We start from the raw sequence: 41,544 nt of genomic DNA on the forward strand, positions 1-41,544 counted from the left end.
AACCTGGTCGGCAACTACGTGGTCAAGCTGTGGGAAAAGCTGCTGACCCGCATACCGGTCGTCAGCTCGCTGTATTCCAGCGTCAAGCAGGTGTCGGATACGCTGTTCTCGTCGTCGGGCAATGCCTTCCGCAAGGCGGTGCTGATCCCTTACCCGCACCAGAACTCGTACACCATCGCCTTCCTGACCGGCACCCCCGGCGGCGACGTCAAGAACCACCTGGTGGGCGACTACGTCAGCGTCTACATCCCGACCACGCCGAACCCGACGTCGGGCTTTTTCCTGATGATGGCGCGCAAGGACGTGGTCGAGCTCGACATGTCCGTCGATGCGGCGCTGAAGTACATCGTCTCGATGGGGGTGGTGGCGCCGGAAGACGCGCCCCGTGCCATCGAGATCGCCGGCAAATAAATTAGATTAAAAAATAGATTAACTGAGTAACTTAACCTGAACCGAGAAATAAACATGTCCTCAATGCGTACTCACTACTGCGGCCTCACCACTGAAGCGCTGCTTGGCCAAACTGTCAGCCTGTGCGGCTGGGTACATCGTCGCCGCGACCACGGTGGCGTGATCTTCATCGACCTGCGCGACCGCGAAGGCCTGGTGCAGATCGTTTGCAATCCGGAACAGGCGGAAGTATTCAAGGCGGCCGAAGCCGTGCGTAACGAGTTCTGCCTGCGCGTGACCGGCGTGGTCAAGGACCGCCTGGCCGGCACCGTCAACGCCAACCTGAAGTCGGGCAAGATCGAAGTGGTCTGCTCCGAACTGGAAGTGCTGAACGCCTCCGTGGCGGTTCCATTCCAGCTGGACGACGACAACCTGTCGGAAACCACCCGCCTGACCCACCGCGTGCTGGACCTGCGCCGTCCGCAGATGCAGAACAACCTGCGCCTGCGCTACAAGGTCACGATGGAAGTGCGCAAGTACCTCGACGACCTGGGCTTCATCGACATCGAAACCCCGATGCTGACCAAGTCGACCCCGGAAGGCGCGCGCGACTACCTGGTGCCGTCGCGCGTCAACGCCGGCAACTTCTTCGCGCTGCCGCAATCGCCGCAGCTGTTCAAGCAGCTGCTGATGGTCGCCAACTTCGACCGCTACTACCAGATCACCAAGTGCTTCCGCGACGAGGACTTGCGCGCCGACCGCCAGCCTGAATTCACCCAGATCGACTGCGAGACCTCGTTCCTGACCGAACAGGAAATCCGCGACCTGTTCGAAGACATGATCCGCAAGGTGTTCCGCAACACCATGAACGTCGAACTGCCTAACCCGTTCCCGGTGATGGACTTCGCCGAAGCCATGGGCAAATACGGTTCGGACAAGCCGGACATGCGCGTCAAGCTGTCGTTCACCGACCTGACCGAAGTGATGAAGGACGTCGACTTCAAGGTGTTCTCGGGCGCCGCCAACATGCCTAACGGCCGTGTGGTCGGCCTGCGCGTACCGAAGGGCGGCGACATGCCACGTTCGGAAATCGACGCCTACACCCAGTTCGTCGCCATCTACGGCGCGCGCGGCCTTGCTTACATCAAGGTCAACGAGAAGGCCAAGGGCCGCGACGGTCTGCAATCGCCTATCGTCAAGAACCTGCACGACGCCGCGCTGGCCAAGGTGCTGGAACTGACCGGCGCCGAAGACGGCGACCTGATCTTCTTCGGCGCCGACAAGGCCAAGGTGGTCAACGACGCCATCGGCGCGCTGCGCGTCAAGATCGGCCATTCGGAATTCGGCAAGAAAGCCGGCCTGTTCGACGACGTCTGGTCGCCGCTGTGGGTGGTGGACTTCCCGATGTTCGAATACGACGAAGAAGCCGACCGCTGGACCGCGACCCACCATCCGTTCACGGCGCCGAAAGACGGCCATGAAGACATGCTGGAAACCAATCCGGGCGCCTGCATCGCCAAGGCCTACGACATGGTCTTGAACGGCTGGGAACTGGGCGGCGGTTCGATCCGTATCCACCGCGAGGAAGTGCAGTCGAAAGTGTTCCGCGCGCTGAAGATCGACGCCGACGAAGCCCGCCTGAAGTTCGGCTTCCTGCTCGACGCGCTGCAATACGGCGCGCCGCCGCACGGCGGCCTGGCCTTCGGCCTGGACCGTATCGTGACCCTGATGACCAAGTCCGATTCGATCCGCGACGTGATCGCCTTCCCGAAAACCCAGCGCGCCCAGTGCCTGCTGACCCAGGCGCCGTCGGAAGTGGACGAGAAGCAGTTGAAAGAACTGCACATCCGTCTGCGCGCGGCCGAGCCGAAAGTGGCTGGCTGATCAAGCAATGGAAAGGGCGCTGCGGCGCCTTTTCTTTTATCCGACATGAAGCCTTACAAGATCCCTGAGTCGGTGCTGGTGGTGATCCACACGGCCGACCTGCAAGTGCTGCTGATCGAGCGCGCCGACCGGCCCGGTTACTGGCAATCCGTGACCGGCTCGCTGGACGCGCCCGACGAGCCGCTGATGGAGACCGCGCGCCGCGAGCTGTTCGAGGAAACCGGCATCGTCGCCGACGGCGTAACCATCGTGCTGCGCGACTGGCGGCTGTCCAACGTCTACACCATCTATCCGGTCTGGCGCCACCGCTACGCGCCCGGCGTGACGGAAAACACCGAGCACGTCTTCAGCGTCGAAGTGCCGCGCGACATCGCCGTCAAGCTGGCGCCGCGCGAACACCTGAACCATGTCTGGCTGCCTTATCTGGAGGCGGCCGACCGGTGTTTCTCTTCTTCTAACGCCGAGGCTATATTACAATTGCGAGAATATTGCCGTACGTCATGACATTCCGGGGCGCCAGTTTTCTGTGCACGCCGGTTTTTTTTTGCATAGAATTGGTAGACCGGCCGCGCTTGGCGGCGACCCAGGAGAACCACGATGAGCACCCCGACCACGTCCAGCCCCACCTCGTCGGTGAAAGATTCCGGCAACTTGATCATCGACGCCCTGCTTGGCGGCATCAAGTGGGGCGCTGGGGTCGGCAGCGGCATCAGCATCACCTACAGCTTCCCCTTCGCTAACAACAGCTCGGCGGTGTTCAGCGGCCCGCGGGGCGGCAGCTACTCCGACCTGAACGAGCCGCACGCCACCCAGCACTACGGCTTCGACGCGACCCAGCAGGCCGCGGCGCAGGCCGCCCTGCAGGCCTGGGCCAACGTCGCCAACATCAAGCCGGTGCAGCTGGCCGACACCGCCACCTCGGTCGGCGACATCCGCTTTGCCTGGACCTCGGCCGCGGAAGCGACCAGCGACGGCGGTAGCGCCTGGGGCTGGGCCAACTACCCGGACAGCACCTACCCGTCCGGCGGCGACGTCTGGATCAACACCGACCCGGACGGCGCGCGCAGCAACAGCGACTGGTCGGTGGGCTCGTACAACTACATGTCCCTGATTCACGAACTGGGCCATGCGCTGGGCCTGAAGCATCCGTTTGAAGACACGCCGGTCGATCCGGCGCGGGCCAACCGCCAGTACTCGCTGATGGCCTATGACGATGCGCCCCATAGCAAGTTCGTCGACGTCACTGAAACCGCCAATTCAGCCTCGTGGAAATCCTATAACGTGGTGCCGAACGCGCCGATGCTCGACGACATCGCGGCGATGCAATATGTGTACGGCGCCAACACCACCTACCACACCGGCGACGATGTCTACACCTTCGATCCGGCCACGCCTTTCCTGACCACCATCTGGGATGCGGGCGGCAGCGACACCATTTCGATCTCCAACTTCAGCAACGGCTCGCTGATCGATCTGCAGCAGGGCCACTACTCGTCCATTCATATTCCGTCCGACACCGGCGCCGGCATCAACTGGCAGACGCCGCCGCCGACGATCGGCATCTACGACGGCACCAACAACCTGGCGATCGCCTACGGCGCGGTGATCGAGAACGCCACCGGCGGCAGCGGCGACGATACGCTGATCGGCAACAGCAGCGCCAACCGCCTGCAGGGCAACGGCGGCCACAACACCATCGACGGCGGCGGCGGCATCGACACCGCCGTCTACACGGGCGCCTTCGGCAGCTACACGCTGGCCGCGCGCGGCGCCGGCTATACGGTGAGCTCGCGTGCCGATCCGGGCCAGGGCGATACCCTGAGCAATATCGAACGCCTGAAGTTCGCCGACGGCACCATGGCGCTGAGCCAGGCCGGCCTGGACGAGGATGCGGCGCGGGCGCCCTATGTCGCGATGGCGCAGAAATTCTATATCGCTTACTTCGGCAACCCGGCCGACGCCGGCGGCCTGAGCGGCATGGTCGGCCAGATGATGAGCACTCACGCACCGACCACCACGGGGGACTTCATCATGGCCTATTACACCAACGCCACGGTCAAGGCGATGGTGGACAATTTCGCCCTCAGCTCCGACCCCGCCGCGCTGGGCAACGGCAGCGACCGGGATTTCCTGACCGCGATCTATGCCCATGTGCTGGGCCGCGCGGCGGACGAGGGCGGCTTGGCTTACTGGGCCAACTCGCTCGCGGCCGGCTTGCCGCGCCCGCTGGCCGCGCTTAGCGTGCTGGAGGGCGCGGAACGCAACACCAGCGCCCAGGGCTTGATCGACGGCGCACTGGTGAACAACCGCCTGGTGGTGGCCGCCAATTTCACGGCGCTGATCGATACGCCGGCCGAACTGGCCGGCTACTCCGGCAGCGCTGCGGCGTCCGTGGCGCGCGCTTTGGTGGCGAACGTCAACCAGAACACCGATCTGCTCGCCTACGAAGCGACGGTGATGCATACGCTGGCCTCGATGTCGGGCGGCGTCCAGAGCGGCGCCGGTCCGCACGAGGTGGTGCTGGTCGGCAGCAGCGTCGAGCAGGTCTGGGCCTGACCGTCCCTATGTGCGGCGGCGTACGCCGCAATCCCGGACTCAGGGTTAGAATAGCCCTATGAAAATTCGCGTCGCCACCTACAACATCCACAAGGGCGTGTCCGCCATCCGCAGCGAACCGCGGGTGCTGGCACTGAAGCAGGCGATCGGCCTGTTCGACGCCGATGTGGTTTTTCTGCAAGAGGTGCAGGGCAAGCACGATTTGAAGGCGGCCAAGTACGGCGCCGAGCACCTGGGCCACAAGCATTGGCCCGCTGCGGCGCAGCATGAATATTTTGCCGGCGAATCGCGCCACGCCCATGCCGCCTACGGCATGAACGCGATCTACGACCACGGCCACCACGGCAACGCGCTGCTGAGCGCCTTCCCGATCGCCAACCAGGCCAACCACGACGTCTCCGACCACGCCTACGAGCAGCGCGGCATCCTGCATTGCGTGCTGGAGACGCCGCGCGGCACCGTGCACTGCTATGTGGTGCACCTGGGCTTGTTCGAAGCAGGGCGCCGCCGCCAGACCCAGGCGTTGATCTCGGCCGTGCGGGCGTCCGCGCCCAACGGCGAGCCGGTCATCATCGCCGGCGACTTCAACGACTGGCGCAACACCCTCAGCGGCGAGCTGCGCAACGCGCTCGGCGTGGTCGAGGCCTTCGACCAGATCGGTTCCAACTCGGCGCTCGACGAGATCGTGCGCACGCTGCGCCGCAAGTCCAGCGTCAACCCGGCCCGCACCTTCCCGGCCGCCTTGCCGTTCTTCCGGCTGGACCGCATCTATGTGCGCGGCTTCAAGGTCGAGGCGGCGGAGGTCATGCACGGCAACCTGTGGGCCAAGCTGTCCGACCACGCGCCCATCGTCGCCAACCTGGCGCTGGCCTGAGCTACTTGCGGCTCAGTGTCGCGCTGTCGAGCTTGACGTCGAGGTTTTGCAGGCTGGCGTTGAGCATGGCGATATTGCTCTTGTTGGCCACCAGCTCCTTGAGCCGCGCTTCGAACGCGTCCAGATACCTGGCGCACGGGCTGGCTTTGGAAAAGGCGTAGTAATTCTTGTCCTCGGCCAGGAAGGGGCGCATCGCCATCAGCTGCGCGCCGACGTCGTGGCGCGCCAGCCAGGCTTCGCCGGTGAACAGGCCGCTGACAAAATAGTCGATGCGCCCCAGTCCCAGCTTGCGGAAGTTGCTGTCGGCGGTGCCGGATTCCTCCAGCTGCAAATGGGCGGCGGCGAATTCCGAAAACTGCTGGCCGAAAGTGTTGCCCAGCGCGATGCCACCCTTGTGGCTGGCCAGGTCTTGCCAGGTGTTGAAGAGGAAGGCGCGCTGGCGCCGGACGAATACCGCCACCGGATTGGGGAAGGCCGGCGTGCGCACAAAATCGAGGTAGCGTTCGCGCTCGGGCTGGATCTTCAGCGTCGCCACCAGGTCCACCTTGCCGACCGCCGCGTACGCCAGCACCCGCTTCCACGGGCCGACGTAACGGATTTCGTAGGGGATCTGCAGGTCGGCCAGGATGCGCGCGGCCAGCTCGATGCTGGGCCCGCGCAACTCCTTGCCATCGTACCAGTGCAGCGGCGCATAGTCGGGATCGGCGGACACCACCACTTTGGGGCAGGCGGCCGGAAGCTCGGCCGCCGCCACGCCGCAAGCGGCCGCCAGCAGCAACATCCACGGACTACGGCTCAGCCATCGTGCTCCCATGCATAGCGCTCCGAGCGTTACCTCTCACAAGAGGGTTGCAATTTATTATAGACTTGTTTCCACGGGAGCGCCTTCCCATGCCACTCGGGGTTAGAATCCAGCTATGCGTACAGTAAATTTTCTCGCCGATAATGAAGTCACCCTGCTGCACACCGGCACCGACTTCTTTCCGGCGCTGATCGCCGCCATCGACGCGGCGCGGTACGAGGTGTATTTCGAAACCTATATCTTCGCCGCCGACGAGACCGGCCAGCGGGTGCTGGCGGCGCTCAAGGGCGCGGCCCAGCGCGGCGTGCAGGTGCGCATGATCACCGACTGGTGGGGCACCGGCCGCCGGCAAGTCAACGCCATGCATGCGGACCTGGTGGCCGCCGGCGTCGAGCACCGCGTGTTCAATCCGTGGTTCAAGCGCGGCGTCACGCGCACCCACCGCAAGATCTGCGTGACCGACCGCGAGCTGGCCTTTGTCGGCGGCATCAACATCAACGACGACATGTTCTGCGACTACGACCACAGCCGTCAGCTGGCGGCGCCGCGCTGGGATTTCGCGGTGCAGGTGCGCGGCCCGCTGGTGGCGTCCATCCAGCTGGAGGCGCTGACCCAGTGGCGCCGGCTGGGCAAGCTGGGCATCATGAAGCGCATCGGCCTGTACCGCGACATGCGCAAGGTGAACAAGATCGCCACGCAAAACATGGTGCAGGCCGGCTTCGTCGTGCGCGACAACCTGCGCAACCGCCGGACGATACAGCGCGCGTATATGCATGCGCTGGGCCGCGCCCGCAAGAGCGTGCTGCTGGCCAATCCGTATTTCGCGCCGGGCGCCAAGTTCCGCCACGCGCTGGCCGCCGCCGCCGAGCGCGGCGTCGAGGTGACGCTGCTGATCGGCGTCGGCGAAATCTGGCTGCAGGACGCGGTCGCGCATTCCTTCTACCCGAAGCTGCTTGCGGCCGGCGTCAAAGTGGTGGAATATCACAAGACCCAGTTGCACGCCAAGGTGGCGGTGATCGACGACGACTGGGCGACCGTGGGCTCCAGCAATGTGGACGGCTTGAGCCTGTTTTTGAACCAGGAAGCGAATGTGGTGATCAAGGATGCGGCCTTTGCGCTCAGCCTGCGCCAGCATATCGAGGCCGCCATCGCCGACGGCGTGGTGGTCGACTACGCCGACTTCGAGCACGTCGGCCGCTTCCGCCGCATCGGCTACGAGATCGCGTTCTTCGCGTACAAGCTGGCGATGCGGGTATTCGCAGTGGGGAAATACGCTTGAGCGACAGTGTCAGACTGGATAAATGGCTGTGGGCCGCGCGCTTCTTCAAGACCCGCTCGCTGGCCACCGAGGCGGTCGATAACGGCAAGGTCAAGCTGGGCGGCGACAAGGTCAAGCCGGCGCGCGCGGTGCGCGTCGGCGACACCCTGGACATCGACAACGGCTCCGACCGCTGGGAGGTCGACGTGATGAATCTGTCCGACGTGCGGGCCGCCGCGCCCATCGCCCGCAACCTGTACGAAGAGACCGACGCCAGCGTCGAGCGCCGCGCCACCGTGGCCGAACAACGCAAGATGTTCCGCGAACCGAGCGCGGATTTCAAAGGGCGGCCGACCAAGCGCGACCGCCGTCTGTTGGGCAAGCTGTAAGCAAGTTGCCGCCCCGTATTGCTGCGATGCAGCAATAGAACGCCACCTCTAACGGTACTGTTTGACTTTTACCCCTCAGTGGATAATAGTACGAGCGTTCGCAATTCTTTTCACACGGAGTAAATTTAACTGGAGCAGAATGCTCTTTTCTCCATGATTAAATTTTACTTTGGGATGCAATCTTATTAATACCTCAACTAAATTTATGCGCAAAGGTGAACTCACCCGTGCCGCAATCCTCGACGTGGCGCTGGACCTGGCCAGCCGGGATGGTCTGGAAGGCCTGACCATCGGATTGCTCGCGGATAAGATGAACATGAGCAAATCCGGCGTGTTTGCGCACTTCGGATCGCGCGAAGATTTGCAGTTGGAAGTACTCAAGCTGTACCACCATCGTTTCGAGCAGGAAGTGTTTTTCCCTAGCGTCAAAGAGCCGCGCGGCATCCAGCGGCTCAAGTCGATGTTCGCGCGCTGGGTCAAGCGGGTCAGCGTGGAAGTGGCCTCGGGCTGCATCTACATCAGCGGCGCGGTCGAGTATGACGACCGTCCGGGGCCGATCCGCGAAGAGCTGATGGCCATGGTTGGCGCCTGGCAGGGCGCGCTGTTGCGCTGCGTGCAGCAGTGCATCGAGTCCGGCGACCTGAAGGCCGACACCGACCCGCAGCAACTGGTGTACGAGATGTACGGCCTGATCCTGGCACTGCACCACGATGCGCGCTTCCTGCGCATACCGGGCAGCCTGGGCCGGGCAGGCACCGGCTTCGAGCGCTTGATCGAAACCTATCGCAATCCGCAAACGCCGTCCGCGGTGGTGGCGCAGCAATAAAGCATTACACATACCATTTCGTAGTCACTACAAAAGTCATCAGGAGAAAATCATGGGTCAATACGTCGCGCCAATCCGGGATATGCAATTCGTTCTGCACGAGTTCCTGAAAGTGGAAGAGGAACTGAAATCGCTGCCGGATTATGCCGAAGTCGATGCCGACATCATCAACCAGGTGCTGGAAGAAGGCGGCAAGTTCACCGCTGAAGTGCTGTTCCCGCTGAACCACTCGGGCGACCGCGAAGGCTGCAAGCACGACGCGACCAACCACACCGTGACCACTCCAAAAGGCTTCAAGGAAGCGTACAAGCAGTACGTCGACGGCGGCTGGGCCGCGCTGGCCTGCGATCCGCAATTCGGCGGCCAGGGCCTGCCGGTCGTGCTGAACAACTCGTTCTACGAAATGCTGAACTCGGCCAACCAGGCCTGGACCATGTACCCGGGCCTGTCGCACGGCGCCTACGAGTGCCTGAAAGAACACGGCACCGACCACCAGAAGGAAGTCTACCTGCCGAAGCTGGTTTCCGGCGAGTGGACCGGCACCATGTGCCTGACCGAACCGCACTGCGGCACCGACCTGGGCATGCTGCGCTCGAAAGCGCTGCCGCAGGAAGACGGCTCGTGGCTGATCACCGGCAACAAGATCTTCATCTCGGCCGGCGAACACGACATGGCCGAAAACATCCTGCACCTGGTGCTGGCCCGCGTGCCGGACGCACCGGAAGGCTCGAAAGGCATTTCGCTATTCCTGGTGCCTAAGTTCCTGCCGAAGGCGGACGGCACCATCGGCGAACGCAACCCGATCACCTGCGGCGCCATCGAAGAAAAAATGGGCATCCACGGCAACTCGACCTGCCAGATGAACCTGGACGGCGCCCGTGGCTGGATCATCGGCCAGCCGAACAAGGGCTTGAACGCCATGTTCGTGTTCATGAACGCGGCCCGCCTGGGCGTTGGCATGCAGTCGCTGGGCCTGACCGAGATCGCTTACCAGAACGCGCTGATCTACGCCAAGGACCGCATCCAGATGCGCTCGCTGTCGGGCGTGAAAAATCCGGAAATGCCGGCCGACCCGATCATCGTCCACCCTGACGTGCGCCGCATGCTGTTGACCGGCAAGGCCTACGCCGAAGGCGCGCGCGCCTTCACCTCCTACGTGGCGCTGCAGATCGACCGCGAACTGCACCACCCTGACGAAGAAGTGCGCAAGGAAGCCGCCGACGAAGTCGCGCTGCTGACCCCTATCGTCAAGGCCTTCATCACCGACAACGCCTGGATCGCCACCTCGGAAGCGATGCAAGTGTTCGGCGGCCACGGCTACATCTCCGAGTGGGGCATGGAGCAGTACGTGCGCGACGCCCGCATCAACCTGATCTACGAAGGCACCAACACCATCCAGTCGCTGGACCTGCTGGGCCGTAAGATCCTGGGCGACAACGGCGCCAAGCTGCGCAAGTTCGGCGAGAAGATCAAAGCCTTCGTGGAAGAGAACGGCACCGACGAAGCGATGAGCGAATTCGTCACCCCGCTGGGCGACCTGGGCGACAAAGTCACCAAGCTGACCATGGAAATCGGCATGAAAGCCTTCCAGAACCCGGACGAAGTCGGCGCGGCGTGCGTACCTTACCTGCGCGTGGTCGGCCACATGGTGTACAGCTACTTCTTCGCACAGATGGCGAAAATCGCCCTGGCCAAAGAAGACAGCGGCGACAATTTCTACAAAGCCAAGCTGGCCACGGCGCGCTTCTACTTCGCTCGCCTGCAGCCGGAAACTGCAACCTTGATTCGCCAGGCACGTTCGGGCTCCGCCAACCTGATGGCACTCGACGCCGACCTGTTCTAAGAACCTAGAGGAAACGACATGACCAATTTCATCGTTAAAAAAGTAGCCGTGCTGGGCGCCGGCGTGATGGGCGCGCAAATCGCCGCTCATTGCGTCAACGCCAAAGTGCCTGTGGTGCTGTTCGACCTGCCAGCAAAAGAAGGCCCGAAGAACGGCATCGTGCTGCGCGCCATCGAGAACCTGAAAAAACTGTCGCCTGCACCACTGGGCAACAAGGAACACGCCGCGCTGATCGAAGTGGCCAACTACGAGGACGACCTGGCCAAGCTGGCCGAGTGCGACCTGATCATCGAAGCCATCGCCGAGCGCATGGACTGGAAACACGACCTGTACAAGAAGGTCGCTCCGCACATCGGCGCCAACGCGATCTTCGCCTCGAACACCTCGGGCCTGTCGATCACCAAGCTGTCCGAAGGCTTCGACGCCGACCTGAAATCGCGCTACTGCGGCGTGCACTTCTTCAACCCGCCGCGCTATATGCACCTGGTCGAGATCATCCCGACCGAGTTCACCAAGCCGGAAATTTCCGACCAGCTGGAAGGCTTCCTGACCACCACCCTGGGCAAGGGCGTGGTACGCGCCAAGGATACGCCTAACTTCATCGCCAACCGCGTCGGCGTGTTCGGCATCCTGGCGATCGTGCACGAAGCCGAGAAATTCGGCCTGTCGGTGGACGTGGTCGACGACCTGACCGGCGCCAAGCTGGGCCGCGCCAAGTCGGGCACCTTCCGCACCGCGGACGTGGTCGGCCTGGACACCATGGGTCATGTGATCAAGACCATGCAAGACTACCTCCCGAACGATCCGTTCGCCGCTGTCTACAAGACGCCAGCCGTGCTGGCGGGCCTGGTGGAAAAAGGCGCGCTGGGCCAAAAGTCCGGCGCGGGCTTCTACAAAAAAGTTGGTAAAGAGATCCAGCGCCTGGACTTCGCCACCGGCGAATACGTGGCCGGCGGCGGCAAGGCTGCCGACATCGTCGCCCGCATCCTGAAGGAAAAAGATCCGGTCAAGAAAATGAAGGCGCTGCGCGAATCGACCAACCCACAAGGCCAGTTCCTGTGGGCGATCTTCCGCGACGCTTTCCACTACATCGCCATCCACCTGGACACCGTGGCCGACAACGCGCGCGACATCGACTTCGCCATGCGTTGGGGCTTCGGCTGGAACGTCGGCCCGTTCGAAACGTGGCAGGCCGCAGGCTGGTCGCAAGTGGCCCAGTGGGTCAAAGAAGACATCGAAGCCGGCCACGCACTGTGCAACGCACCGCTGCCAGCCTGGGTATTCGAAGGTCCGGTCGCTGAAAAAGGCGGCGTCCACACCGCCGAAGGTTCGTGGTCGGCAGTCTCGAAATCGTTCGTGCCGCGCTCGTCGCTGGCCGTCTACGACCGCCAGGCGTTCCGCGCACCGGTACTGGGTTCGGGCGCCATCGATGGCCGCACCGCCGGCACCACCGTGCACGAAGACGACGACGTCCGCCTGTGGCACTCGGGCGACGACGTCCTGGTGATCTCGCTGAAAACCAAGATGCACGTGATCAGCCCGGGCGTGATCGCCGGCTTCCGTAAAGCACTGGCCGAAGCCGAGAAGAACTTCAAGGGCCTGGTGATCTGGAGCGCGGACGCGGCCGACGGCGGCGCGTTCTCGGCCGGCGCCGACCTGCAATCGGCACTGCCTGCGTTCATGCAGGGCGGCGCGAAAGCGGTCGACCCTATCATCCGCGAACTGCAAGACACCTTCATGGCGATGAAATATTCGAACGTGCCGGTGGTGGCTGCTGTTGCCGGCCTGGCGCTGGGCGGCGGCTGCGAAATGGCGCTGCACGCTTCCAAGCGCGTGGCCTCGATCGAATCGTACATCGGCCTGGTGGAAGTCGGCGTCGGCCTGATCCCTGCGGGCGGCGGCTTGAAAGAAGCGGCAGTGCGCGCGTTCAAGGAAGCCAAGGGCAACGACATCCTGCAATTCCTGAAAACCGGTTTCACCAATGCCGCTACCGCCAACGTGTCGAAGTCGGCACTGGAAGCGCAAGCCATGGGCTACCTGAAGGAAGACGACGTGATCGTGTTCAACCCTTACGAACTGCTGCACGTCGCCAAGGTTGAAGCGCGCGCCATGTTCGACAAGGGCTATCGTCCACCGCTGAAGACGCCTGTGCAAGTGACCGGCCGTTACGGCTACGGCACCATCAAGGCACAGCTGGTCAACATGCGCGACGGCGGCTTCATCTCCGCGCACGACTTCAAGCTGGGCGAGATGATCGCCGAGATCGTGTCGGGCGGCGATATCGACCAGGGTTCGTTCGTGAACGAGCAGTGGTTCCTGGACATGGAGCGTAAAGCCTTCCTGGAACTGCTGAACCATCCGAAGACCCAGGAACGCATCATGGGCATGATGCAGACCGGTAAGCCAGTCCGCAACTAAGACGGTTATGTCGATCCTGAAACTGGTTTTTAAAGTTTTACTGCGCGTGAGGCCAAGCATGGTGTATGACCGTATCAAGCAACAGATGATGGATACCTTGCCCTTCGTGCGCTTGCTGGGGATCAGGATCGACGAGATCGGCAGCGGCACTTCGAAAGTGTCGATGCCGGAAGACCCGAAGCTCAATAACCACCTGGGCACGCAGCACGCCGGGGCCTTGTTCACGCTGGCCGAAACGGCATCCGGCGCGGCCATGGCCGGCGGCTTCGCGGAGCTGATCCTGGGCTTGCGCCCGGTCGCCAAGGAATCGCGCATCCAGTACCAGAAAGTAGCCAAGGGCGCCACGCGCGCCGAAGGCCGCGTCCCTGGCGATCTGGCCGCGCTGAAGGCCGAGCTGAAAGAGCAGGGCAAGGTGGCGTTCCCGGTGGAGGTCGACATCTTCGACGCCGCCGGCACGCTGGCCGCACAGGTTCAAGTGGATTGGTATTTATCCGAGAAGCGGGCTTCCTAGTTCCGCATAGTCTTCGATCAAAAATTTTCGAAAGAACAAAATGAGCAAACAAATTCAAGACGCATACATCGTCTCTGCCACCCGCACCCCGATCGGCAAGGCGCCGCGCGGCATGTTCAACAAAACCCGCCCGGACGACCTGCTGGTGCGCGTGCTGCAATCGGCCCTGGCGCAAGCGCCTGGCCTGGATCCGGCGCTGATCACCGACGCCATCATCGGCTGCTCGTTCCCGGAAGCGGAACAGGGCTTCAACATCGCCCGTCAATCGGTGCTGCTGGCCGGCCTGCCCAAGACCATCGGCGGCGTCACCATCAACCGCTACTGCGCATCGGGCATCACCGCGCTGGCCATGGCTGCCGACCGCATCCGCGTTGGCGAAGCCGATGCGATGATCGCCGGCGGCGTTGAATCGATGTCGATGGTGCCGATGATGGGCCACCACCCATCGATGAACCTGAACATGTTCACCGACGAAAACGTCGGCATGGCATACGGCATGGGCCTGACCGCTGAAAAAGTGGCGACCCAATGGAAAATCTCGCGCGAAGCGCAGGACGCCTTCGCCGTTGAATCGCACCGCCGCGCCATCGCCGCGCAGCAGGCCGGTTTCTTCAAGGACGAGACCACCCCGGTCGAGATCATCACCCGCACGCCTGACCTGGCTTCGGGCGAAATCAAGATCAAGACCCGCACCGTCGATACCGACGAAGGCGCGCGTGCCGATTCGACCGTGGAATCGCTGTCCAAGCTGAAGCCGGTGTTCGCCGCCAAGGGCTCGGTCACTGCCGCCAACTCGTCGCAGATGTCCGACGGCGCCGGCGCGCTGCTGGTCGTGTCGGAGAAATTCCTGCGCGAGCACAACCTGACCCCGCTGGCCAAGTTCTCGTCGTTCGCCGTCAAGGGCGTGCCACCGGAAATCATGGGCATCGGTCCCAAGTTCGCGATTCCGGATGCGTGCAAAGCCGCCGGCATCACCCAGGACCAGCTGGACTGGATCGAGCTGAACGAAGCGTTCGCGGCACAGGCGCTGGCCGTGATCGGCGACCTGGGCCTGGACCCGGCCAAGGTCAACCCGATGGGCGGCGCGATCGCGCTGGGCCACCCGCTGGGCGCAACCGGTGCGATCCGCGCCGCGACCGTGGTGCACGCACTGCGCCGCAACAACCTGAAGTACGGCATGGTGACGATGTGCGTCGGCGCCGGCATGGGCGCGGCAGGTATCATTGAGCGTGTATAAGAGCGCGCGTGTAAACTAAGCACGGAATCATAAGAAGGGCGCTGCGGTTCAACCACGGCGCCCTTTAATCATTTGGAGATCACATGGATATTTTGAGCAGCAAGACCAACGGCGTGCTGACGCTGGAATTCAACCGCCCGGAACGCAAGAACGCGATCACCTCGGCGATGTACCAGAGCATGGCCGACGCCATCAACGAAGCGGAGCAGGACGCCGCCGTGCGCGCCATCCTGATCGTCGGCAAGCCGGAGATCTTCACCGCCGGTAACGACCTGGAAGACTTCATGAAGACCGCGCGTCCGGCCGACGGCTCGGGCATCGAAGAGCGTTCGGTGTACAAGTTCATGATGGCGCTGAGCGGTTCGAGCAAGCCGGTGGTGGCTGCCGTGGCCGGTGCTGCGGTGGGCATCGGCACCACGCTGCTGATGCATTGCGACCTGGTCTACGCGGCCGACAACGCCAAGTTCTCGATGCCGTTCGTGCAGCTGGGCCTGTGCCCCGAGTTCGCATCGAGCCTGCTGCTGACGCAGATCGCCGGCTACCCGCGCGCCGCCGAGAAGCTGATGCTGGGCGAGGCCTTCCTGGCGCAGGAAGCGTTGGAGATGGGCCTGGTGTCGAAGATCGTGCCGGTGGCCGAACTGCGCGCGTTTGCAGAGGGCCAGGCCGCCAAGCTGGTGGCCCTGCCTGCCAGCTCGATCCGCGCCACCAAGCAGCTGATGAAGGCCGCCCGCAAAGGCCCGGTGACGGAAGCCATCGCCGCCGAAAACACCTTCTTCGGCGCCATGCTGGCCGCCCCGGAAGCCAAGGAAGCCTTCACCGCGTTCTTCGAGAAGCGCAAGCCGGACTTCAGCAAGTTTGCTTGATAGTCGCGCTGTCGTCTTAGTGGGCGTTGCGTGACACAAAGCCCGATGACGTGAGATTTGTGGCAGGGACGCGTCCGTTGGCGTGTCCGGCCATCCCGAGCCGCAAGTTGGCAGAGATGCCGTGAGTAGGAAAAATTATCCCAATCCTATCTCGGTCGGCGGATTCGTTGCTAGCATAAAAGTGTTATCAATACACACGATGCTATGAGCAACCACTACTACCACGAATTATTGCTGCCACATGATCTGATGCGTCTGCGCCTTGGAACGCGTTGCAACGCTGAGGTGCGCATAGGAATACTCGAGCTTCATCAAAGCGCTAAACAATACCGTATCGAGCATCAGAAAGCCCCCTCAAAACGCATCATTGAAAGTCTGATGCGTCGCTACGTGGACCGCCCGGTCAAAAAATGGCTAAAGAAGTATGGGGCGAAGGAACTGTCTTTTTCTAAAATGCTCAGCGAGTATGGCGTACGTTCAACGGCCATATTGAGTGGTTTGTACCAACAATACGAAGACCAGCATGGCTGGATTGTCGCCAATGAGAAATTTGTCGACTTGGCCCCTACGGTAGACATACTGATTGACTTGGCTAATTTTCATAACAGCCATGTGAGCGATCATCAAAAGCTCGTCGCGTTCATTACGACCTGCAGCAGTGCGGGTGCAAGCTACACAGAAATTAAGCTTGTGGACAGCAAACGCAGAGCGCTGCAGACAACAATGTCCAAACGGGGATTGCATCCCATGCTGGATTTCAGTTCCTACAGCCCTGAGAATCGCCACTGTCAATTGTGTGCGCGATTGACAGAGCAAGCTGAAGAACTTATCAGGATCTTCGAGCATCCAGAGCAAATCGTCAGTAGATGTCCTGAGGCTGATGCGCTGATTGGAAAGCACGGGACACGCTTTCAAACCAAGGGCTTCAGCACGGACTATTGCAGCGTGCATTCTCCCACTCAATCGACGGCAGAATATAGGAAGGCCATCGCACGCATCGAACAATACTACGGCCTACAGCGGATGATGATCCTGATCCGACAATCCAGAGAGTTCAGGAATCGTCTCCCACATGCATTCATCACCAGGCATGCGTCATATGCATTTGTCGATGCCTGTCCAGACCGGGCACTAGTTCGCGAGATATCCGACTTGATGGAGCGTTGGGCATCAATGTCGCATCGCCATTCTGACTTGCTGGATCTGATGACGGCACTTTTTCAGCGCATCGCAAGGTCATTACGTGCTGAAGGGGACCGGCTGGCACCACTGGCTTTCGCTTACTTGGAAAAGGAAAGCAATGAAATAGCCGATCTGGCGCTGGAGTTGGAAATCGTCACCCACCGTGAACTCGTCTGGCTGAACAAGGGGTTTATTGTCGATCCGTTGAGCAATCTGTTGAATGCGATGGGGCAAAAGATCGATGCGGAAAAAATCTAAACACAAGCATCATGCTGCCAAGGTGGTCAGCGCCTCGCAGGGGCTCGGCATGACTGCGGATATCGGCGCCAACTTGCTAAAAGGGCTGTATTTCTTGCTTAGGGTAATGCGCGAGCTACATTTTCTATAGCATCGCCATCCACCTGCACCTAAGCCGCGCCCACTGTCGCGCACGCGAGACGCCCGTCCTTGCGCTCAAGCGAACTGATGCTATCCTGATTTTTTATCTTATCAATCTTATATTGCTTAAGGAGAAGATATGAAATCACTCGCGATTGCGCTGGCTTGCCTGGCCTGTTCCGGCGCCGCCATGGCCGATACCAATGTGGCGCTGGGCGGCGGCGTTTCGCTCACCGGTTCGGGCTTCTGGGATGGCGGCAGCTGGGGACCGGGGGCGCCGGCAGATCCATCGACGGTCACGGATAGCGTCTATCTGCCGATCGGCACCCAATGGAACCTTGGCACGGTGTTCTGGAGCGGCGACTACGGCGCCGATTCCATCACCATCACCCTCAACCAGGCCGCATCGGTCAACCAGCTTGCCATCCAGGCCGACAACGACAACGACTACCGCATCCAGTACCGCGACACCGCCAACGTCTGGCACGATCTCGCGGTGATGTCGCCGAACCGCTCATGGGGCCAGGATAACGGCAGCACCATACTCGGCGCACCGGTGGTGGCCACCGCCTTCATGATCTCCGGCGCCGCCGGCGCGGGTGACAACCACTTCGCCGTGTCGGAATTCCAGGCCATGGGCAATGTGGTGCCCGAACCGGCCAGCTACGCCATGATGGGCGCGGGCCTGGCCCTGGTCGGCCTGGCGGCGCGCCGCCGTCAGCGCCGCGCCTGACCGTCTACCTTCCGGCACATGTGCGTCCATGAGGGTTTCTCCAGAATGCAGGCTGGTTCAACAACGAACCGCCTCATTCAGGAGACTCCATGGACAAGACTATCAGCACGCTCTGCATCGCTACATTCTTCGCCGCGCTGAGCGGCTGCGGCGGCGGTAGCGGCAGCAGCGCCGTTGCCGTCACACCGCCGCCGACGCCGCCGGTGACGCCCACCGCGCCCGTCGGCGAAACCGACACCTCCGGCGCCCGCGGCGCCTTGCTGTTCAACCCGCCGCTGCTGACGCGCGCGCTCGATCCCGCCGGCCTGGTGCAGGCGCTCGGCCGCCTGGGCGAGTTCGGCAACCAGGTGCTGGCGGTGGCCGGCCAGCCGAGGTGCAGCGTCGATTTCCACCAGTTCGAATACAGCACCGTCGGCGCGGCCGGCGAGACCACCACCGCGTCCGGTTCGCTGATGGTGCCGAGCGGCAGCGACCCGGCCTGCAGCGGCAAGCGCCCGCTGCTGATGTACGGCCACGGCAGCTCGACGACGCGCAATGTGCGCCTGGGCGACCTGACGCCGGGCGCACCGTTCGCCGGCACCAGCGCCACCGCGGCGGCGCTGTACGCGGCCCAGGGCTACATCGTGGTCGCGCCCAACTACGCCGGCTACGATACCTCCAAGCTGAGCTACCATCCGCACCATATCGCCGACCAGCACGCCAAGGACATGATCGATGCGCTGACCGCCGCCCGCAAGGCCTTCGCCAAGCTGCCGCATCCGGTCGTCGAGAATGGCAAGCTGTTCCTCACCGGCTATTCCGAAGGCGGCTATGTGACGATGGCCACCCACCGCGCCATGCAGGCGGCCGGCATCAGCGTGACGGCGTCGGCGCCGCTGAGCGGCAACTACGCCGAGAGCGTCAGCTATGAAACCACGCTGGGCTCGCCGGCAGTGCTGCGCGGCCTGGGCCAGGTCAACACCGAGTCCATGGTCGACCTGGTGCTGCAGTTCACCGCCTGGCAGAAGGCCTACGGCAATCTGTACGCCGCGCCGACCGAGCTGTACCAGGCAGGCTATGCGGCCTCGATGGAGACGCTGGCGCCGACCCTGCTGCCGATCAGCAGCCTGGTCGGCAGCGGCAAGCTGCCGCCGCATTTGCTGGCGCGCGACATGCCGGGTTACGCCAGCCTGCCGGCGGCCGAGCAGGCCAACTTCGGCACGCCGGAACAGAGCTTGCTGAAGTCGGACTACATCTCGGCGCTGTTCAACGACATCATCAACCACCCGTGCCCGGTGACGGCGGCCGGCGCCCCGCTCGATTGCAAGCCCGCGCATCCGATGCGCGCCGCCTGGTTCAAGAACGATTTGCGCACCTGGGTGCCGACCGTGCCGGTGCTGATGTGCGGCGGCCATGGCGACGACGAGGTGCCGTTCAACAACGCCACGCTGACCCAGGCCTACTTCAACGCCCACGGCGTCGCGCCCAAGCTGGTGACGGTGCTCGATGTCGACACGCCGGCGCAGTCCAACGATCCCTATGCCAGCGCCAAGTCGGTGTTTGCCGAAGCGCGGCGGCGGGTGGTCGCCGCCAACGGCGATCCCACCAGCCAGGAGAACTACCACGGCTACATGGCTTTCGCCGGCTGCAATGTGGCGGCGCGCGACTTCTTCAAGACCTTCGAGTAAGCGCTAGTCGTACAGCGTGCCGATGGCCAGCGGCGCGCTGACGGTCTGGATCTTGCCCTGCTGCGGCCAGTCGGCGAAGCGGTACAGCGCCACCCTGTAGATGCCCATCGAATTGCCTTCGAACGGATGGGCGTCGACCAGCGGCAGCAGGCCGCTGGGGCCGCCGGTCTGGGCGCGCACCTCGGGCGCGGACCCGGCCGGATAGACGAACTTGACGCCCAGGCACTGCTTGCCGCTCAGGCGCATGCGGTAGCCCGATTCGCGCTGCGCGCCGATCAGCTGTTCGCAGGCGGCGCGCAGTTCGGCCATGTCGTACACGCCGTCGGCGTGCTCGCGGATCGAGTAGCGGCCGCTGAAGTAGTAGTTGCCTTTCTGCCGGTTCAGGCGCAGCACGGCGTCGTCCTGGTAGGCCTGCTTGAGCATGGGCAGCTCGGCGCGGCCGATGCCGTCGACCGGGATCGTGACGTCGGTTTTCTCGCCGACCAGGTGCAGGCTCAGGCCGTTGAGCGGGGTGTTCGCTTCGAGCGGACGGATCTGCATATGCGCCTGGATCAGCGGCCGGCTGCGGGTGTAGTGGGCGAAGAAGGCGGCGGCCTTGTAGGCGTGGCGGTAGCTGTTCCATTCGGAATCGCGCTCGGCGCTGATGATCACCTTGGGGTCTTCGTGGACGTCGCCGGCGGCGGCCGTCAGCGGCAGCAGGGCGGCGATCCATAGCGGCAGTGTTTTCATCGGCGGGCGCGGCGGGTTCAGGGAGTGCCGATTCTAGGTCAAAGCGCGGCCTTGCGCTCATCTGCGCAGCATGGGCGTGGGGGAAACGCCACATGACTTCCGGCACTGTCCTAGGCCCTGGGGCTCGCGTATCATGGCCCGACTCATGCTCCCGCCAGGAACCTCATGCTGCACCGTTTGAAGCACAATCTTATCGGCGTTATCGGCCTGCTGGGCTGCCTGGTCGGCGGCGCGCTGGACGGCAGCCACTTCATGTTGAAGGGCATCAGCGAGGAGATGCCGCTGGGCCGGGCGGCGCTGTGGTGCGCCAGCTGGTTCACGCCGGCGCCGTCGGCGATCCGCGCCGGCACCGACCGCGACGAGCTCACCGTCGAGCTGTTCATGATCGCCTACGCGGCGCTGATGCTGCTGTTCGCGCTGCTGTTCTGGCTGCGCACCAGCGGCGCGGCGCGGCGCCTGGGCTGGCGCGGCGACGCGATGCTGCTGGCGCAGCTGCTGATCGCGCTCAGCTATCCGCATTCGCTGCTGTACCTGCTGGCCGCCGAGCTGGGCCTGGTGCTGGCGCTGCGCAGCGGCCTGCGCTGGCTGGGCTTGCAGGTGCTGCTGCTGGTGCTGCTGACCGTGCTGCCCATGCCGGGCAACGAGTCGACCCGCAGCGACGGCTGGGTCAAGACGGTGCTGCTGGACCTGGGCACGATGGCGCTGTGGCAGTGCATCGCCTACGGCATCGGCTACATGGCGGCGGTGGAGCGGCGCGGCCGCATCGAGCTGGCCGCTGCCAACGGCGAGCTGCGCGCCACCCAGCTGCTGCTGACCGACACCGTGCGTTCGGCCGAGCGGCTGCGCATCGCGCGCGACCTGCACGATATCGTCGGCCACCACCTGACCGCGCTCAACCTGCACCTGGACCTGTCGCTGCGCCAGTCCGGCGCCGCCGCGCCGCCGGCGCTGGCCACCGCGCGCGCGCTGGCGCAGGGCTTGCTCGCCGAGGTGCGCGTGGTGGTCGGCAGCGAGCGGCGCGACCAGCATATCGACCTGCGCGAGGCGCTGGCGGCGCTGTGCGCCGGCATACCGCAGCCGCGCATCGCGCTCAGCTTCGAGCCGGGGCTGGAGATCGCCTCGCCGGCCGTGGCCCACACGCTGTTCTGCTGCGCGCAGGAAGCGATCAGCAACGCCGTGCGGCACGCGGCGGCCGGCCAGCTGCACATCGTGCTGGCGCGCGCGGCCGACGGCGCGTCGGTGACGCTGCGCATCGAGGACGACGGCTGCGGCAGCAGCACCGAACAGGAGGGCAACGGCTTGCGCGGCATGCGCGAGCGGCTGGCGCTGCTGGGCGGCGAGCTGAAGGCGGGCAACCGGCCGCAGCGCGGCTTCGGCATGGAGATCGTGCTGCCGGCCGGCGCGGTGGCCGCATGACGGCGCCGATCCCGGTGCCGATTCGCGTGGTGCTGGTGGACGACCAGATGCTGGTGCGCAGCGGCATCAGCGGCCTGCTGGCGCTGACGCCCGACATCCGCGTGGTGGCCGAGGCGGCCGACGGCGCCGGCGCGCTGGCGGTGGTGGCGGCGGCCCGGCCGGATGTGCTGCTGCTCGATATCCGCATGCCGCAGCTGTCGGGCATCGCGCTGTTGCAGCAGTCGGCCGCGCTGCTGCCGCCGACCATCCTGCTGACCACCTTCGACGACGACGAGGCGCTGCTCGACGGCATGCGCGCCGGCGCCAAGGGTTTCCTGCTCAAGGATATTTCGCTGGAGCGGCTGGCCGACGGCATCCGCGCCCTGGCGGCCGGCGCCACCGTGTTCCGGCCGGCGCTGACCGAACGCACCCGCAGCGCCTACGAAAGCAGCGCCAGCGCGCCGCTGCTGCGCGAGGACGGCGAGCGCCTGACCGCGCGCGAAACCGAAGTGCTGGCGCTGATGGCCGCCGGCTTCAACAACGGCGAGATCGCCACCGCGCTGGGACCGAGCGAGGGCACGATCAAGAACCACGTGTCGAGCATCCTGGCCAAGCTGGGCGTGCGCGACCGCGTGCGCGCGGTGCTGCGCGGCCTGGAACTGGGACATATCTGATGAAGACAATCTTGGCGCCGCTGGCGCTGCTGATGTGCGGCGCGGTGCAGGCCGGGCCCACCCGCATGATGATGCCGGAGGATACCGAGGACATGTACTTCGGCCTGGCGGCGCTCGATGTGGTGCATGCCAGGGACAGCGGCCGCGACATCACGCTGCTGCCGACGCTGTCGGTGCAGTGGAGCAGCGGCGCCTTCCTCGACCTGAACAGCGAGGATGGGCTGGGACTGGGCTGGCACCTGTCGGACGATCCTTCGCTGGCCTACGGCCCGCTGCTGCGCCTGAGCTCCAGGGAGGTGCGCAGCGACACGCCCGGCCAGCGCGGCGGCCTGGCCGCCGAGGCCGGCCTGTTCGCTTCCTACCGCTACGCGCACAATATCCAGCTAGGCGCGCAGGGCATGGCCAGCGGCAACGACGGCGGCATGGGGCTGCGGGCCCAGCTGTGGGGCGAGGCGTCGACGCCGGTGGCGGCCCACCATGCGCTGACGCTGGGCGCGGGCATGGTGCTGGCCAACCAGCGTTATCTGCAAGCGTATTTCGGCGTCACGCGCGAGCAGGCCGGCGTGGAGTCGCACCGCTTGTATGCGCCGCGGGCGGGGATGCTGAGCGTGTATCTGCAACCGTCGTGGGAGTGGCAGGTGTCGAACAAGTACTACCTGAACACCTGGCTGCGCGTGAGCCGGCTGGGCGGGCAGGCCGCCGCCAGTCCGCTGGTGGGCCAGCGCACCCGCGCCAGCCTGAGCACCATGCTGACCTACCACTATTGAACCCACATCTGGCGGAAGTGGTGCAGGTAGCCGCGGCTGACCGGCGGCACGTCATCGCCCTCGCGCAGGTGCAGCGCGGCCGTCTCGTTGACGCCGCGCACCACCGTGCCGACGCAGCTCAGGTTGACGACAGCTGGTCGGGCACCGCGTCCAGGCATGGCGGCCGTGCTGGCCGTCGCCATGGGCGTGGGGGGCGCGGTCGCCACGCCGGGCATGTGGCTGCCGCGCATGCATTGATGCCGGCGCCGGCTAGGAGTCGCCGTAGCGGCTGCGGATTTCCGCCAGCACGCCTTGCTTCTCCAGGCGCTGGATGGCGCCGTTCAGCAGGTCGAGCTGGGCTTGCGTGGTGCTGTTCTTGTTGAGCATCAGGTGCACCGGCGCCCGCAGCACCATGAATGGCAGCGGCGCGATGGCGATGCCTTGTTCCCTGGCTTCGTGGCGCAGGGCGACGGTGTCGCCGAGGATCAGCTCGGCGCGCCCGGCGTCCAGCATGCGCAAGCCCTGCTGGAAGGTGAGGAAGGTGCTCAGGTGGCCTGCCGCCAGTAGCTCCGGCTGCACGCGCGCGTAGTTGGGCCCATACCAACCCACCTTGGGCGCCAGCAGCGAAAGCTTTTTCTTGAGCAAGACCTCGAGGTTGCGCACGTCCTGGTAGCGCGCCAGGTTGGCGCTGCGGGTGAAGACGCCGACCGATTCATGGCGGTAGGCCAGGCTGAAGCGCGCGAGCTTGCGCCGCTCGACGGTGTCGGAGGCGGCCAGCAGCAGGTCCAGCTCGCCCAGTTCGAACTGGCGCTGGCGGCGCGCGGTCGGCAGTTCGGGCAAAAGTTGCAGCGTGCAGCCGGCTTCCTTGAAGATGGCTTGCACCAGTTCCAGGTCCAGCCCGGAAGGCGGGCCGTTGGGCTGGGTGTAGACATAGGGCGCCCATTGCTCCAAAGCCATTTTCATCTGGCAGGCAGCGGTGGGCGCCGGCAATACGGACGCGACGATGAACGCCATGGCAGAACCGACGCGACGCGCTTGCATGGCGAAACCCTTTCTTGATCTATGGCTACAATTTGCCAGATGTGGAGAGAATGTCAAGCCCGTAGCCGCTGTTTGCCGGCATGCGCGCGCCGGCGTTGCGCTATTGTGCGCCTCCGTACAGTACAGTTGCTACACTTGGGCTTTCTGGATTCGGAATATCTATGCCGGTGCAATCTTCCTCTGCCTTGTCCCCTGTCGCCTACGATGCCGGCTGGCGCTTTATCGGCGACGGCACCCCCATGCGCGACCTGGTGCAGCGCCACGCGTGGGAGCGCACGCCGCTGGGGGCGATCTCCACCTGGCCGGCGTCGCTGCGGACGGCGGTGGGCCTGGTCATGCACTCGGCGCACCCGATGTTCCTGTGGTGGGGCGAGCAGCTGGTGCAGGTCTACAACGACGCCTATGTGCCGAGTTTCGGCCAGGGCAAGCATCCGGCCGCGCTGGGGCAGGCCGGGCGCGAATGCTGGCCGGAGATCTGGTCCGTCATCGGTCCGCAGATCGACAGCGTGCGCAACGGCGGCGAGCCGCGCTGGTATGCCGACAACCTGGTGCCGATCGAACGCAACGGCCGCATCGAGGACGTCTACTGGAGCTACACCTACACGCCGGTGTTCGACGAGGCCGACCGCGTGGCCGGCGTGCTGGTGGTGTGCACCGAGACCACCACCCAGGTGCTGGCCGAACGGCGCCGCCACGCGCTGGACTTGCTGGCGCGCAGCCTGCTCAACTGCCGCGACGAGGCGCAGGTGGTCGACAGCATGGCCCGCTGCGTGGCCGGCAATCCGGGCGACCTGGCCGGCGTGGTGCTGCGCCGCGGCGCGCTGGCCGAGGCCGGCGCCGCGGGTGCGGGCACGGTGGTCATCCGCGGCGCCGAGCTGCAATTGTGCGAAGAGCTGACGCTGGTGTTCCAGGTGTCGCCGCGCCTGCCGATGGACCATGCCTACCGCCAGTTCCTGGAGCAGATCACGGCCGCCGTGTGCGCTACGCTGAGCCGGCTGGAGAGCGACCGCGCGCTGGCCCAGGCGATGGCCGAAAGCGAACGCCTGAACGTCGACCTCAACCTGTCCTCGCGCATCAAGGATGAATTCCTCGCCATGCTGGGGCACGAGCTGCGCAATCCGCTGGCGCCCATCGTCACCGCGCTCAAGCTGATGAAGCTGCGCGGCGCCGACACCGCGCCGGAGCAGGCCGTGATCGAGCGCCAGGTCGAGCACCTGGTGCGGCTGGTCGACGACCTGCTCGACGTGTCGCGCATCGCCAGCGGCAAGGTCGAGCTGCGCAAGGAAACCGTGCAGCTGGCCGAGGTGCTGAACCGGGCGATCGAAATGGCCAGCCCGCTGCTGGAGCAAAAGCGCCACCGCTTGCTGGTCGATGTGCCCAGCGTGCGCTGGCACGGCGATCCCGCGCGGCTGGCGCAGGTGGTGTCCAACCTGCTGAGCAACGCGGCGCGCTACACGCCGGCCGGCGGCCACATCACGCTGTGCACGCGGATCCGGCAGCAGACCATCCAGATCCAGGTGACGGACGACGGCTCGGGCATCGCGCCGGCGCTGCTGCCCCACATCTTCGACCTGTTTGTGCAGGGCAACCGCCAGCTGGACCGCGCCAAGGGCGGGCTGGGCATCGGGCTGGCGCTGGTGCGCAACCTGGTGCAGATGCATGGCGGCGAGGTCAGCGCCTACAGCGCCGGGGAAGGGCGCGGCAGCACCTTCACCATCACGCTGCCGGACTCGCTGGTGGCCGAGGCCGAGGCGGCCGCTCCGGCCGCGCCGCCGCCGGCCGTCGGCGCCGGCGCCCGCGTGCTGGTGGTGGACGACAACCAGGACGCCGCCGATTCGCTGGGCGAGCTGCTGGGCGCGCTGGGCTACCACGCCACCGTGGCCTACGATCCGGCCCAGGCCATCACCGCCGTGATCGCCGCCGGCGCGGCCGGGGCCATGCCGCAGGTGGCCATCCTCGACATCGGCCTGCCCGGCATGGACGGCTTCGAACTGGCCTGCCACCTGCGCCAGCTGCCCGGCGGCGCGGCGCTGAAGCTGGTGGCGCTGTCCGGCTACGGGCAGGAGCATGACAAGTCGCGCAGCAGGGAGGCCGGCTTCGCGACCCACCTGGTCAAACCGATCAATATCGCCGACCTGCAAGCCGTGCTGCCCATGGAGGCAAGGGCTGCAGATGTAAAGTTATCATAAATAGTTGTATTTTTCTCAAATCAGCCATTAAAATAGCCGCGTGGAAACTTTTGCGCGGGGACGGTTGTGGAACTGGTTTATAAGAATGAAAAGCCGCTGTTCGGCCTGATGCTGGCGGTGTCGCTGCTGATCTGGGCCGGGCTGATGCTCGGCACCAGGGGCATGGCGCTGCTGTATCTGCTGCTGTTCGTGGTGTCGTGGTGCTTCGCCCAGTCGGCGCTGGTGTCCTGGCTGCGCGGCACGGCGGTGCGCATCACGCCGCAGCAGTTCCCCGACCTGCACCAGCGCATCGTCGCCTGCTGCCGGCGGCTGGGGCTGGAGACCGAGCCGGAAGCCTATCTGCTGCAGATGGGCGGCAGCTTCAACGCTTACGCCACGCGCTTTCTCGGCCAGCACATCATCGTGCTGTACTCGGACGTGGTCGACGCGCTGGACGAGCGGCCGGACGCGATCAACTTCTACATCGGCCACGAGATCGGCCACATCCAGCGCAACCACCTGCGCTGGTCGGCGCTGCTGGCGCCGGCGTCGCTGGTGCCGCTGCTGGGCGCGGCCTATGCGCGCGCCCGCGAATACACCTGCGACCGCCACGGCTTCCACGCCTGCGACGATTTGAAAAGCGCCCAGGTCGGGCTGGCCGCGCTGGCCGCCGGCGGCAAGCGCTGGCGGCAGATGAACGCCTCCGGCTACGCCGCGCAGGCGCGCGCCTCGTCCGGTTTCTGGATGTCCTTCCACGAGCTGGTGGCCGACCACCCGTGGCTGGTCAAGCGCATGGCGGTGGTGCGGGCGCTGGCCTCGGGCAACGAGGTGAGCCAGCCGGGCCGGCACGGCCTGGCCTATGTGCTGGCGCTGTGCGTGCCGCGCCTGGGCGTCGGCGGCCTCGGCTCGCTGATCGCGGTGTTCGCGCTGGTCGGCATGCTGGCGGCGGTGGCGCTGCCGGCCTACAACGACTACGCGGCGCGCGCGCGCATGGCGCAGGTGGTCGGCGTCGGCCAGGATGCGACGGCGGCGGTGGAGCGCTACTTCTACGCCAACGGCCGCGGCCCGGCCACGCTGGCGCAGGCCGGCTACGCGATGGACGACCCCAGCCACGTGGTGCAGGACATCGCTGTCGATCCGGGCAACGGCGTGGTGCGCGTGCAGCCGTCCGATCCGGCCTATCGCGGCAAGGCTATTGCGTTCACGCCGAGGCTGGACGAAAATAAGCGCGTTGCCTGGCAGTGCGGCAGCGAAGACATACCCGCCCAAGTGTTGCCGGCCGACTGCCGCAACTAAACCCCTGATTGGACCCCGCTGTTGACCGCTCCCCTGGAAATCGCCGCCAACATGGTCATGACCGTATCGATCGTGCTGGCCGGCCGCAACAATGTGCATTCGTGGTGGCTGGGCGTGGTGGGCTGCGCGATGTTCGCCGTGCTGTTCTACAGCGTCAACCTGTATGCGGATGTCGCGCTGCAGCTGTTCTTCATCGTCACCTGCGTCATCGGCTGGCTGCGCTGGGTGCGCGGCGACGGCGGCGGCGCGCTGCCGATCCGCCGCGCCAGGCTGGGCGCGCTGGGCTGGATGGTCGGCGTCGGCCTGGCCGCCACCGCCGCCTACGGCCTGATGCTGCAAGCCTACACCAACGCCTACGCGCCCTTCATCGATTCGGCGGTGCTGATGTTCAGCATCGTGGCCCAGCTGCTGCTGATGGGCCGGCGCCTCGACACCTGGCCGTTCTGGCTGCTGGTCAACACCATCTCGGTGCCGCTGTACGCCAGCCGCGGCCTGCACCTGACCGCCGTGCTGTACGCGGCCTACTGGTTCAATGCGCTGGTGTCGTGGTTCTTCTGGCGGCGCCAGATGCGCGCCGCCGCGCCGTAGATGCTGCTTTAGATTCAATTGGCATATACAAGTAGAATTTAATTCGTTCCCTTCCCCGACGGCAATCTTTATAGTGCAGGCTCACAGTATCAGCGGCCTGTTGCCATGCATCGCACTCACGTTTTCACCTTAGCTTCCTATCGCCACGTCCTGTACATGCTCTGCATGGCGCAGTGCATGTGCCGCGCCCTGTAACGCCGCTTTCACCCCGTCGTCCCATCGAGCAAGTCCGTCCGGCCCACCAGGCCGGCAGCGGCCGCGCTTTTGCACGCTTTTTCTACCGGAAAAGCAGTACCAAACCCACCAAGAGGAATCATGTTCAAACCACTCAGCATCACCCTGGCGCTGGCCGCCGCCTTCCCGCAACTGCTGCACGCCGAGGAGGCCGCCGCCGACCCGGCGCGCGTCATCGTCACCGGCTCGAATATCCGCGTCACCGAAAAAGAGGGCGCCGCCGCCATCGAGGTGCTCAGCGCCAAGGATATCGCCGCCAGCGGCAAGACCAGTATCGCCGACGTCATCCGTTCGCTGGCCGCCAACAGCGGCAACAGCTACAACGAGCAGTACACGGGCAGCTTCTCGGCCGGCACGGCCGGCGTGTCGCTGCGCGGCCTGGGGCAGAAGAACACGCTGGTGCTGGTCAACGGCAAGCGCGTCAGCCCGTATGCGACGGCGCAGGATCTGCAGGAAGTGTTTGTCGACCTGAACAGCCTGCCGATGGCGGCGGTGCAGCGCATCGAGGTGCTCAAGGACGGCGCCTCGTCGATCTACGGTTCGGACGCGGTGGCCGGCGTGGTCAACATCATCCTGTACCAGGAATTCAAGGGCACCGAAGCGACGGTGGAGGGCGGCGCCTCGACCCAGGGCACGGGCCAGACCGACAAGCGGGCGGCGCTGCAGACCGGCTTCGGCTCGCTGGCGGAGAACGGCTACAGCCTGGTGTTCGCGCTGGACGCGCAGCAGCGCAGCAAGCTGCAGCAGACCGATGTGGACTGGATGCGCGGCAGCGATTTCCGCGCCGAGCAAAACGGCAGCCTGGCCTGGGTGCCGACCAACTACTACGGCACCGACGCCACCAGGCTGCTGGGCGGCGCGCAGGGCCCGCTGCAACTGACGCCGTATGGCGCGGTCAGCGACGGCAAGCAGGGCCAGGTGCTGGCCTACAATCCGGCCGAATACAAGACGCTGATCCCGGCGGTGCAGCGGGTGCACGCGTCGCTGCGCGGCAGCCTGCAATTGACGCCGGAGCTGGTGGCCTATGCCGACCTGCTGTACAGCTACTCGCGCGCCGACCAGACCTTCGGCGCACCGCTGTCGGTCAGCAGCAGCCTGCGCGCCTGGAACAAGCAGAGCCAGAAGCTCGACACGATAGGCGCGACGCTGCCGGTCGGCCATCCGAACAATCCGGGCACGACGCCGGTGGCGATCACCGCCACGCTGTTCGACCTGGGCCCGCGCCTGAAGGCCGACAAGGTCGACTTCTACCGCGCGCTGGGCGGCGTCAAGGGCCAGCTGGCCGGCTGGGACGTGGACGCGTCGCTGGGCCGCTCGGCCAGCACGCTGGAGGAGACGGTGCAGAACTTCGTCAACCGCTACGAGTTTGAAAAAGTGCTGGCCGACGGCAGCTACAACTTCGCCGACCAGGGCAAGAACAGCGTAGCGGTACGCAACCGCCTGCGCCTGTCGACGCTGCGTCCGGCGCAATCGCAGCTGACCACGGTGGACGTTTCCGCCGCGCGCGACCTGCTGGACCTGCCGGCCGGCCCGCTCGGCATCGCGCTGGGCGGCCAGTGGCGCCGCGAAGGCATGAACTCGAACACCTCGAGCGCCGTGCTGTCGGGCACCGAGCTGCGTCCGGCCATCAACATCATCAACGGCCAGCGCGATGTGTCGGCGCTGTTTGCCGAAGCCAACGCGCCGCTGACCAGCAAGCTGAACCTGAACGTGGCCGGCCGCGCCGACCACTACAGCGACTTCGGCAACGCCTTCTCGCCCAAGGCCAGCCTGCGCTACGAGGCCGTACCCGGGCTGCTGCTGCGCGGCACCGTGTCGCGCGGCTTCCGCGCGCCGTCGCTGCCGGAAATCACCAACAGCAATTCGGTCAGCTACGGCGCCGTCATCGATCCGCGCGATCCGATCGCGCCCAAGCAGGCGCGCGGCGTCACCAACGTCACCACCGCCAACGCCGCGCTGCGGCCCGAGCGTTCGGACAACCTCAACCTCGGCTTCGTGATCGCCCCGAGCAGCACCAGCAGCGTCGGCGTCGACTACTACCGCATCAAGACGCGCGGCGTGATCGGCACCGACAACAGCGACACCATCATCGCCGCCAACCGCCCGGGCCAGGTGGTGCGCGACGCCGATGGCCGCATCAGCACGCTGTATCTGCAGTACAGCAACCAGGGCGACCGCGTGGTGTCCGGCGTCGACGTCGACCTGCGCCAGAGCTACACCAGCGCCGCCTACGGCAAGCTGGACCTGCGCGCCCAGCTGAGTCGCCTGTTCCGCTACGCCGCGCCGCTGTCGGAAGGCGAGCCGCTGACCAATGGCGCCGGCAACAACTACTTCGGTTCGCTGCCGGGCTGGCGCGGCGTCAGCCACGCCACCTGGGAGATCGGCAGCTGGAGCAGCACGCTGACCTGGAACTACACCGGCGGCTACGACCAGACCTCGCAGGCCGCGCGCGTGGGCGAGCACGTGTCGTCCAACGCCACCTACGACCTCAGCGTGTCGCGCAAGCTGGGCAAGGCCAGCACGCTGACGCTGGCGGTGCAAAACCTGGGCGACAAGCGGCCGTCGTGGGATTCGTCGACCGCCTTCTTCGACTTTACCCAGGCCGATCCGCGCGGGCGTTTCGCGTCGCTCAAGCTCAACACCAAGTTCTAGGCCCTTGCTAAACAGCTCAAATGAAGGGGTGACATTCACCGTCACCCGTTCTATGATGATATTTCCATAAGGAATTACCCGAGGAGATACCATGCAATGGTTTTACGACTTAAGAATCGGCAAAAAGCTGATCGTGGCGTTCGGCGTCGTGATCGCGCTGACCTGTCTGCTGGGCGTGTTTTCGCTGGCCCAGCTGGTCAAGGTCAACCAGGCGTCGACCGACATCGCCACCAACTGGATGCCGGCGGTGCGCTACCTGGGGCAGATCCAGTCCTCGCTGTCGCGCTATCGCATTTCCGAGGCCACCCACATCCTGCTGAGCGAAGAGGCGGACATGGCGGCGACCGACAAGTCGATGGCCACGCGGCTGGAAACTTTGCGCAAACAGCAAGCCTCGTATGCGGCGCTGGTCTCCGAACCGGAAGAAAAACGCATCTACGCCGAGCTGCAGAAATCCCTGGACGACTACCTGGCCAGCAGCGCCAAGCTGGCTGCGCTGTCGCGCGAGGGCAAGAAGGACGAGGCGCGCACGCTGTTCCGCGGCGGCTCCAACAAGCTGTTCCGGCAGGCCAACGAGCAGCTTGACGCGCTGGTCAAGATCAACGATGACGGCAGCGCCGCCGCCGACAAGGGGGCCAGCGACACCTTCTCGCTGTCGCGCAAGATGATCATCGGCACGCTGATCGTGCTGATCGTGCTCAGCATGGTGCTGGCGACGGTGGTGGCGCGCATCGTCGCCGGCCCGCTGGAAGAGGCGGTGGGCGTGGCCCGGCGCGTGGCCGATGGCGATCTGACGGCCCACATCGTCAGCCACGGCAAGGATGAAACGGGGCAGCTGATGCAGTCGCTCAAGGCCATGAACGACAGCCTGCTGCGGGTGGTCGGCGAAGTGCGCGGCGGCACCGACACCATCGCCACGGCGTCGGCGGAAATCGCCAGCGGCAACCTGGACCTGTCGGCCCGCACCGAGGGCCAAGCCAGCTCGCTGGAGCAAACCGCGTCGGCGATGGAAGAGCTGACCTCGACCGTCAAGCAGAACGCCGACAACGCGCGCCAGGCCAACCAGCTGGCGCAATCGGCGTCCAGCACGGCGGCCGACGGCGGCAAGGTGGTGGGCGAGGTGATCGCCACCATGGAGTCGATCAGCGCGTCGTCGCGCAAGATTGTCGACATCATCAGCGTCATCGACGGCATCGCCTTCCAGACCAACATCCTGGCGCTGAACGCGGCGGTGGAGGCGGCGCGCGCCGGCGAGCAGGGGCGCGGTTTCGCCGTGGTCGCTTCCGAGGTGCGCAACCTGGCCCAGCGCTCGGCGGCGGCGGCCAAGGAAATCAAGGGCTTGATCGACGATTCGGTGGTGCAGGTCGACAGCGGCACGGCGCTGGTGCAGCAGGCCGGCAGCACGATGGCCGAGGTGGTGTCCAGCGTGCGCCGCGTCAGCGACGTGGTGGCGGAAATCTCCGCCGCCAGCAGCGAGCAGAGCACCGGCATCGAGGAAGTCAACAAGGCCATTGTGCAGATGGACGAGGTGACGCAGCAGAACGCCGCGCTGGTCGAGCAGGCCGCCGCCGCCGCCGGTTCGCTGCAGGAGCAGGCCGCCAACCTGGCCGGCGTGGTCAGCGTGTTCCGCCTGCGCTGAGCGCTTCCACGTCTCCTCCCGACCACGCCGCCGGCTTCAGCCGAGCGGCGTTTTTTTCTGCTGGATCGCCTGGCGGAAGGCGCTGGGCGTGACGCCGATGCGCTCGCGGAAGGCGGTGGCGAAGTTGCCGGCGTTGTTGAAGCCGATCAGCAGGGCGATGTCCTGCACGTCGATATCGGTGTCCCTCAGCAGTTCCTCGCCGCGCCGGATGCGGGTTTCGCGGATGAAGGCGAACACCGTCATGCCGGTCTGCTCGCGGAACACCTGCGACAGTTTTTCACGGTAGGTGCCGACGCTGCGGGCGATCTCGGCCAGGCCGGGCAGCGAGGCCAGGTTGTCGACGATCAGGCGCTTGGCGGCGTTGACGATGACGGCGTCGGGATCGGTGTCGGCCGCCGTGGCGCGCGCCGGGGCCTCGGGGGCGGACGCTGCCGCGCGCGTCTGGCTGGCGCGGCGGGCCAGGTTCAGGTGCACCTGTATGCGCGCCGCCAGTTCGCCCGGCGAAAACGGCTTGGCGACGAAATCCACGCCGCCTATCGACAGGCCCATGATGCGCTCCTCGTCGGCGTCGGCGCCGCTGAGGAAGATGATGGGAATGTCCTGGGTGACGGGGTTGGCCTTGAGCAGGCGGCAGGCGGTGTAGCCGTCCATGCTGGGCATGCGCACGTCCAGCAGGATCAGGTCGGGATGCTGGGCCAGCGCCAACTGGTAGCCCTGCAGGCCGTTGAAGGCCACCGAGACCTTGTAGGGCAGCTCGCTGAGCAGGTCGACTAGCACGCGCTGCTCGAACGCGGAGTCGTCCACGATCAGGATCTTGCGTGTCTGTGTGTCGCTGGCAGTCTGCATGGCCCACCTTTGAGACCTGGTTGATAAGGTTTTGTCACGCTCTGTTGCGTATTATGCCTATCTTTTGAAATTTTTTAATAGATTTCTCCGCCAGCAGAAGCGCTGTCACATTGCGCAAAAGCACGATTTTTTTTTATCGTGAATAATGGACTCATCAGTTGGCGAACGGCAATGAGGTGGACGCCGGAAAGCAAAGCTGAAACCTGTTCCGACCGCGCCCAGATACAGCCGGTCCGGCGCCCCGGGCGCCACAGCATGCAACTCCCAATCAGCGAGTTGAGCTACGAAAAATCTAATTTTTTATATCTCGACTTACGGAGTTCTGACATGACCAACACTGAGCGCGCCCGCCGTTTCGCCGTCGTCCTGGCCACCACCACGCTGTTTGCCGCCGTCGCCAATGCCGCCATCTACAGCAACGGCAGCCGCACCAGCACCTTCGACGTCACGCTGACCATCATCGCCGATTGCACCATCTCCGCCAGCAACCTGAACTTCGGTTCCTCGCAGGGCGTGCTGTCGAGCGTGGTCAGCGCCAACACCACGCTGAGCGTGCTGTGCACCAACACCACGCCGTACAACGTCGGCCTCAGCGCCGGCACCGGCACCGGCTCCAGCGGCACCACGCGCTATATGAGCGGCACCGGCGGCAACACCAGCACCATCGGCTTCAACCTGTTCCAGACCAACGGCGCCACCGCCTGGGGCAACACCCAGGGCACGGACACCAAGAGCGGCACCGGCACCGGCGTCGCCCAGAGCATCACCATCTACGGCCAGATTCCGGTGCAGACCACGCCGCAGCCGGACACCTACAAATCGACCATCACCGCCACCGTGTATTTCTGATCCGGCTAAGCCGGCCCCCGGTTTTCGCCGCCCGAGTGTGGCATACGTACAACTTTCCAGCACCCATCCTTTTACTTTTTTGGAGTTTCATCATGCGCCCTACCATCCAACGCTATGCCGCCATCCTGTCCCTCGGCCTGCTCGTGCCGCACCTGGCCGGCGCCGCCGTCTACAGCAACGGCAGCCGCACCACCACCTTCGATGCGCAAGTGACCATCATCGCCGACTGCACCATCGCCGCCAACACGCTGGACTTCGGCTCGTCGCAGGGCGTGCTGGCGACCGCCGTCACCGCCAACACCACGCTGAGCGTGTTGTGCACCAACACCACGCCGTACAACGTCGGCCTGAGCGCCGGCACCGGCGCCGGCTCCAGCGGCACCACGCGCTACATGAGCGGCACCGGCGGCAACACCAGCACCATCGCCTTCAATCTGTTCCAGACCAACGGCGCCACGCTGTGGGGCAACACCCAGGGCACCGACACCAAGAGCGGCACCGGCAGCGGCGTCGCCCAAACGCTGACGGTCTACGGCCAGATCCCGGTGCAGACCACGCCGCAGCCGGATGCCTATAAATCGACCATCACGGCGACCGTGTATTTCTGAGACGGCTTGCAAGCTTGTTGCAAATTTTGCCTATCCTGAAAATATTTTTAATAGATTTCTACGCAATCAAAACCGCCGTCTCCTGTGGCAAAAGCACATGTTTCTTAGATCGATGATAATCAAATCGACAGTTGAACGAAGGCAATGTGCGAACTGGACCGCAGGGGCGTGATGAACATACGGACGCGTTGTACCGGCTGGATCTTGGGCGGTTTCCTGCTGTGGACCGGTGCGCCGGCGCAGGCGGCGAACCTGCAGATCTCGCCGGTGATGATCACCCTGCGCGCCGGCCAGGGCGCGACCGGCATTTCCATGCAAAACCTGAGCGAGAGCCCGGTGTACGGCCAGGTCAGGGTGTTCCTGTGGGAGCAGAAGGATGGCGACGATGTGCTGACGCCCACCCAGGAAGTCGTGCCCAGCCCGCCCATCATCCAGATCGCGCCCAAGAGCAGCCAGGTGATCCGGCTGGTGCGGCGCAGCGAGCAGCTGGCCACCCGCGAGCTGAGCTACCGCATCCTGATCGATGAGATTCCGCGCGAAGACCAGGCCGCCGGCAGCGGCGTCGACATCCGCCTGCGCTATTCGGTGCCGATGTTCGTGCTGCCGCCCGACGAGCGCGGCGCGCCGGCGCTGGCCTGGGCGGTGTTCCGCAAAGACGAGGCCTGGATGCTGCGCGTACGTAACAGCGGCAACCAGCGGGCGCAGATCGGCGCGCTGGAGCTGAGCAACGCGGCCGGCAAGCAGTTCGTGCTGGCGCAGGGCTTGTTCGGTTATGTGCTGGCGGGCCAGCTGCGCGAGTGGCGCCTGCCGACGCCCGCCGACGCCGACCTGCATGGCCGGCTGGCGGTCAAGGCCAACATCAATATGCAGGCGCAGACGGCGGTGACGGTGGACAAGGTGGACTGAGCGCGCCGGCCCGGTGGCCGGCGCAGTACCGGAGGTTTTCGATCTGAACCAAGGTCCCGACATGACTGGCGCGCGGCGGCTGGCAGGGTGGCTGGCGAACCTGGCCTGGCTGGCGTGCGCCGCCTCGGGCGCGGCGCGGGCGCAGCACGCCGGCGGCGCGTCCGAAGACGTAGTGAGCCGCATTCCGGCGGCGGCAACCGATGAGCTTTTTTTGGAGGTCAGTGTGAACGGCGAAGCAAGCGGACTGATATTGCGCTTTACCCGCGGCAAGGCCGGCCTGCGCAGCACGGTGCAGAACCTGCGCGACCTCCAGCTCGACCCCGCGCTGTTCGGGCTGCAGGGACAGGAGGAATTCGACCTCGACGCCGTCCCCGGCCTGAGCTACGAGTACGACGCCGCGCTGCAACGGATCGCCTTGCGCGTCAGCGATGCGCTGCGCACGCCGGTCGCGCTGAGCGCGCGCAGCGCGCCGCGTGCGGCGCCGGCGCGGGTGTCGCCAGGGTATGTGCTGAACTACGATGTCTACACCCAGCTGGGCGCGGCCCGCAGCGCATCGCTGTTGAGCGAGCTGCGCTATTTTTCGCCGCGCGGCGTGTTCAGCAGCAACGGCGTGTGGAACACCGGCCAGGGCCAGAACCAGTTCATCCGCTTCGACAGCTACTGGTCGCACGCCGATCCGGACACGCTGGAAACCTGGCAGGTCGGCGACCTGATTTCCTCCTCGCTGAGCTGGAGCCGCTCGCTGCGCATGGCCGGCGTGCAGTGGCGCAAGAGCTTCGACCTGCGGCCGGACCTGCTGACCTATCCGGTCGCCTCGCTCAACGGTTCGGCCGTGGTGCCCAGCGCCGTCAGCCTGTTCGTCGACGGCGTGCGCCAGGTCGAGATGACGGTGCCGCCCGGTCCCTTCGTCATCAACCAGGTGGCCGGCATCAACGGCGCCGGCCAGGCCACGCTGGTGACGCGCGACGCCGCCGGCCGCGCCGTCGCCACCGTGCTGCCGCTGTATGTCGACACCCGCCTGCTGGCCAGCGGCCTGAGCGACTACTCGCTGGAGCTGGGCGCGCTGCGCCGCAACTACGGCCGCGATTCCTTCAACTATGCGCGCACGCCGTCCGCCAGCGCCGCGCTGCGCTACGGCGTCAGCGACAGCCTGACGCTGGAGACGCACGGCGAGGCGGGCCGGGGCTTGCTCAACGGCGGCGCCGGCGCGCTGTGGAAGCTGGGGCTGGCCGGCGTGGTCAGCGCCTCGGCGGCCGGCAGCAGCGGCCGCGCCACCGCGGTGCAGGGCGTGTTGCCGGCGGCCGCGCCCGGCGCTCCCATCAGCGTCGGCACGGTCTACACCGTCAGCGGGCGCGGCGGCCAGGCCGCGCTGGGCTACCAGTACCTGAGCCGCTGGTTCAGCGTCGATACCCTGCGGCTGCGCGCCACGGCCGGCTACAGCGACCTCGGCACGGTGAGCGGCAGCCTGTCGCCGCTGGCCAGCGACCGCGTCACGCTCAACCTGGCGCTGCCGCTGGGCCAGAGCGTGGGCCTGGGCTATGTCGCCGCGCGCGTGCCGCTGACGCCGGCCGCGCGCATCGTCTCGGCCTCGTACTCGGCCGCGCTGGGGCAGGGCTTGTATCTCAGCGCCAGCGCCTACCGCGACCTCAACGACAGCAAGGTGCGCGGCCTGTTCTTCAGCCTGAGCATGAGCTTTGGCGAGCGCATCGCCGTCAACGCCAGCCGCAGCCGCCAGGGCGCGCTGCGCGCCACCACCTACACCATGTCGCGCGCGCCGGACTACGGCGGCGGCTTCGGCTGGGGACTGCAGCAGGCCGGCAGCGGCGACGCCTCGGTGCGCCAGGCGCAGGGCCAGTACCTGGGCGCCTACGGCCAGCTCAGCGCCTTCACGCAGGACGCCGGCGGCAAGCGCAACAGCGCGCTCGACCTGGCCGGGGCGCTGGTGCTGATGGACGGTTCGCTGCAGGCGGCGCGCCAGGTCGGCGCCGGCTTCGCGCTGGTGTCGACCGACGGCGTGGCCGGCGTGCCGGTGCTGCAGGCCAACCGCCGCATCGGCCAGACCGACCGCGGCGGCCATCTGCTGGTGCCCAACCTCAATCCCTATGTGTCCAACCCGCTGGCCATCGACACCTCCGGCCTGCCGCTCGATGCGCGCATCGCCACGACCTCCATCGACGTGGTGCCGGCGCGGCTGTCGGGCGTGCTGGCGCATTTCCCGGTGGAGAAATACGCCGCCGCCAGCGTGCTGCTGCGGACCGCCGACGGCCAGCCGGTCGCCGCCGGCGCCGCGGTGCTGCATGTGGAAAGCGGCGGCCGCACCGTGGTCGGTTTCGACGGCATGGCCTTCGTCGACCGCCTGCAGGCGGACAACCATTTGCTGATCGGCGAAGGCGCGGCCGCCTGCGCGGTGCGCTTCGCCTACCTGGCCGATCCGCTGCGTGCCTTGCCCACGTTGGGGCCGCTGGTCTGCAAGGCGGTGCACTGATGCGCGCCGGCCTGGCGATGCGCTGCCTGGCGCCGGTGCTGGGACTGGCCGCGATGCTGGCCGCCGGCCACGCGCGCGCCGACTCCTGCACCGCCAGCATGACCGACGTGCTGTTCACGCCGGTCAGCCCGATCGGCGGCGTCAACGTCACCACCACCGGCACCGCCACCGTCACCTGCACCTGGACCGGCATCGCCGGGCTCGCGCCCTTCCTGGTGCTGTTCCCCAACGTGACGGTGTGCCTGTTCCTCGGCAATGGCACGAACTCGGCCAGCACCACGCCGCGCCAGCTCAAGTACGGCACGCAGACGCTGAACTACAACCTGTACACCGACGCCAGCTATGCGGCACCGAAGATCTGGGGCGCGCCGGTGGTGGCGGCCACGCCCACGCCCATCATCCTCACCATGACCAAGGGCGGCAGCGCCGGCACGCTGGTGCAGACGGTGACGGTGTACGGCCAGCTGACGGCGGACGCCTCGCTGTCGGCCGCCAGGACCGCCGGCACCGGCTCGGCCATGTACACCTCGGATTTCGGCGCCGGCAGCGCCGCCATGCAGTATTCCTTCGTGCTGGGCGGCTTGCCCGCCTGCCTGGCCGGCCCGGTGTCGGCGCTGCCGTTCCAGGTGCGCGCCGAGGTGATCAACGATTGCACCATCAGCGCCGGCGCGCTGGCGTTTCCCAGCGGCAGCCTGATCAGCAGCCCGGTGCGCGCCACCTCGTCGATCGCGGTGGCGTGCAGCCCCAACGCCGCCTACCAGATCTCGCTCAACGGCGGCAGCGTGGCCGGCAGCGTGACGGCGCGGCAGATGCAAAACCTGGCCAGCGCGGCCGCCAAGGTGTCGTACCGGCTGTCGAACTCGCTGGACGGGACGCTGTGGGGCGATGGCACGGGCGGCACGGTGACGGTGACGGGAACCGGCGACGGCAGCACGCAGTCGGTCACGGTGTACGGGCTGGTGCCGTCGCAGAGCGCGGTGCTGCCGGGGTCTTACAAGGATACGGTGACGGCGGTGGTGGCGTTCTGAGATGGAACGCCGCGGCGGGCGCCGCTTAGAAGTAGATGGTCCAGTCTTGCGCGGCGCCGGTTTCGGTGCGCAGCGGCGCGGCGTTGACGGCGGGAGCCGGCGCGGCGGTGGTATAGGCGGTTGCGGCGGCGGCCTTGTCGGCGTCGCGGTTGACCTGGTAAGGCGTGTTCAGCTGGCAGGACACGGCGGGACGCCGGGCGGTGGCCGCTTGCACGTTGCACGATTCGGTCACGGTGAAGCTGACCTGCATGGTGCCGGTGGCGATTTTGTTACCGGCGTGCGCCAGCAGCGGTGCGCTGAGCAGGACGACGGTGAGGGCTTTGTAGAAAGTTTTCATCTTTTACACACGTTTTTAAGGTGCGCGGCAATCGTGCGATGGCTGCAACCGGTATCGGGACATTCAGACCGGTTCCTGTGGGCAGCCCATCAGGTAGCGCGGCATGAATCTACAGGAAGAATTTTACTCCGTAAAAACATGCTCACGACTAGACACATTTTACATGGGAATTGACGTATGGAAATTAAGTGATTTTTGGAGAGTTTTTTGCCTGCTTTTTTAGCCTATTTTTGAGGCTGGGGAGAAGGCGGAAAGATCGAGTTTTTCATAGGGGAAATAGCCAAAAATTGTGGCGGCGACAGGCGGCGAAACCGGGGCGTGAAAATACACACATTGTCACACCGGCGACGTCATCTAAAAAAGTCACAAATTGTTTCCTCCAACTTGCAAGTAACTCAGTTATCGCCGTGCTGTGCTTGCTGTTTTTTGTTTGCTAACCTTGGAACCGAGGAGTCAAAAATGAAACATACCGACTTTGGCCGCATGCCTTGCCCCATCGCCCGCAGCCTGGGCAAGGTAGGGGAGTGGTGGAGTATCCTGATCCTGCGCGACGCGTTTTACGGCCTGTCGCGCTTCGACGAGTTCGAAAAGAGCCTGAAGATCGCCCCGAACATGCTGACCCGCCGCCTGGCCGGGCTGGTCGAGGGCGGCCTGATGGAGCGGCGCCAGTACAGCGCCCGTCCGCCGCGCTATGAATACGTGCTGACCAAGTCCGGCCGCGCCTTCAAGCCGGTGCTGCTGGCCTTCATCGCCTGGGGCAACGACCACCTGGCGCCGGAAGGCGCCAGCCTGCTGGTGGTCAGCCGCGAAACCGGCAAGCCGGCCGACCAGGTGCTGGTGGACGCCAACAGCGGCCTGGCCATCAACGACGAGGACTATATGTTCGCGCCGGGGCCTGCCGCCAGCGACGTCATGCGCTCGCGCCTGATCGAAATCAGCAAGCACGCCTAGCCAGCGTTCAATCCGCCGGTTCCAGCTGGGCGTAGACGGCGTTGGCCACGGCGGCCAGCGCCGCCTGGTCCAGGTTGCCGGACAGGGCGTAGCCGAAGCGCCCGTCTATCCAGTAAAACACGCCCACCTGGCCTTCCTGCGCAAAGCGGAAGCCGGTTTGCTTGCCGTGGGCCTGTTCGGTCGACACGTACAGCGTCAGGCGCGCGCCGCCGTTGTCGCGGTACATGAATTGCGCGACCGGCCCGCTGTGGCCTGGCAGCAGCCGCCCCCCTTCCAGCGCATAGCCCAGCGCCGCCAGCTGCGGCGGCTTCAATGGCGCCCCCAGCCGCTTCGACAGCCAGGCCACCAGGTGGGCTTGCTGGTCGGCGCCCACCTCGACCGGGTGCCGCACTTCCGGCGCGTAGACCGCGTGCGCCAGCGCGGCGCGGCGCGGCAGGGCGGCGTCGTCGGCGCGCAACGCGGCGTCGGCCAGCCGGGCCGGCGTGCCGTGGTCGGCGGCGCCGTGCAGCAGCCAGCCGGCGGCGCCGCCGGCCAGCGTCAGCGCCAGCATGGCGGCCGCGC

36 protein-coding genes and 1 pseudogene (1 of these 37 cut by a window edge) are annotated in these 41,544 nt (G+C 65.5%); 30 read left to right on the top strand and 7 right to left on the bottom strand.

The genetic code is table 11. The features are described from left to right. The 5 genes from DUGA2_RS24310 to DUGA2_RS24330 all read left to right on the top strand — a co-directional run. Positions 1 to 411, top strand: the 3' portion of a protein-coding gene (locus tag DUGA2_RS24310) for a DUF502 domain-containing protein (protein WP_070272006.1). The gene continues 210 nt to the left of window position 1, outside the view; the window shows 411 of its 621 coding nt (coding positions 211-621); its start codon lies beyond the left edge, outside the window; the stop codon is at positions 409 to 411. A 63-nt stretch (positions 412 to 474) separates the two neighbouring features. After that, a complete protein-coding gene (gene aspS, locus DUGA2_RS24315; RefSeq protein WP_174999338.1) occupies positions 475 to 2,274 on the top strand; it encodes an aspartate--tRNA ligase in 1,800 nt (599 codons plus the stop codon). A 45-nt stretch (positions 2,275 to 2,319) separates the two neighbouring features. Continuing rightward, on the top strand, positions 2,320 to 2,778 hold the full coding sequence (gene nudB, locus DUGA2_RS24320; protein WP_070272007.1) for a dihydroneopterin triphosphate diphosphatase: 459 nt from the start codon (positions 2,320 to 2,322) through the stop codon (positions 2,776 to 2,778). A 93-nt stretch (positions 2,779 to 2,871) separates the two neighbouring features. Beyond that, positions 2,872 to 4,830: a M10 family metallopeptidase C-terminal domain-containing protein gene (locus DUGA2_RS24325; RefSeq protein WP_070272008.1), complete on the top strand. Its 1,959-nt coding sequence runs from the start codon at positions 2,872 to 2,874 to the stop codon at positions 4,828 to 4,830. A 58-nt stretch (positions 4,831 to 4,888) separates the two neighbouring features. Continuing rightward, positions 4,889 to 5,704 (top strand): endonuclease/exonuclease/phosphatase family protein, encoded by an 816-nt coding sequence (locus DUGA2_RS24330; protein ID WP_070272009.1) that lies wholly within the window; start codon positions 4,889 to 4,891, stop codon positions 5,702 to 5,704. Position 5,705: 1 nt separating this feature from the next. On the opposite strand, the gene DUGA2_RS24335 is transcribed toward DUGA2_RS24330, so the two are convergent. Beyond that, positions 5,706 to 6,518, bottom strand: coding sequence for an ABC transporter substrate-binding protein (locus DUGA2_RS24335; RefSeq protein ID WP_083296447.1), 813 nt, complete (start codon positions 6,516 to 6,518; stop codon positions 5,706 to 5,708). A gap of 103 nt (positions 6,519 to 6,621) precedes the next feature. Between DUGA2_RS24335 and clsB the strand changes: the two genes are divergently transcribed. The 11 genes from clsB to DUGA2_RS24390 all read left to right on the top strand — a co-directional run bounded on the left by clsB (position 6,622) and on the right by DUGA2_RS24390 (position 19,811). Further along, positions 6,622 to 7,785 carry a cardiolipin synthase ClsB gene (gene clsB, locus DUGA2_RS24340; protein WP_070272011.1) on the top strand — a complete coding sequence of 388 codons (1,164 nt, stop codon included), beginning with the start codon at positions 6,622 to 6,624 and terminating at the stop codon, positions 7,783 to 7,785. Further along, positions 7,782 to 8,153: an RNA-binding S4 domain-containing protein gene (locus tag DUGA2_RS24345; protein ID WP_070272012.1), complete on the top strand. Its 372-nt coding sequence runs from the start codon at positions 7,782 to 7,784 to the stop codon at positions 8,151 to 8,153. The genes clsB and DUGA2_RS24345 overlap by 4 nt, the downstream gene beginning before the upstream one ends. A 205-nt stretch (positions 8,154 to 8,358) precedes the next feature. Next, a complete protein-coding gene (locus tag DUGA2_RS24350; RefSeq protein ID WP_070272013.1) occupies positions 8,359 to 8,979 on the top strand; it encodes a TetR/AcrR family transcriptional regulator in 621 nt (206 codons plus the stop codon). Positions 8,980 to 9,031: 52 nt separating this feature from the next. Beyond that, positions 9,032 to 10,822, top strand: a complete 1,791-nt coding sequence (locus DUGA2_RS24355) for an acyl-CoA dehydrogenase C-terminal domain-containing protein (RefSeq protein WP_070272014.1) — start codon at positions 9,032 to 9,034, stop codon at positions 10,820 to 10,822. An 18-nt stretch (positions 10,823 to 10,840) separates the two neighbouring features. Next, entirely contained in the window at positions 10,841 to 13,240 is a 2,400-nt protein-coding gene (locus DUGA2_RS24360; RefSeq protein ID WP_070272015.1) for a 3-hydroxyacyl-CoA dehydrogenase/enoyl-CoA hydratase family protein, read from the top strand. Between the two features lie 58 nt (positions 13,241 to 13,298). Next, positions 13,299 to 13,751: a PaaI family thioesterase gene (locus DUGA2_RS24365; protein ID WP_008444563.1), complete on the top strand. Its 453-nt coding sequence runs from the start codon at positions 13,299 to 13,301 to the stop codon at positions 13,749 to 13,751. A gap of 40 nt (positions 13,752 to 13,791) precedes the next feature. Next, positions 13,792 to 14,988, top strand: a complete 1,197-nt coding sequence (locus DUGA2_RS24370; RefSeq protein ID WP_008444564.1) for an acetyl-CoA C-acyltransferase — start codon at positions 13,792 to 13,794, stop codon at positions 14,986 to 14,988. An 83-nt stretch (positions 14,989 to 15,071) separates the two neighbouring features. Continuing rightward, positions 15,072 to 15,851: an enoyl-CoA hydratase gene (locus DUGA2_RS24375; RefSeq protein WP_070272016.1), complete on the top strand. Its 780-nt coding sequence runs from the start codon at positions 15,072 to 15,074 to the stop codon at positions 15,849 to 15,851. Between the two features lie 204 nt (positions 15,852 to 16,055). Then, complete coding sequence (locus DUGA2_RS24380; RefSeq protein WP_141753365.1) at positions 16,056 to 17,291, top strand: hypothetical protein; 1,236 nt, start codon at positions 16,056 to 16,058, stop codon at positions 17,289 to 17,291. Positions 17,292 to 17,550: 259 nt separating this feature from the next. Further along, a complete protein-coding gene (locus DUGA2_RS24385) occupies positions 17,551 to 18,144 on the top strand; it encodes a PEP-CTERM sorting domain-containing protein (protein ID WP_070272018.1) in 594 nt (197 codons plus the stop codon). Between the two features lie 89 nt (positions 18,145 to 18,233). Next, entirely contained in the window at positions 18,234 to 19,811 is a 1,578-nt protein-coding gene (locus DUGA2_RS24390) for a S9 family peptidase (RefSeq protein WP_070272019.1), read from the top strand. A 3-nt stretch (positions 19,812 to 19,814) separates the two neighbouring features. On the opposite strand, the gene DUGA2_RS24395 is transcribed toward DUGA2_RS24390, so the two are convergent. Further along, entirely contained in the window at positions 19,815 to 20,540 is a 726-nt protein-coding gene (locus DUGA2_RS24395; protein WP_070272020.1) for a hypothetical protein, read from the bottom strand. Positions 20,541 to 20,705: 165 nt separating this feature from the next. On the opposite strand from DUGA2_RS24395, the gene DUGA2_RS24400 reads away from it, so the two are divergent. From DUGA2_RS24400 to DUGA2_RS24410, 3 genes are read left to right on the top strand one after another with little or no spacing between them, the layout of a single operon-like run. Then, positions 20,706 to 21,956 carry a sensor histidine kinase gene (locus DUGA2_RS24400; protein ID WP_070272021.1) on the top strand — a complete coding sequence of 417 codons (1,251 nt, stop codon included), beginning with the start codon at positions 20,706 to 20,708 and terminating at the stop codon, positions 21,954 to 21,956. After that, a complete protein-coding gene (locus DUGA2_RS24405; RefSeq protein WP_070272022.1) occupies positions 21,953 to 22,609 on the top strand; it encodes a response regulator transcription factor in 657 nt (218 codons plus the stop codon). The genes DUGA2_RS24400 and DUGA2_RS24405 overlap by 4 nt, the downstream gene beginning before the upstream one ends. Continuing rightward, positions 22,609 to 23,376: a MipA/OmpV family protein gene (locus DUGA2_RS24410; protein WP_070272023.1), complete on the top strand. Its 768-nt coding sequence runs from the start codon at positions 22,609 to 22,611 to the stop codon at positions 23,374 to 23,376. The genes DUGA2_RS24405 and DUGA2_RS24410 overlap by 1 nt, the downstream gene beginning before the upstream one ends. Here the strand turns inward: DUGA2_RS24410 and DUGA2_RS33750 are convergent. Together DUGA2_RS33750 and DUGA2_RS24415 are read right to left on the bottom strand one after the other, a co-directional pair. After that, positions 23,370 to 23,606: a LytTR family transcriptional regulator gene (locus DUGA2_RS33750; RefSeq protein ID WP_141753366.1), complete on the bottom strand. Its 237-nt coding sequence runs from the start codon at positions 23,604 to 23,606 to the stop codon at positions 23,370 to 23,372. The two genes, DUGA2_RS24410 and DUGA2_RS33750, sit on opposite strands and share 7 nt — an antisense overlap. 19 nt (positions 23,607 to 23,625) lie before the next feature. After that, a complete protein-coding gene (locus DUGA2_RS24415) occupies positions 23,626 to 24,396 on the bottom strand; it encodes an ABC transporter substrate-binding protein (RefSeq protein WP_083296448.1) in 771 nt (256 codons plus the stop codon). Positions 24,397 to 24,563: 167 nt separating this feature from the next. On the opposite strand from DUGA2_RS24415, the gene DUGA2_RS24420 reads away from it, so the two are divergent. The 5 genes from DUGA2_RS24420 (at position 24,564) to DUGA2_RS24440 (ending at position 32,973) form a co-directional block, all read left to right on the top strand. Beyond that, the gene (locus DUGA2_RS24420; RefSeq protein WP_141753367.1) at positions 24,564 to 26,585 is read left to right on the top strand and encodes a hybrid sensor histidine kinase/response regulator; all 2,022 of its coding nucleotides are present in this window, start codon (positions 24,564 to 24,566) and stop codon (positions 26,583 to 26,585) included. 66 nt (positions 26,586 to 26,651) lie between these two features. Beyond that, entirely contained in the window at positions 26,652 to 27,860 is a 1,209-nt protein-coding gene (locus DUGA2_RS24425; RefSeq protein WP_070272025.1) for a M48 family metallopeptidase, read from the top strand. Positions 27,861 to 27,881: 21 nt separating this feature from the next. Next, a complete protein-coding gene (gene pnuC, locus DUGA2_RS24430; protein ID WP_071658968.1) occupies positions 27,882 to 28,448 on the top strand; it encodes a nicotinamide riboside transporter PnuC in 567 nt (188 codons plus the stop codon). A 315-nt stretch (positions 28,449 to 28,763) separates the two neighbouring features. After that, on the top strand, positions 28,764 to 31,334 hold the full coding sequence (locus DUGA2_RS24435; protein WP_070272026.1) for a TonB-dependent receptor: 2,571 nt from the start codon (positions 28,764 to 28,766) through the stop codon (positions 31,332 to 31,334). 91 nt (positions 31,335 to 31,425) lie between these two features. Beyond that, positions 31,426 to 32,973: a methyl-accepting chemotaxis protein gene (locus tag DUGA2_RS24440; RefSeq protein ID WP_070272027.1), complete on the top strand. Its 1,548-nt coding sequence runs from the start codon at positions 31,426 to 31,428 to the stop codon at positions 32,971 to 32,973. Positions 32,974 to 33,009: 36 nt separating this feature from the next. Here the strand turns inward: DUGA2_RS24440 and DUGA2_RS24445 are convergent, their stop codons facing one another. After that, entirely contained in the window at positions 33,010 to 33,819 is an 810-nt protein-coding gene (locus tag DUGA2_RS24445) for a response regulator (protein WP_070272028.1), read from the bottom strand. A gap of 327 nt (positions 33,820 to 34,146) precedes the next feature. Here DUGA2_RS24445 and DUGA2_RS24450 point away from each other — a divergent pair, with 327 nt between their 5' ends. From DUGA2_RS24450 to DUGA2_RS24470, 5 genes are all read left to right on the top strand, one after another. Next, on the top strand, positions 34,147 to 34,668 hold the full coding sequence (locus DUGA2_RS24450) for a spore coat U domain-containing protein (protein ID WP_070272029.1): 522 nt from the start codon (positions 34,147 to 34,149) through the stop codon (positions 34,666 to 34,668). Positions 34,669 to 34,760: 92 nt separating this feature from the next. Continuing rightward, positions 34,761 to 35,276 (top strand): spore coat U domain-containing protein, encoded by a 516-nt coding sequence (locus DUGA2_RS24455; protein WP_070272030.1) that lies wholly within the window; start codon positions 34,761 to 34,763, stop codon positions 35,274 to 35,276. A gap of 171 nt (positions 35,277 to 35,447) precedes the next feature. Next, a complete protein-coding gene (locus DUGA2_RS24460) occupies positions 35,448 to 36,182 on the top strand; it encodes a molecular chaperone (RefSeq protein ID WP_070272041.1) in 735 nt (244 codons plus the stop codon). 61 nt (positions 36,183 to 36,243) lie between these two features. Further along, the gene (locus DUGA2_RS24465) at positions 36,244 to 38,667 is read left to right on the top strand and encodes a fimbria/pilus outer membrane usher protein (protein ID WP_070272031.1); all 2,424 of its coding nucleotides are present in this window, start codon (positions 36,244 to 36,246) and stop codon (positions 38,665 to 38,667) included. Further along, positions 38,667 to 39,695: a spore coat U domain-containing protein gene (locus tag DUGA2_RS24470; RefSeq protein WP_070272032.1), complete on the top strand. Its 1,029-nt coding sequence runs from the start codon at positions 38,667 to 38,669 to the stop codon at positions 39,693 to 39,695. The genes DUGA2_RS24465 and DUGA2_RS24470 overlap by 1 nt, the downstream gene beginning before the upstream one ends. Before the next feature lie 25 nt (positions 39,696 to 39,720). Here DUGA2_RS24470 and DUGA2_RS24475 read toward each other — a convergent pair whose 3' ends face one another. Next, entirely contained in the window at positions 39,721 to 40,032 is a 312-nt protein-coding gene (locus tag DUGA2_RS24475; protein ID WP_070272033.1) for a hypothetical protein, read from the bottom strand. A 459-nt stretch (positions 40,033 to 40,491) separates the two neighbouring features. On the opposite strand from DUGA2_RS24475, the gene DUGA2_RS24480 reads away from it, so the two are divergent. After that, positions 40,492 to 40,983: a helix-turn-helix domain-containing protein gene (locus DUGA2_RS24480; protein ID WP_008444611.1), complete on the top strand. Its 492-nt coding sequence runs from the start codon at positions 40,492 to 40,494 to the stop codon at positions 40,981 to 40,983. Positions 40,984 to 40,990: 7 nt separating this feature from the next. On the opposite strand, the pseudogene DUGA2_RS24485 reads toward DUGA2_RS24480, so the two are convergent. Continuing rightward, positions 40,991 to 41,544: pseudogene (locus tag DUGA2_RS24485) on the bottom strand (anti-sigma factor); the annotation flags it as partial.

This window comes from Duganella sp. HH101 (assembly GCF_001758795.1).
Classification (GTDB): domain Bacteria; phylum Pseudomonadota; class Gammaproteobacteria; order Burkholderiales; family Burkholderiaceae_D; genus Rugamonas; species Rugamonas rivuli.

Excerpts from the sequence above, each read along its gene's own strand:
- aspS (WP_174999338.1), top strand. The coding sequence starts at position 475 with ATGCGTACTCACTACTGCGGCCTCACCACTGAAGCGCTGCTTGGCCAA.
- nudB (WP_070272007.1), top strand. The coding sequence starts at position 2,320 with ATGAAGCCTTACAAGATCCCTGAGTCGGTGCTGGTGGTGATCCACACG.
- DUGA2_RS24325 (WP_070272008.1), top strand. The coding sequence starts at position 2,872 with ATGAGCACCCCGACCACGTCCAGCCCCACCTCGTCGGTGAAAGATTCC.
- DUGA2_RS24330 (WP_070272009.1), top strand. The coding sequence starts at position 4,889 with ATGAAAATTCGCGTCGCCACCTACAACATCCACAAGGGCGTGTCCGCC.
- DUGA2_RS24335 (WP_083296447.1), bottom strand. The coding sequence starts at position 6,518 with ATGGGAGCACGATGGCTGAGCCGTAGTCCGTGGATGTTGCTGCTGGCG.
- clsB (WP_070272011.1), top strand. The coding sequence starts at position 6,622 with ATGCGTACAGTAAATTTTCTCGCCGATAATGAAGTCACCCTGCTGCAC.
- DUGA2_RS24350 (WP_070272013.1), top strand. The coding sequence starts at position 8,359 with ATGCGCAAAGGTGAACTCACCCGTGCCGCAATCCTCGACGTGGCGCTG.
- DUGA2_RS24355 (WP_070272014.1), top strand. The coding sequence starts at position 9,032 with ATGGGTCAATACGTCGCGCCAATCCGGGATATGCAATTCGTTCTGCAC.
- DUGA2_RS24360 (WP_070272015.1), top strand. The coding sequence starts at position 10,841 with ATGACCAATTTCATCGTTAAAAAAGTAGCCGTGCTGGGCGCCGGCGTG.
- DUGA2_RS24365 (WP_008444563.1), top strand. The coding sequence starts at position 13,299 with ATGGTGTATGACCGTATCAAGCAACAGATGATGGATACCTTGCCCTTC.
- DUGA2_RS24370 (WP_008444564.1), top strand. The coding sequence starts at position 13,792 with ATGAGCAAACAAATTCAAGACGCATACATCGTCTCTGCCACCCGCACC.
- DUGA2_RS24375 (WP_070272016.1), top strand. The coding sequence starts at position 15,072 with ATGGATATTTTGAGCAGCAAGACCAACGGCGTGCTGACGCTGGAATTC.
- DUGA2_RS24380 (WP_141753365.1), top strand. The coding sequence starts at position 16,056 with ATGAGCAACCACTACTACCACGAATTATTGCTGCCACATGATCTGATG.
- DUGA2_RS24385 (WP_070272018.1), top strand. The coding sequence starts at position 17,551 with ATGAAATCACTCGCGATTGCGCTGGCTTGCCTGGCCTGTTCCGGCGCC.
- DUGA2_RS24390 (WP_070272019.1), top strand. The coding sequence starts at position 18,234 with ATGGACAAGACTATCAGCACGCTCTGCATCGCTACATTCTTCGCCGCG.
- DUGA2_RS24395 (WP_070272020.1), bottom strand. The coding sequence starts at position 20,540 with ATGAAAACACTGCCGCTATGGATCGCCGCCCTGCTGCCGCTGACGGCC.
- DUGA2_RS24400 (WP_070272021.1), top strand. The coding sequence starts at position 20,706 with ATGCTGCACCGTTTGAAGCACAATCTTATCGGCGTTATCGGCCTGCTG.
- DUGA2_RS24405 (WP_070272022.1), top strand. The coding sequence starts at position 21,953 with ATGACGGCGCCGATCCCGGTGCCGATTCGCGTGGTGCTGGTGGACGAC.
- DUGA2_RS24410 (WP_070272023.1), top strand. The coding sequence starts at position 22,609 with ATGAAGACAATCTTGGCGCCGCTGGCGCTGCTGATGTGCGGCGCGGTG.
- DUGA2_RS33750 (WP_141753366.1), bottom strand. The coding sequence starts at position 23,606 with ATGCGCGGCAGCCACATGCCCGGCGTGGCGACCGCGCCCCCCACGCCC.
- DUGA2_RS24415 (WP_083296448.1), bottom strand. The coding sequence starts at position 24,396 with ATGCAAGCGCGTCGCGTCGGTTCTGCCATGGCGTTCATCGTCGCGTCC.
- DUGA2_RS24435 (WP_070272026.1), top strand. The coding sequence starts at position 28,764 with ATGTTCAAACCACTCAGCATCACCCTGGCGCTGGCCGCCGCCTTCCCG.
- DUGA2_RS24440 (WP_070272027.1), top strand. The coding sequence starts at position 31,426 with ATGCAATGGTTTTACGACTTAAGAATCGGCAAAAAGCTGATCGTGGCG.
- DUGA2_RS24445 (WP_070272028.1), bottom strand. The coding sequence starts at position 33,819 with ATGCAGACTGCCAGCGACACACAGACACGCAAGATCCTGATCGTGGAC.
- DUGA2_RS24450 (WP_070272029.1), top strand. The coding sequence starts at position 34,147 with ATGACCAACACTGAGCGCGCCCGCCGTTTCGCCGTCGTCCTGGCCACC.
- DUGA2_RS24455 (WP_070272030.1), top strand. The coding sequence starts at position 34,761 with ATGCGCCCTACCATCCAACGCTATGCCGCCATCCTGTCCCTCGGCCTG.
- DUGA2_RS24460 (WP_070272041.1), top strand. The coding sequence starts at position 35,448 with ATGAACATACGGACGCGTTGTACCGGCTGGATCTTGGGCGGTTTCCTG.
- DUGA2_RS24465 (WP_070272031.1), top strand. The coding sequence starts at position 36,244 with ATGACTGGCGCGCGGCGGCTGGCAGGGTGGCTGGCGAACCTGGCCTGG.
- DUGA2_RS24470 (WP_070272032.1), top strand. The coding sequence starts at position 38,667 with ATGCGCGCCGGCCTGGCGATGCGCTGCCTGGCGCCGGTGCTGGGACTG.
- DUGA2_RS24475 (WP_070272033.1), bottom strand. The coding sequence starts at position 40,032 with ATGAAAACTTTCTACAAAGCCCTCACCGTCGTCCTGCTCAGCGCACCG.
- DUGA2_RS24480 (WP_008444611.1), top strand. The coding sequence starts at position 40,492 with ATGAAACATACCGACTTTGGCCGCATGCCTTGCCCCATCGCCCGCAGC.